This window comes from Pseudomonas sp. XP2, from assembly GCF_053557975.1.
In genome coordinates this window covers 65,268-121,308 of record NZ_JBNRIK010000019.1, presented here as the reverse complement: position 1 = coordinate 121,308, position 56,041 = coordinate 65,268, and the positions used below count along the sequence as shown (strand labels likewise).

At 63.4% G+C, this 56,041-nt stretch carries 53 protein-coding genes (1 of these 53 running past the window's edge); 25 read left to right on the top strand and 28 right to left on the bottom strand.

The window, feature by feature from the left end; all coding sequences use genetic code 11:
- The 4 genes from ACK1VC_RS19870 to speB form a co-directional block, all read right to left on the bottom strand.
- A protein-coding gene (locus tag ACK1VC_RS19870) for a cytosine permease (protein ID WP_096425958.1) crosses the window boundary here: on the bottom strand, positions 1–1,209 show its 5' portion. The gene continues 261 nt to the left of window position 1, outside the view; the window shows 1,209 of its 1,470 coding nt (coding positions 1–1,209); the start codon lies at positions 1,207–1,209; its stop codon lies off the left edge, out of view.
- Positions 1,206–1,385 carry a hypothetical protein gene (locus tag ACK1VC_RS19865; RefSeq protein WP_016500197.1) on the bottom strand — a complete coding sequence of 60 codons (180 nt, stop codon included), beginning with the start codon at positions 1,383–1,385 and terminating at the stop codon, positions 1,206–1,208. Before ACK1VC_RS19865 ends, ACK1VC_RS19870 begins: the two co-directional genes overlap by 4 nt.
- Positions 1,386–1,481: 96 nt before the next feature.
- On the bottom strand, positions 1,482–2,990 hold the full coding sequence (locus ACK1VC_RS19860) for an aldehyde dehydrogenase family protein (RefSeq protein ID WP_060516744.1): 1,509 nt from the start codon (positions 2,988–2,990) through the stop codon (positions 1,482–1,484).
- A gap of 15 nt (positions 2,991–3,005) precedes the next feature.
- Positions 3,006–3,977, bottom strand: coding sequence for an agmatinase (speB, locus tag ACK1VC_RS19855; protein WP_449118023.1), 972 nt, complete (start codon positions 3,975–3,977; stop codon positions 3,006–3,008).
- A gap of 267 nt (positions 3,978–4,244) precedes the next feature.
- Here speB and ACK1VC_RS19850 point away from each other — a divergent pair, with 267 nt between their 5' ends.
- Positions 4,245–5,159 (top strand): LysR family transcriptional regulator, encoded by a 915-nt coding sequence (locus ACK1VC_RS19850; RefSeq protein WP_095114916.1) that lies wholly within the window; start codon positions 4,245–4,247, stop codon positions 5,157–5,159.
- A gap of 9 nt (positions 5,160–5,168) precedes the next feature.
- Here the strand turns inward: ACK1VC_RS19850 and ACK1VC_RS19845 are convergent, their stop codons facing one another.
- Complete coding sequence (locus ACK1VC_RS19845) at positions 5,169–6,056, bottom strand: LysR substrate-binding domain-containing protein (RefSeq protein ID WP_191087528.1); 888 nt, start codon at positions 6,054–6,056, stop codon at positions 5,169–5,171.
- Positions 6,057–6,151: 95 nt separating this feature from the next.
- Here ACK1VC_RS19845 and ACK1VC_RS19840 point away from each other — a divergent pair, with 95 nt between their 5' ends.
- The 14 genes from ACK1VC_RS19840 to dsdC all read left to right on the top strand — a co-directional run bounded on the left by ACK1VC_RS19840 (position 6,152) and on the right by dsdC (position 22,570).
- Positions 6,152–7,594, top strand: coding sequence for an aldehyde dehydrogenase family protein (locus ACK1VC_RS19840; protein ID WP_449118022.1), 1,443 nt, complete (start codon positions 6,152–6,154; stop codon positions 7,592–7,594).
- Between the two features lie 13 nt (positions 7,595–7,607).
- The gene (locus tag ACK1VC_RS19835; RefSeq protein ID WP_016486203.1) at positions 7,608–8,594 is read left to right on the top strand and encodes a dipeptidase; all 987 of its coding nucleotides are present in this window, start codon (positions 7,608–7,610) and stop codon (positions 8,592–8,594) included.
- A 55-nt stretch (positions 8,595–8,649) separates the two neighbouring features.
- Positions 8,650–10,200, top strand: coding sequence for a BCCT family transporter (locus ACK1VC_RS19830; RefSeq protein WP_016486202.1), 1,551 nt, complete (start codon positions 8,650–8,652; stop codon positions 10,198–10,200).
- 26 nt (positions 10,201–10,226) lie between these two features.
- Positions 10,227–11,921: a hypothetical protein gene (locus tag ACK1VC_RS19825; RefSeq protein WP_191087527.1), complete on the top strand. Its 1,695-nt coding sequence runs from the start codon at positions 10,227–10,229 to the stop codon at positions 11,919–11,921.
- A gap of 2 nt (positions 11,922–11,923) precedes the next feature.
- Entirely contained in the window at positions 11,924–12,619 is a 696-nt protein-coding gene (locus ACK1VC_RS19820; RefSeq protein WP_016486200.1) for a DUF3726 domain-containing protein, read from the top strand.
- 28 nt (positions 12,620–12,647) lie between these two features.
- Positions 12,648–13,028, top strand: a complete 381-nt coding sequence (locus ACK1VC_RS19815) for a RidA family protein (RefSeq protein WP_191087526.1) — start codon at positions 12,648–12,650, stop codon at positions 13,026–13,028.
- Between the two features lie 409 nt (positions 13,029–13,437).
- A complete protein-coding gene (locus ACK1VC_RS19810) occupies positions 13,438–14,847 on the top strand; it encodes a circularly permuted type 2 ATP-grasp protein (RefSeq protein WP_016486198.1) in 1,410 nt (469 codons plus the stop codon).
- Between the two features lie 3 nt (positions 14,848–14,850).
- Positions 14,851–15,801, top strand: coding sequence for an alpha-E domain-containing protein (locus ACK1VC_RS19805; protein WP_016486197.1), 951 nt, complete (start codon positions 14,851–14,853; stop codon positions 15,799–15,801).
- Positions 15,798–16,577 carry a transglutaminase family protein gene (locus ACK1VC_RS19800; RefSeq protein WP_023049127.1) on the top strand — a complete coding sequence of 260 codons (780 nt, stop codon included), beginning with the start codon at positions 15,798–15,800 and terminating at the stop codon, positions 16,575–16,577. Before ACK1VC_RS19805 ends, ACK1VC_RS19800 begins: the two co-directional genes overlap by 4 nt.
- Positions 16,578–16,650: 73 nt before the next feature.
- Positions 16,651–17,373: a peptidase gene (locus ACK1VC_RS19795; RefSeq protein WP_016486195.1), complete on the top strand. Its 723-nt coding sequence runs from the start codon at positions 16,651–16,653 to the stop codon at positions 17,371–17,373.
- Between the two features lie 219 nt (positions 17,374–17,592).
- Positions 17,593–18,729: an MFS transporter gene (locus tag ACK1VC_RS19790; RefSeq protein WP_016486194.1), complete on the top strand. Its 1,137-nt coding sequence runs from the start codon at positions 17,593–17,595 to the stop codon at positions 18,727–18,729.
- 139 nt (positions 18,730–18,868) lie between these two features.
- Positions 18,869–20,212, top strand: coding sequence for a GntT/GntP/DsdX family permease (locus ACK1VC_RS19785; protein WP_016486193.1), 1,344 nt, complete (start codon positions 18,869–18,871; stop codon positions 20,210–20,212).
- Positions 20,213–20,246: 34 nt separating this feature from the next.
- Positions 20,247–21,596, top strand: coding sequence for a D-serine ammonia-lyase (locus ACK1VC_RS19780; protein ID WP_016486192.1), 1,350 nt, complete (start codon positions 20,247–20,249; stop codon positions 21,594–21,596).
- Between the two features lie 35 nt (positions 21,597–21,631).
- Positions 21,632–22,570, top strand: coding sequence for a DNA-binding transcriptional regulator DsdC (gene dsdC, locus ACK1VC_RS19775; protein ID WP_102688845.1), 939 nt, complete (start codon positions 21,632–21,634; stop codon positions 22,568–22,570).
- Between the two features lie 70 nt (positions 22,571–22,640).
- Here the strand turns inward: dsdC and ACK1VC_RS19770 are convergent, their stop codons facing one another.
- From ACK1VC_RS19770 to pedF, 9 genes are all read right to left on the bottom strand, one after another.
- Complete coding sequence (locus ACK1VC_RS19770; protein ID WP_016486190.1) at positions 22,641–24,305, bottom strand: PAS domain-containing hybrid sensor histidine kinase/response regulator; 1,665 nt, start codon at positions 24,303–24,305, stop codon at positions 22,641–22,643.
- Positions 24,289–25,452, bottom strand: coding sequence for an alcohol dehydrogenase-like regulatory protein ErcA (gene ercA, locus ACK1VC_RS19765; protein WP_016486189.1), 1,164 nt, complete (start codon positions 25,450–25,452; stop codon positions 24,289–24,291). Before ercA ends, ACK1VC_RS19770 begins: the two co-directional genes overlap by 17 nt.
- A gap of 140 nt (positions 25,453–25,592) precedes the next feature.
- Positions 25,593–25,664 (bottom strand): pyrroloquinoline quinone precursor peptide PqqA, encoded by a 72-nt coding sequence (gene pqqA, locus ACK1VC_RS19760; RefSeq protein ID WP_010455123.1) that lies wholly within the window; start codon positions 25,662–25,664, stop codon positions 25,593–25,595.
- A 168-nt stretch (positions 25,665–25,832) separates the two neighbouring features.
- Complete coding sequence (gene exaC, locus ACK1VC_RS19755; RefSeq protein WP_096425952.1) at positions 25,833–27,353, bottom strand: acetaldehyde dehydrogenase ExaC; 1,521 nt, start codon at positions 27,351–27,353, stop codon at positions 25,833–25,835.
- A gap of 140 nt (positions 27,354–27,493) precedes the next feature.
- Positions 27,494–29,281 (bottom strand): PQQ-dependent alcohol dehydrogenase PedH, encoded by a 1,788-nt coding sequence (gene pedH / locus ACK1VC_RS19750; RefSeq protein ID WP_016486187.1) that lies wholly within the window; start codon positions 29,279–29,281, stop codon positions 27,494–27,496.
- Positions 29,282–29,444: 163 nt separating this feature from the next.
- Complete coding sequence (locus ACK1VC_RS19745; RefSeq protein WP_016486186.1) at positions 29,445–30,377, bottom strand: quinoprotein relay system zinc metallohydrolase 1; 933 nt, start codon at positions 30,375–30,377, stop codon at positions 29,445–29,447.
- Between the two features lie 40 nt (positions 30,378–30,417).
- Positions 30,418–31,179 (bottom strand): quinoprotein dehydrogenase-associated SoxYZ-like carrier, encoded by a 762-nt coding sequence (locus ACK1VC_RS19740; protein WP_095114908.1) that lies wholly within the window; start codon positions 31,177–31,179, stop codon positions 30,418–30,420.
- Positions 31,180–31,331: 152 nt separating this feature from the next.
- Positions 31,332–32,207 carry a substrate-binding periplasmic protein gene (locus tag ACK1VC_RS19735; RefSeq protein WP_191087525.1) on the bottom strand — a complete coding sequence of 292 codons (876 nt, stop codon included), beginning with the start codon at positions 32,205–32,207 and terminating at the stop codon, positions 31,332–31,334.
- A 5-nt stretch (positions 32,208–32,212) separates the two neighbouring features.
- Positions 32,213–32,674: a cytochrome c-550 PedF gene (gene pedF, locus ACK1VC_RS19730; protein WP_016486183.1), complete on the bottom strand. Its 462-nt coding sequence runs from the start codon at positions 32,672–32,674 to the stop codon at positions 32,213–32,215.
- 254 nt (positions 32,675–32,928) lie between these two features.
- Here pedF and exaA point away from each other — a divergent pair, with 254 nt between their 5' ends.
- Both exaA and ACK1VC_RS19720 read left to right on the top strand, forming a co-directional pair.
- Positions 32,929–34,824 (top strand): quinoprotein ethanol dehydrogenase, encoded by a 1,896-nt coding sequence (gene exaA / locus ACK1VC_RS19725; protein ID WP_191087524.1) that lies wholly within the window; start codon positions 32,929–32,931, stop codon positions 34,822–34,824.
- A 109-nt stretch (positions 34,825–34,933) separates the two neighbouring features.
- On the top strand, positions 34,934–35,593 hold the full coding sequence (locus ACK1VC_RS19720; protein ID WP_016486181.1) for a pentapeptide repeat-containing protein: 660 nt from the start codon (positions 34,934–34,936) through the stop codon (positions 35,591–35,593).
- 159 nt (positions 35,594–35,752) lie between these two features.
- Here ACK1VC_RS19720 and ACK1VC_RS19715 read toward each other — a convergent pair whose 3' ends face one another.
- The gene (locus ACK1VC_RS19715; protein ID WP_023046938.1) at positions 35,753–36,391 is read right to left on the bottom strand and encodes a response regulator; all 639 of its coding nucleotides are present in this window, start codon (positions 36,389–36,391) and stop codon (positions 35,753–35,755) included.
- The gene (locus ACK1VC_RS19710; RefSeq protein ID WP_191087523.1) at positions 36,391–37,665 is read right to left on the bottom strand and encodes a sensor histidine kinase; all 1,275 of its coding nucleotides are present in this window, start codon (positions 37,663–37,665) and stop codon (positions 36,391–36,393) included. The genes ACK1VC_RS19715 and ACK1VC_RS19710 overlap by 1 nt, the downstream gene beginning before the upstream one ends.
- A 150-nt stretch (positions 37,666–37,815) precedes the next feature.
- Here ACK1VC_RS19710 and ACK1VC_RS19705 point away from each other — a divergent pair, with 150 nt between their 5' ends.
- The 6 genes from ACK1VC_RS19705 (at position 37,816) to ACK1VC_RS19680 (ending at position 42,976) form a co-directional block, all read left to right on the top strand.
- Positions 37,816–39,003: an ABC transporter substrate-binding protein gene (locus tag ACK1VC_RS19705; RefSeq protein WP_016486178.1), complete on the top strand. Its 1,188-nt coding sequence runs from the start codon at positions 37,816–37,818 to the stop codon at positions 39,001–39,003.
- Between the two features lie 30 nt (positions 39,004–39,033).
- Positions 39,034–40,023, top strand: coding sequence for a YVTN family beta-propeller repeat protein (locus ACK1VC_RS19700; protein WP_016486177.1), 990 nt, complete (start codon positions 39,034–39,036; stop codon positions 40,021–40,023).
- On the top strand, positions 40,020–40,760 hold the full coding sequence (locus ACK1VC_RS19695; protein ID WP_016486176.1) for an ABC transporter ATP-binding protein: 741 nt from the start codon (positions 40,020–40,022) through the stop codon (positions 40,758–40,760). Before ACK1VC_RS19700 ends, ACK1VC_RS19695 begins: the two co-directional genes overlap by 4 nt.
- Positions 40,757–41,548, top strand: a complete 792-nt coding sequence (locus ACK1VC_RS19690) for an ABC transporter permease (protein ID WP_191087522.1) — start codon at positions 40,757–40,759, stop codon at positions 41,546–41,548. The genes ACK1VC_RS19695 and ACK1VC_RS19690 overlap by 4 nt, the downstream gene beginning before the upstream one ends.
- A gap of 161 nt (positions 41,549–41,709) precedes the next feature.
- The gene (locus ACK1VC_RS19685; RefSeq protein WP_016486174.1) at positions 41,710–42,258 is read left to right on the top strand and encodes a PQQ-dependent catabolism-associated CXXCW motif protein; all 549 of its coding nucleotides are present in this window, start codon (positions 41,710–41,712) and stop codon (positions 42,256–42,258) included.
- 52 nt (positions 42,259–42,310) lie between these two features.
- Positions 42,311–42,976, top strand: a complete 666-nt coding sequence (locus ACK1VC_RS19680) for a response regulator transcription factor (RefSeq protein ID WP_060516772.1) — start codon at positions 42,311–42,313, stop codon at positions 42,974–42,976.
- A gap of 61 nt (positions 42,977–43,037) precedes the next feature.
- Here the strand turns inward: ACK1VC_RS19680 and ACK1VC_RS19675 are convergent, their stop codons facing one another.
- From ACK1VC_RS19675 to pstS, 9 genes are all read right to left on the bottom strand, one after another.
- A complete protein-coding gene (locus ACK1VC_RS19675) occupies positions 43,038–44,936 on the bottom strand; it encodes a PAS domain-containing hybrid sensor histidine kinase/response regulator (RefSeq protein WP_095114904.1) in 1,899 nt (632 codons plus the stop codon).
- Positions 44,905–46,068: a nitric oxide-sensing protein NosP gene (gene nosP, locus ACK1VC_RS19670; RefSeq protein ID WP_016486171.1), complete on the bottom strand. Its 1,164-nt coding sequence runs from the start codon at positions 46,066–46,068 to the stop codon at positions 44,905–44,907. Before nosP ends, ACK1VC_RS19675 begins: the two co-directional genes overlap by 32 nt.
- 140 nt (positions 46,069–46,208) lie before the next feature.
- The gene (locus tag ACK1VC_RS19665; protein ID WP_016486170.1) at positions 46,209–47,396 is read right to left on the bottom strand and encodes a porin; all 1,188 of its coding nucleotides are present in this window, start codon (positions 47,394–47,396) and stop codon (positions 46,209–46,211) included.
- Between the two features lie 248 nt (positions 47,397–47,644).
- Positions 47,645–48,244 (bottom strand): hypothetical protein, encoded by a 600-nt coding sequence (locus ACK1VC_RS19660; RefSeq protein WP_016486169.1) that lies wholly within the window; start codon positions 48,242–48,244, stop codon positions 47,645–47,647.
- Positions 48,244–48,942, bottom strand: a complete 699-nt coding sequence (locus tag ACK1VC_RS19655) for a hypothetical protein (RefSeq protein WP_016486168.1) — start codon at positions 48,940–48,942, stop codon at positions 48,244–48,246. The genes ACK1VC_RS19660 and ACK1VC_RS19655 overlap by 1 nt, the downstream gene beginning before the upstream one ends.
- 93 nt (positions 48,943–49,035) lie before the next feature.
- Complete coding sequence (gene pstB, locus ACK1VC_RS19650; protein WP_016486167.1) at positions 49,036–49,824, bottom strand: phosphate ABC transporter ATP-binding protein PstB; 789 nt, start codon at positions 49,822–49,824, stop codon at positions 49,036–49,038.
- Positions 49,825–49,874: 50 nt separating this feature from the next.
- Positions 49,875–50,768 carry a phosphate ABC transporter permease PstA gene (gene pstA / locus ACK1VC_RS19645; protein WP_197884264.1) on the bottom strand — a complete coding sequence of 298 codons (894 nt, stop codon included), beginning with the start codon at positions 50,766–50,768 and terminating at the stop codon, positions 49,875–49,877.
- On the bottom strand, positions 50,765–51,733 hold the full coding sequence (pstC, locus tag ACK1VC_RS19640) for a phosphate ABC transporter permease subunit PstC (protein WP_016486165.1): 969 nt from the start codon (positions 51,731–51,733) through the stop codon (positions 50,765–50,767). The genes pstA and pstC overlap by 4 nt, the downstream gene beginning before the upstream one ends.
- A 70-nt stretch (positions 51,734–51,803) precedes the next feature.
- A complete protein-coding gene (pstS, locus tag ACK1VC_RS19635) occupies positions 51,804–52,835 on the bottom strand; it encodes a phosphate ABC transporter substrate-binding protein PstS (protein WP_016486164.1) in 1,032 nt (343 codons plus the stop codon).
- Positions 52,836–53,023: 188 nt separating this feature from the next.
- Here pstS and ACK1VC_RS19630 point away from each other — a divergent pair, with 188 nt between their 5' ends.
- Positions 53,024–53,404, top strand: coding sequence for a termination factor Rho (locus ACK1VC_RS19630; protein WP_191087520.1), 381 nt, complete (start codon positions 53,024–53,026; stop codon positions 53,402–53,404).
- 75 nt (positions 53,405–53,479) lie between these two features.
- On the opposite strand, the gene ACK1VC_RS19625 is transcribed toward ACK1VC_RS19630, so the two are convergent.
- The gene (locus ACK1VC_RS19625; protein ID WP_016486162.1) at positions 53,480–53,707 is read right to left on the bottom strand and encodes a hypothetical protein; all 228 of its coding nucleotides are present in this window, start codon (positions 53,705–53,707) and stop codon (positions 53,480–53,482) included.
- A 172-nt stretch (positions 53,708–53,879) separates the two neighbouring features.
- Positions 53,880–54,194: a DUF2834 domain-containing protein gene (locus ACK1VC_RS19620; protein WP_016486161.1), complete on the bottom strand. Its 315-nt coding sequence runs from the start codon at positions 54,192–54,194 to the stop codon at positions 53,880–53,882.
- 107 nt (positions 54,195–54,301) lie between these two features.
- Between ACK1VC_RS19620 and ACK1VC_RS19615 the strand changes: the two genes are divergently transcribed.
- A complete protein-coding gene (locus ACK1VC_RS19615) occupies positions 54,302–55,120 on the top strand; it encodes a helix-turn-helix domain-containing protein (RefSeq protein ID WP_024717800.1) in 819 nt (272 codons plus the stop codon).
- Here ACK1VC_RS19615 and ACK1VC_RS19610 read toward each other — a convergent pair.
- The gene (locus tag ACK1VC_RS19610) at positions 55,110–55,895 is read right to left on the bottom strand and encodes a 2-keto-4-pentenoate hydratase (protein WP_191087519.1); all 786 of its coding nucleotides are present in this window, start codon (positions 55,893–55,895) and stop codon (positions 55,110–55,112) included. The two genes, ACK1VC_RS19615 and ACK1VC_RS19610, sit on opposite strands and share 11 nt — an antisense overlap.
- Positions 55,896–56,041: the final 146 nt, after the last annotated feature.

Genomic DNA, 56,041 nt, shown 5'->3' with positions numbered 1-56,041 from the left:
CAAGGGCGACACGCTCTGTTCGGCGTAGATATGCCGCAGGTTCAGGCGTTGCTTGCGCAGGAAGAAGTAATCGGCGATGCCGATACCGGCCAGGGCGCTGTTAAGGGCGGAGGTCCACACCAGGAAGATGAAGAAGCCATCGTAGATCCCCGGCAGCAACACCACGATAACCACCGGGATGATGCAGAACAGCGCGATCAACACCCCCCAACCCACACTGCGCAGGCGTTCGCCTGCCAGCTGGCGCAAGCCGATCACTGCGGTGTAGAGGATGTTGACCATGCCGGTCAGGTTCGCCAGCGCCAGGAAACTCAAGGCGATGATACCGAAGCCCATGCCACCGGCCAGGCGCATCCACGCCGTGGGGTCGCTGCTGCCCAGGGTGGTGGCCGCGAACAGGCTGACCGACTCACCCAGCGAAGCGGCGCCGAAGATGCCCACCAGGTTGGGCCAGAAGGCCGTACGCTGGTTGCTGCACAGGCGCGACAGGTTGCCGATGTAGGGCCACCACGAAAAGCCCGCAGCAATGTTGATTTCCACCGCGACCATGAAGTTGACGTGCGGGTTCTCGAAGGGTGGCTGCAAGGGCGGCATGGCCAGCAGTTCGTCGAGGCTGTAGCGCCGGGAAATGAAGTACATCAGTGCCAGCATGATCAGGATCAGGCTGGGTGCGATCACCGCACTCAGGCGGCGGATCATGTCCGGCCCGCGCATGGCAACCAGGGCCGCCAGCACAATGGCCAGCAAAGCCCCGGCGGTTACCAGCCAACCGTCTGCGCCGGGCTGGCGCTGTTGCACCAGGGTCTCGAGGTTGTCCAGCGCCCGCCCGCACATCAGCCCAAGCACCGCCAGCCACCCCATGGTCAGCACCACCACCGAGAGGAAGTAGACCAGGCGGCTGCCATTGAGGCCGAACATGCTGCGCAGGAAGGTGAACTGCTCGACGCCGTACTTGCCACAGGGCAGGCAGGTGGACGAGGCAGCCAGCACCACGCCGATAATGTTGCCGATGATGATCGCCGCAATCCCTTGCAAGGGCCCGACGAACAGCGCCGTGGCGCCGCCGATCAGGAACACCCAGGTGGCCACCGCCAGCGCCGAGTTGGCGTAGGCAAAGCCCCAGAAGCCCCAGACCCGCTCACCGGGTAGCAAGGGGGTGTCGCCACGTTCCGCACCCAGGCGAAACTCCTGCTCGCGGGAGGCGCTCATGGCTGGCCTCCCAGGTAGTACGCGCCAGCAATCATCACCAGCACCAGCAGGGTAAGTGCAACCACGTCAGCCGCCGTCAAGGCGCCCGGCCACTGCACACGCTTCTCCAATTCCTCGTAGGCGCACAGGCGCCTTTCCAGGTCCTGCGCACGCTCTACATCCACTTGGCTGTTCATCGGCATCACCTCGACAGGTTCTTGTTCTTGAAATTCGATGCTTGATTGAACCTGCGTCGCTCGCCAAACCTCAGCGACGCAGACAGGCCCTGAACCTCAGGGCAAGGTGATCCAGACCGCCTTGGTCTCCAGCAGAAACTCCAGTTGTTCCGCGCCCAGGTCCTTGCCATAGCCCGACTGCTTGTAGCCACCGAACGGCATGGCCGGGTCGAGGGTGCTGTGGGCGTTGACGTACACGGTACCGGCCCGCAACTGCGGGATCAGCCCGTGCACCCTGCCCAGGTCGTTGGAGTAGATCGCCGCGGCCAGGCCGAACAGCGAGTCGTTGGCCAGGGCCAGGGCCTGCTCCTGGGTATCGAACGGCTGGGTGACCAGCACCGGGCCAAAGATTTCCTCGCTGACGATGCGCATGTCGTTGCGGCAGTGGGCGAAGATTGTCGGCTGCACGTAAAAGCCCGGGCCGTCCAGCGGCTCGCCGCCATAGTGCACCTGCGCGCCTTCAGCCTTGCCCAGAGCAATGTAATCCAGCACCCGCTGCTGCTGTTGCTGCGACACCATGGGGCTGATGAAACACTCAGGGTCGAGCCCCGGGGCGATCTTCAACGTCGCGGTGTAGCGCGCCAGCGCTTCGAGAAATGCCGGGTAGACACTGCGCTCGATGTAAGCACGGGTACCGGCGTCGCACACTTGCCCGGAATTGAAGAATACGCCGTTGGCCACGGCTTGCGCCGCCGCCTCGATGTCCGCGTCGGCAAACACGATCACTGGCGACTTGCCGCCCAGTTCGAGGGTGAGGCGCTTCATCTGGTCCATCGCCGTCTTGCCCACTGTACAACCCACCGGGGTAGAGCCGGTAAAGCTCAGCTTGTCGATGCCCGGGTGGCTGGACATCGCCTGGCCGACCACGCTGCCGCGCCCGGTCACGATGTTAACCACCCCGTCGGGAATTCCTGCCGCCTGTACCAGTTCGGCAAAGCGCAGTGCCGACAGCGAGGTCAGCTCCGCCGGCTTGACCACCACGGTGCAGCCGGTGGCCAGCGCTGCGCCCAGTTTCCAGGCCATGGTTTGCAGCGGGAAATTCCACGGCACGATGGCGCCGACCACCCCTACCGCTTCCTTGCGGGTGTATGCCAGGTAATTGCCTGGTAGCGAAGGCTCGACGGTGCGGCCATGAATCTTGCTGGCCCAACCGGCGAAATAGCGCAGGGTGTCGACCGTGCCCTGAATGTCGACAGCACGCGCCTGCACCACCGACTTGCCCATGTCGATGGCTTCGATCTGCGCCAGTTCGTCGCCGTGGGTTTCGATCAGGTCGGCCAGGCGATGGATCAGGCGTTCGCGCTCCAGCGGTTTCAGCTGGCTCCAGGCGCCACCGTCGAACTGCGCACGCGCGGCGCGCACCGCACGGTCAAGGTCATCTGCGGTACCCATGGGGATGCGCGTCAGTACCCCTTCGGTAGAGGGCTCGACCACCTCGGCGCTGCCACCGTCGCTGGCTTCCAGCCAGGCACCCCCAATGAACATGCGCTGCGGCTTGCTGAGAAAGCGCTGGGTCGCCTCGCTAACACCAAAGGCCTGCAAATAGGCTTTTACCTTGTTGTCCACAGTACAGTCTCCGGGTCAGCGGGCTTTGGCGCGCGCGTGGAAAATGAAGCCGATGCTGTTCATCAGCAGTTGCGCGGCAAGGATCGAGGTCATGCCGGTGGGGTCGTAGGCCGGGGCCACTTCGACCAGGTCCATACCGACACTGCGGCCGTGGCTGCGCTTGGCCAGCGCCTGGATGATTTCCAGTACTTCGTAGTAAAGGAACCCGCCATGGCTCGGCGTGCCGGTGCCAGGGGCAATGGAGGGGTCGAAGCCGTCGATGTCGATGGTGATGTAGTAGTTGCGCCCTTCCGGGATTTTCGCCAGCACCCCCTCGCAGCCCAGGCGGCGTACGTCACGTACCGAAAGAATCTGCGAGCCGGCCTCGCGAGCGGCGTCGTAGTCGTCGCGGTTGGATGACGACACGTTGCGGATACCCATCTGGGTCATGCCGACGATGTGATCCAGCTCCGAGGCGCGGCGCAGTGGGCTGCCGTGGCCATAGCGCACGCCATGGCGCTCGTCGACGAAGTCCAGGTGGGCATCGAAATGCACGATGTGGATCGGCCCGTGGCCTTCGAACGCCTTGATCACCGGGGCATGCACCGAATGGTCACCGCCCAGTACCACCGGCATGGCGCCGGCTGCGAGGATCTGCCTGACGGCCGCCTCGATGTTGGCGTTGCTGCTGACCATGTCGGTGTGCACGATGTCGGCATCGCCCACATCGACCATGCGCACCTGGTCTTCGGTCAGGTAGGTGGCGTCATCCTCGAAGTCGTAGGCACCGGCATGGCCGAAGGAAAACAGGGTGGAGGCCTCGCGAATGCCACGCGGCCCGAAACGCGCCCCTGAACGCCACTGGGTGCCCATGTCGTTGGGCGCGCCCAAAATCGCCACGTCGGCGTCGATAGCCTCCCAGTCGGTGCATACCGGCGCCTTGGCGAACGTGCAATGGCCCACGAAGGGCAGGTTCAGGCGGCCGGACTCATAACCGTGTTTTGCCATGTTCTGGTTTCTCCACTTCTTGTTGTATGTCAGGAGACGGGGCGACTGCTCGACCACCGTTGCAGCCACTATGGCAACCACCGGGGCAGAGAAAAATGCGCAAGTGCAGATACATACATCGCCCCTTCCGATGTATCCGAAGGCGATACGGGCGGGCAACGCCAGGCATTGCAGCGGCCTGGCACTCATGGTTAGCTTGCGCAACAAGAACAATGCACGGGCGCTCATATCAGCACGGGCGATGTGAGGCCCGGCCGGGAGGCTAAGGTGATCCAGCTGCACGATGTCGACCTGAAGCTGCTCAGGGTATTCACCACTATCGTCCGGTGCGGCGGCTTTTCTGCCGCGCAGGCGGCACTCAATGCCGGCCAGTCGACCATCAGCGAACAGATGACGCACCTGGAAACCCGCCTGGGGGTCAAGCTGTGCCAACGCGGGCGCAGCGGCTTTCGCCTGACCGAGCAAGGGGTGGCGATCCATGAGGCAACCTTGCGCTTGCTCAGTGCCGTGGAGAGCTTTTGCCTGGACGCCGACGTGCTCAAGCAGCACATCAGCGGCAAGCTCAACCTGGGCATCATCGACTCCACCCTGACCGACCCCGTCTCGCCGCTACCGCGCACCACCCAGCGCTTTGTTTCACGCGGGCACGATGCCCACCTGCACATCTACATCGGTGCCCCGGCAGAACTCGAAGAGCGCGTGCTGGATGGCAGGCTGCACCTGGCCATCGGCCATTTCCCACTACGGGTGGCTGGCTTGTCTTACCTGCCGCTGTATGACGAGGCCCTGGGGCTTTACTGTGGCCGGCGCCACCCGTTGTTCGCCAGCAATGCAGCCAACGGCCGGCTGATGGAAGACGTGCGCCAGAGCCGTATCGTGGTGCGTGGCTACATGCAGCAGTACGACCTGGAGCAACTGGGCATCGCCAAGGCCGACGCAACGGTGGAGAACATCGAGGCAGCGGCGATCCTGATCATTTCCGGGGCCTACATCGGTTTTTTGCCCGAGCACTTTGCCGAGCAGTGGGTCAAGACGGGCGAAATGCGTCGCCTGGGGGCCAGCACGCTGAACCTCAGCTCACCCTTCGAAGTGGTGACCCGGCGCGGAGTGTCGCGCCCGCCCATCCTGCAGGCCTTTCTGGAGGACCTGGCGGCCTGCACCAGCCAGCCTGGGGTGCCATGAGCCGCAGGCTCAGCCGGCTTGGGCCAGCTGCACCTGCAGAAACACCATCAATGCCCCTGCCGCAGGTGACAAGCTGCGCCCCTTGCGGGTGAGCATGCCGATATGCCGCTCGACCTTGGGCTCCACAAGCGGTACGAACGCCAGCTTTTCGTTCTCCTGCGGAAAGGCGAGGTACGGCAGCGTGCTGATCCCCACCCCCTCCTCCAGCATGGCGATCAACGAAATCATGTTGGAAATGAACAGCCGGCTGTGCGTCAGCAACCCCTCGGCCTCGGTGCCGGCCAGCAGTTGCGAGGTGCCATTGCGAATCATCGGCTCGCCCTGCAACTGCGCCCAGTGCAGGGCATCACCCGCCTGCGCCAACGGGTGGTCACTGCGGCACACGACGCCCACCTGATCATTCACGATCGGGGCGAATTCGAGCTGCTCATCGTCCACCCACAGGCTGCTGATGCCGAAATCCACCTGCCCTTGGGCCAGCAACTGCTGCACACGTTCGGCCGTGCCATCCTGGATGCTGACCTGTACGTTCGGGTGCGCGGCCACGAAGCGGGCCAGCGGCCCTGGCAGCATGCGGCTGGCCACTGAAGGCACGGTGGCGATGCTGACCTGGCCGATTTCATGCCGGGCAAGCAGCGTGGCTTCACGGGCAATGCGGTCATGGTGCTCGATCAAGCCGCGAAACAACGGCAGGCAATGCTCGCCGAATGGCGTCAGCTCTACCCGCCCCCCACCCTTCTCGACCAGTGCCTGCCCCAGCTTTTGCTCCAGCTCACGCACGGCCAGGGATATCGCCGGCTGGGTGCGAAAGGCCTGTCGGGCGGCCGCATGGAAGCTCTTGAGTTCAGCGACCAGTACGAAGTAGCGCAACTGGGCGATCTTCAGCTCGGGCAACATGGTTAGCATTCCTTATCAAAGCATTTTTTTTATTAATTTTTATTTGCTGCATATTGCTCGCATCATGAATGCCATGCAAACAGAGGCGTTCATCCATGTCACACAAGCCCTACAACAACTACATTGATGGCCAGTGGTGCGAAGGCCACACCACCCTGGGCAACTACAGCCCCTCGGACACCGGCGACCTGATCGGGCAGTATCAGCAGGCCAGCGCCGAACAGGTCCGCCAGGCCATCCAGGCCGCCCGTGCCGCACAGCCCCTGTGGGCCGCCAGCGGCCTGGAAGCCCGCCAGCAAGTGCTGATGGCCATCGGCGATGAACTGATTGCGCGCAAGCAGGAGCTCGGCGAGCTGCTCTCGCGAGAAGAAGGCAAGCCCCTGGCCGAAGGCATCGGCGAGGTCAACCGCAGCGGCCAGTTCTTCCATTACTACGCCGCCGAAGTACTGCGCCAGATGGGCGAGACCGCCGCCTCGGTGCGCGCCGGGATCGACATCGAAGTGCATCGCGAACCGGTGGGTGTGGTGGGCATCATTACCCCGTGGAACTTCCCCATGGCCACCGCCGCCTGGAAAATCGCCCCGGCCCTGGCCTTCGGCAACGCCGTGGTGTTCAAGCCGGCCAACCTGGTGCCGGCCAGCGCCTGGGCACTCACCGAGATCATCAGCCGCCAGAGCCTGCCCAGCGGCACCTTCAACCTGGTGATGGGCAGCGGCGCCGACGTCGGCGAGGCGCTGGTGCAGTCCGCTGACATCGATGCCCTGACGTTCACCGGTTCGCTGCAGACTGGCCGGCGCGTGGCGGTCGCCACCGCAGGTAACCTGGTGCGCTGCCAGCTGGAAATGGGCAGCAAGAATGCCTTGGTGGTCATGGATGACGCCGACCTCGAACTGGCCGTGGAATGCGCCCTCAACGGCGCCTTCTTCGGCACCGGGCAGAAGTGCACCGCGTCTTCACGGCTGATCGTGTGCGACGCCATCCACGACCGTTTCGTCGAGGCCCTGCGCCAGCGCATGCGCCAGCTCAAGGTCGGCCATGCCCTGGAGGCCGGCGTGCAGATCGGCCCGGTTGCCGACGCGCGCCAGCTGGAACAGAACCTGGCCTACCTGCAACTGGCGCAGGCCGAAGGCGCCACCCTGATCGAAGGTGGCGAACGCCTGCAACTGGAGAGCGACGGCTACTACATGCGCCCGGCGCTGTTCATCGACAGCCGCAACGACATGCGCATCAACCGCGAGGAGGTGTTCGGCCCCATCGCGTGCGTGATCCGCGTACGTGACTTCGAAGAGGCGCTGGCCACGCTCAACGACACCGAATACGGCCTTACCGCCGGCATCATCACCCAGTCGCTGCGCCACGCCAGCCACTTCAAGCGCCGTGCCCAGACCGGCTGCGTGATGGTCAACCTCCCGACCGCCGGTACCGACTACCACGTGCCGTTCGGCGGCCGCAAAGCTTCGAGTTTCGGCCCACGGGAGCAGGGCCAGTACGCCCGTGCCTTCTACACCGTGGTCAAGACCACCTACCTGCGGCCCTGAAGGAGTACACGCCATGCATGACCTTTTGATGATCGACGGCCTGCAGTACTCCAACTGGAGCCCGGAAATTTTCCAGCAGATGCAGGCCGGTGGCCTGAGTGCGGTACACGCCACCATCGCCTACCACGAAAACGCCCGCGAAACCCTGTCACGCCTGGGTGAATGGAACCGCCGCTTCGAGACCTGGCCCGAGCTGATCCGCCCGGTGCGCACGGCCAGCGACATCCGCCTGGCGCACGAGGAAGGCCGGGTGGGGATTTTCTTCGGTTTCCAGAACTGCTCGCCGATCGAGGACGACATCGCCCTGGTGGAGGTCTTCCGCCAGCTCGGGGTGTTTGTCATGCAACTGACCTACAACAACCAGAGCCTGCTGGCCAGCGGCTGCTATGAGCGCGAAGACAACGGCATCAGCCGCTTTGGCCGCCAGGTGATCGCCGAAATGAACCGGGTCGGCATGCTCATCGACATGTCCCACAGCGCCGAGCGCAGCACCCTGGAGGCGATCGAGCTGTCCAGCCGACCGGTGATCATCTCCCACGCCAACCCGGCCAGCTTCCACGCCGCCAAACGCAACAAGTCCGATGCGGTGCTGCGCGGGATCGCAGCATCAGGTGGGCTGCTGGGCTTCAGCACCTACCCGTTCCACCTCAAGGGTGCTTCGCAGTGCAGCCTGGAAAGCTTCTGCGACATGGTCGCGCGCACCGCCGACCTGATGGGCGTGGCGCATATCGGCATCGGCACCGACTTGTGCCAGGCGCAACCGCTGGCCGTGCTGGAATGGATGCGCAACGGCCGCTGGAGCAAGGACAAGGACTACGGCGAAGGCTCCAAGGACAACGCCAACTGGCCGGCGCCCTTGCAGTGGTTCCGCGACAGCCGCGATTTCGGCAACATCGCCCAGGGCCTGCGCGCCCGTGGCTTTGCCGAACAGGACGTGGCCAACATCATGGGGCTGAACTGGTTGCGCCTGCTGGAAACCGCCACCACGGCACAGGCCTGAGCCCCTTGCACGGACAGCATCAACAATAACAACAATCGCAGGTTCCGGAGGCTTCATGAAAAACCCAACCACCCTGCAGGCTGAAGGCCAGGCCATGGGCCTGCCAATGGCACGCGACATCGACTGGCCATTGTTCCTGATCAGCGGCGGCTTCCTCGGCGCCTTCCTGCTGGCGGCGCTGATCGACATCGACAGCGTGTCGGCGCTGGTCAACACGCTGTTCGCCTGGTCGACCAGGTTCTTTGGCCTCTACTGGCAAGTGCTGATGCTGGCAACCTTCGCCGTCAGCCTGTTCATCGGCTTTTCCAGAAGCGGGCGCGTACGCCTGGGCGGCGTTACCCAACGCCCCGACATCAGCACCTTCAACTGGATCGCCGTCATCATGTGCGCCCTGCTGGCAGGTGGCGGCGCCTTCTGGGCCGCTGCCGAACCCTTGATGCACTTTGCCAGCCCGCCGCCCTTCTTCGCCGGCCTGCAACCGCACAGCGAAGCTGCAGCGACCGCGGCACTGGCGCAATCGTTCGTGCACTGGGGCTTTCTGGCCTGGGCCGTGCTGGGCAGCCTGCTGGCGATCGTGCTGATGCACCTGCACTACGACAAAGGCCTGCCGCTGGCGCCGCGCACCCTGCTTTACCCGCTGTTCGGCGAGCGGGCGCTCAAAGGCCCGATCGGCACCCTGGCCGACGCCAGCTCGATCATCGCCGTGGTGGCCGGCACCATCGGCCCGATCGGCTTTCTCGGCCTGCAGATCAGCAGCGCCATGCATGCGGTGTGGGGCTTGCCTAACGATATCGTCACCCAGTCGCTGACCATTGTGCTGGTCACGGCCATGTACACCGTCTCGTGCCTGGTGGGCCTCAAAGGCATCCGCTTTGTCAGCGAGATCAACGTCTGGCTGATGATCGGCCTGGCGCTGTTCATGGTGGTGTTCGGGCCGACGCTGTTCATCCTCGGCGGTTTCCCGGCGGCCTTTGCCCTGCATGTGGAACACTTCCTGCCGATGGCAATGTTCCGCGCCGACCCCAAGTGGCTGGACTGGTGGACGGTGTTCTACTGGGGCTGGTTCATCGGCTACGCGCCTATGGTGGCACTGTACGTCGCGCGGATCTCGCGCGGCCGCACCATTCGCGAGATCATCATGACACTGTCGATCATCGCGCCGCTGGTGACCATGTTCTGGTTCACCGTGGTCGGCGGCACCGGTATCGGCCTGGAGCTGCAAACGCCAGGCATCGTCACCGCCCATGGCGCCCAGCCCGAAGACCTGCTGCTGGGGGTGACGCAGAACCTGCCACTGGGAGGCCTGATCAGCGCGTTGTTCCTGTTCCTGAGCTTCATCTCGGTGGCCACCAATGGCGACGCCATGGCCTTCACCGTGGCGCTGGCGATGTCCAGCAACGATAAACCCAAGAAATGGCTGTGCGGTTTCTGGGCCATCGGCATGGGCCTGGCGGCGGTGGTACTGATCACCATCGGCGCAGGCGGTGTGACGGCCCTGCAGTCCTTCATTGTCATTACCGCAGTGCCGGTGTCGCTGGTGATCCTGCCAGCGTTGTGGGATGCAGTGCGCATCGCCCGGCACATGGCCCGCGAACAAGGCGTCTGAACATGATCCATCCAGGTACAACAACAATGTCCGCCAACGTGCCTGCAATACCGGTGTTGCGCCCTGCCAGCCAGGTCATGGACCTGGCCCGGCTGGGCAGCCACTTCCAGAGCCCGCTGAGCTTCGTGCGCAGCAGCATGCGCCGGATGATGCAGCAGCACTGGCGCATCCAGCGCTGTTGCTTCGACCTTGACGGCCAAGGCTTCGGCACCGCGATCTACCGCATCGACACGCCGAATGGCCATTACCACTGCGTGATCTTCTCGGCCTACCTGCCGCCAGAAAAGCGCAGCGACCGGGTGATCGCCGACCAGTGGGACGTCACCTTCGTGCTGGTCAATGGCGATGTCGATGCGGCGCAACTGGCCGACCTGCAGCGCAACGTGCCGCTGCAGGAGGCTGGCCGCTTCGATGCCCGCGTGCTGGTGCTGTCACGGGCCAACCGTAGCTTGCGCAATTTCGACCGGTTTCTGACGGCGCTGGCGCAAGGCCGCCAGCCCGACCCACAGCAACTGGCTGAAGTCGGCTACCTGTATCGCACCACTGCGGTTTACGGCAACGGCAAGTTCGGCATCGCCGACTTTGGCTGCCTGCAAGACAACCCGGACTTCAACCAGCCGTTCAGCGCGCAGATGTTCACGGTCTACCTGCTGCGCCACTTCAGCATCGAGCAGATCAGCCACATGGCCCAGGCACTCGACCCACAGCGGGCAGTGCAACTGGCGCCGGCCCTGCAACGCTACCTGGGGGTCGGCAACGCGACCGGGCTGGGCATGGCACCGTTCCTGATCAACCACCCGCAACTGGTGGAACGCTGGATCCACACGCGGGAAACGGCACTGGCCGTGGTGTTGGCGCAGGCGGCCGAACCTGACCAGCTGGCGCGCCTGCAGGGCTTGCTGGCGCGGGCCCGCGTGCACGTGATCCAGACTCAGACCGAAGACCAGCGCCAGCATGAGCAGAACCGGCAAACCGTGACCGAGCTTGCGTTGGTGGCCACCTGGCTAGACGCGCAAGCCGCCGGCGAGGGCCTTTGGCCGCGTTTGCAGGCCTGGGCGCAGGCGCACACCGGGGTGGGCTGCCAGGAGCTGCTGGCAAGCTTGCTGCTGGAGCTGTACCCGGCGCAGGTCACGCCCCTGGCCGAGCACATGGGTGTCAACGAAAGCTGGCAGCTGGATGCCCAAATGCCCCTTGAGCAACTGCGCCAGCTGATAGAGCAGCAGTACGGCTGGGCGCTGGGCTACGACTTCGGTGCGGTGGATGCCGAGCACTTCTTCTGGTACCGCTCGGCCGAAAAAGAGGAGCCGCGCCTGGGCATGCGCGCCGAGGAACCGGGGGCCGACAAAGAAATGCAGCTGGGCATTGCCCGCAATCTCCAGCAGTGCCATGCCGCGCTGCTGCAACACCTGCTGCTAGAGCCTCAGGCATTGACCGCGCACTTCCTGATCGCGCAACCGGCGTTCAAAGGCACAGTGCGCCGCCTGCAAGGCATGGCACAGACTGCCTACGGTGAAATCCGCGCCAACCTGTTGGCCCGGGACATGCTGCCGATTCACCTGTTGCGCTGCAAACTGGCGTTTTTCGGCGCGGGCAAGTTCGACCCCAAGTCCAGCCGCTGGGTACGTATTACCCTGTTCCAAGGCGCACCGTTGGTGAGTGACATCGGCCAGCCGTTCGCAGACGACTGGAATTTTGCGGTCATGCCGCAAGGGGAGCTTTGACCATGCGCGTATCGCTGAACGAAATACAGGTGATGTGCCGCAAGGCATTCGAAGGCATGGGCTTTGCCGCTGGCGACTGCGAGGATGCCGCCGAGCTGGTGGGCTGGCTGCAACTGCAGGGTCTGGATGGCGTCGGTGCGCTGGAAAAAGCCCTGCTCTACCTGCAAGCCGAAGCTGCCCAGCCGTACACCCTGTGCCATGAGGATAGCGCCCTGCTGGTAATCGACGCCAAAGGCCAGAGCGTGCTGCGCTGCGCTGCGACAGTGGTGGAGCTGGCGGCAGCCAAGGCCATGCGCCGTGGTCAGGCCGAACTGCGCATCCGGCACTGCCACAACCGCTTGCTGCTGCTGGGGTACCTGAGCCGCGCAGCGGTGCTGGGGCTGCACGTGCAAGCCCGCTGGGAAGACGCCCGTCAGTGCCACATGGCCGACTTTACCGCCGGCGTCCAGCGCCCGGACCTGCGCAGCGAAGGCCGGCCCGGCGCCATGGATGCGGCCGAGCAAAGCGTCACGGTGCTGTTCAGCCGGCCTGGCCAGACCGCACCGGCGTGCGCCCCTGCGCAGAGCACCTTGCAGCAAGGCTTTACAGTCAACGAACGCACCTGGCAACGGCTCAAGCAGCTGGCCGAAAACATCCTCGTCGAAAGCACCGATACCTCGCGCCGCCATGGCGCAGGCGGCGGCAGCGATGCTGACTGAAGCGGTTAAACACTCAGGAAACCACCCCATGAAAACTGCAATCAAGACCGAGCTGTTCGCCTCCAGAGCCCCTCTGGAATGGGCAGTGGTGGGCAATGGCACGCTCTACACCGCCCAGATACCCATCGATGCACAGGGGCAAGTCGTGGAAGGCGGCATCGAGGCGCAGGCCCGCCAGACACTGGACAACCTGCGCCATACCCTGGAAGCCGCCGGTAGCTCGCTGGATGCCGTGACCCAGGTGCTGATCTACGTGACCGACCGTAAATACCTGGCTACCGTCAACAGCCTGTATACCGACTATTTCCAGGCCCCCTACCCTAACCGCGCGGCGATCGTGGTGGCAGGGTTGGCCCGCGAAGAAATGCTGGTGGAACTGGTGGTTTACGCCTGCCTTCGAGGGCGTTGAGGTTTTCAGCGTCTGTACGATCGAGCGCCGCGCGGGCGGCGCTCGATATACGCATCACATACACCCCAAGACATGCACCCGGAACTCTTCCTTTTTTCCCCGCCAGGCACCGGCCCGTGCCCCATCTCGGTTCAAAACCCTCTCCCTGATCAAAACCGCCCTTTTTTGATGCATCGGCCAGAGCCCCCCGACAGCGCCGGTCCGCAATGCCCCTCGCATTTCCCGCATTCCCGGCACTGCCAAGCGTTTTCGGCACTGTCATTGCAAAGGCTGTTTGTGCGCAAGGCACAGGCAATCAAACGCAACAGAGGCTCACACGAGACACAGCGCCCATCAACCAGCAAGGCCACACCCAGAAGACCGCTAGAGAAACGCAATGAGCTGCCGGCGACGGCGGCAAGGAGTGGGTATGTCCCGGGCTTTTTTCAATGAAATGTACGAAGCGAACGGCAGTTGCCGCCCGCATTACCAGGAGTTCGCCCGCTGGCTGGCCAACACCCCGCTGGAGCTGCTGGAACAGCGCCGGCGCGAGGCCGACCTGCTGTTTCACCGTGCAGGTATCACCTTCACTTTGTATGGCGATAGCCAGGACACCGAGCGCCTGATCCCCTTCGATATCATCCCGCGCAGCATCCGCGCCAGCGAGTGGCGCACGGTCGAGCGTGGCTGTATCCAGCGAGTGCAGGCCCTTAACCTGTTCCTGCAGGACATCTACCACGACCAGCGCATCCTCAAGGCCGGCATCATCCCGCCTGAGCAGGTACTGGCCAACGAGGGCTACCAGATCGCCATGCAGGGCCTGGACCTGCACCGTGGGCTGTATGCCCATATCGCCGGTGTCGACCTGGTGCGTGACGGCGATGGCAGCTACTTCGTGCTGGAAGACAACCTGCGGACCCCCAGCGGCGTCAGCTACATGCTCGAAGACCGCAAGATGATGATGCGCCTGTTCCCCGAACTGTTTGCCGCCCAGCGTATCGCGCCCATCGACCACTACCCCAACCTGCTGCTGGACACGCTCAAGAGCGCCAGCCCGCTGGACAACCCCACTGCCGTGCTGCTCACCCCCGGCCGTTTCAACAGCGCCTACTTCGAGCATGCGTTCCTGGCCCGGGAAATGGGCATCGAGCTGGTCGAAGGTGCAGACCTGTTCGTGCGTGACGAGCATGTCTACATGCGCACCACGGCCGGCCCCCAGCAGGTGGACGTGATCTACCGCCGGCTGGACGACGACTACCTCGACCCGCTGTCCTTCAACCCTGACTCGACGCTGGGCGTACCGGGCCTTATCTCGGTTTACCGCGCCGGCAATGTGGTGCTGGCCAACGCCGTCGGCACGGGCGTGGCCGACGACAAGTCGATCTACCCGTATGTGGACGACATGATCCGTTTCTACCTGAGCGAAGAGCCGATCCTCAACAACGTGCCGACCTGGCAGTGCCGCAAACCCGCAGACCTGTCCCATGTGCTGGCCCACCTGCCCGAGCTGGTGGTCAAGGAAACCCAGGGCTCCGGCGGCTATGGCATGTTGGTGGGGCCAGCATCGACCAGCGCCCAGATCGAGGATTTCCGCGCGCGGATCAAAGCCCGCCCGCACGCCTATATCGCGCAACCCACCTTGTGCCTGTCGACCTGCCCCACCTTCGTCGACAGCGGCATCGCGCCGCGCCACATCGACCTGCGCCCGTTCGTGCTGTCGGGCAGCGAAACCCGCCTGGTGCCCGGCGGGCTGACCCGCGTGGCCTTGCAGGAAGGCTCGCTGGTGGTCAACTCGTCGCAGGGCGGCGGCACCAAGGACACCTGGGTGGTGGAGGACTGAACCATGCTTTCGCGAACCGCTTCCGACCTGTACTGGATGTCCCGCTACCTGGAACGTGCAGAAAACCTCGCGCGCATGCTTGAGGTCAGTTATTCGCTGTCACTGATGCCCCAGGCCGGGCGTAGCGACGGCCATGCCGAGCTGGCGATGTCGCTGCTGGCTTCTGGCACGCTGGACGACTACATCCGCCGCCACACCGAGCTCGACACCGAGCGCATGCTGCACTTCTTCGCCCTGGATGCGACCAACCCCAGCAGCATCTATTGCTGCCTGCAGGCCGCCAGGACCAACGCCCATGCGGTGCGTGGCCGGATCACCGCCGACATGTGGGAGAACATCAACGCCACCTGGATCGAAATGCGCAACATCGCCAGCAATGGGCTTGGCCGCTACGGCATCAGCCAGTTCTGCGACTGGGTCAAGGAACGCTCGCACCTGTTCCGCGGCGCGACATCCGGCACCATCATGCGCAACGACGCCTACAGCTTCATTCGCCTGGGCACCTTCCTGGAGCGCGCGGACAACACCCTGCGCCTGCTCGATGCGCGCTACGAAATGTTCGGCGAGGCCTCCGAAGAGGTCAGCGACAGCTCCGCCCGCGGCTACTACCAGTGGAGCGCCTTGCTGCGCGCGCTGACCTCGTACGAAGCCTTCAACGAGCTTTACCGCGCCGCGCCCAGTGCCCGGCCGGTGTCCGAGCTGCTGTTGCTGAGGGTGGACGTGCCGCGTTCACTGCATGCCTGCATCGAGGAGCTGGACCTGATCCTGGCCGGCCTGCCGGGCAGCAGCGGCCGCGCCGCCCAACGCATGGCCGCCGAGCTGAACGCGCGCCTGCGCTACACCGCCATCGACGAAATACTCGACGCAGGCCTCCACCCTTGGCTGAGCGACTTCATCGGCCGCATCAACCAGTTGGGCCAGGCCGTCCATCACTCCTACCTGGAGGTCGTATGAAACTGTCCATCCGCCACGACACCACCTACAGCTACGCCAGCGATGTGAGCAACAGCATTCAGTTTCTGCGCCTGACCCCGCGTAGCAGTGAACGCCAGCGCATCAATGATTGGCAACTGGACCTGCCTTGCAAGGTCAGGAGCCAGATCGACCCCTATGGCAACATCCTGCATGTACTGACCCTGGACAAACCCCATGGCCACCTGGCGCTGACTGCCCGCGGCCAGGTCGAGATCGACCCGGACTGCGAACACGAAGCCGAACAGCAGTCCCCCCTGCCCTTCCTGCGCGGCAGCCACCTGACCCAGGCCGATGGCGCGCTCATCGCATTTGCCGCCAGGCAATGCGGCAGCCACCGCGACCGGGCAGCGCTGATCGGGCTGATGCAAGGCCTGGCCGAGCACATGCCCTACAGCCCTGGGGCGACTTCGGTGGGCACCACGGCCATCGAAGCATTCAGCGGTGGCGCCGGTGTGTGCCAGGATCACACCCACGCCTTCCTGGCCTGCGCCCGCAGCCTTGGGGTACCGGCACGCTATGTGTCTGGTTACCTGTGCACCGAGGACGAACAGCACCTGGCCAGCCATGCCTGGGCCGAAGCCTGGGTTGACCAGGCCTGGTACAGCTTCGACATCACCAACCGCCTGACACGCCCAGAACGTCACCTGAAACTGGCAGTGGGCCTGGACTACCTGGACGCCTGCCCGGTCAGGGGCGTACGCCGCGGCGGTGGCGCCGAAGCGATGCAGGCCAGCGTCCACGTGCACCGCCAGTGACGGGTTTGCTGCAGGCCGATCTTGCCGCGCGTTTGCGGCAAGATCACCCCACACGCAACACAAGGGAAACCCCATGACTTACTGTGTCGCCATGCACCTGGAGGACGGGCTTGTCTTCATCAGCGACTCACGCACCAATGCCGGCATCGACCAGATCTCCACCTTTGCCAAATTGTTCATCTTCAGCGTACCGGGCGAGCGCCTGATCGTGCTGCAGACCGCCGGCAACCTGGCAACCTCGCAATCGGTGGTGAACCTGCTGCGCCAGCGTACCCAAGGCAGCGGCCCCCACCTGCAGAACGTTGCCACGCTGTACGATGCAACGGTGCTGGTTGCCGACACCCTGCGCGAAGTGGTCAGCCGAGACCGCAGCAAGCTGACGGCCGACATCGACCTGAGCAGCTCATTCATCGTCGGCGGCCAGATAGCCGGTGGGCCCATGGCCATCTACAACGTCTACGCGCAAGGCAACTTCTTCCAGGCCACGCCGGATACGCCGTTCCTGCAGCTGGGTGAAAGCAAGTACGGCAGGCCAATACTGGACCGTAACCTGGATTACCGCACGCCGCTTGATGAAGCGCTGCGCTGCGGCCTGATTTCGTTCGACTCCACCATCCGCAGCAACCTGTCGGTGGGCATGCCGCTGGACTTGCTGGTGTACCGCACTAACAGCCTGGAAAGCATGACGCCCAAGCGCATTACCAGCGACGATGCCTATTACCAGCAGATTCGCAGGCAGTGGAGTGACGGTCTGAAAAACCTGCTGGCCGAACTGCCAGCGCCGCCTTATGGCTGAATGAGCAAACTGTTCAGATCCTCTGGTGCCTGTACCGGCCTCTTCGCGGGCTCGCCCGCCCCCACAGGATCATCACAATCTTGAATACTTGCACAGTGCCTGTGGGAGCGGGCAAGCCCGCGAAGAGGCCATTACAGGCAACACGTCAGTGAAGCCAATGTGCAATATTCGAGACGCTGTGGGTTATCCTGCCCCCCTCACCCCTGTCACGAGGCTGTCATGTCGTCCGCTGCCACACCGGTGCAAACCCACCGCGCCGACCAAGACTCCCGCAATGCCGCCCAGGTGCTCAGCCTGTGCCTGCCCAGTGACGTTCTGCTCTACCTGCTGCTGCCGATGTACGCAGCCGATTTCGGCGTGACCCTGGCCGAGGCTGGCATTCTGCTGGCGGCCAACCGCCTGGTGCGCATCATCGGCTACGGCTGGGTTGTGCGCTTCTACGCTCGCCATGGTGACCGCGCGGCGTGCAGCCTTGCCGCCTTCGCCGCCGCCGTGTGTGCATTGGGCAATGCGGTGCTGGCCGGTTTCGCCGCGCTGCTGGTGCTGCGCCTGGTCTGGGGCCTGTGCTTTGCCACCTTCAACCTCAGCACCCAGACCCTCGCCACCGCTGAAGCACAAGGCGCGGCGCGGCGCGCCGGGCGTTCACGGGCGAGCATTTCCATCGGGCCAATGCTGGCCTTGCCGCTAGGCGCGCTGATGGCTCAGGCCTATGGCCCGCGCAGTGTGTTCTTTGTGCTCTGCATCAGTGCCCTGTTCGGGCTGTGGCGTGCGCGTGCCCTGCCCAGCACCGGCCACCCGGTTGCCAGCCGGGGTGGCCGACGCCTGCGCCTGCCAGACAGCATTGCCACCTGGTCCTTCATCGAAGGGGTGACCCTGGACGGCCTGTTCATTTTTGGCCTTTCGCTGTACGCACAAACCCACCTGGGTGAGTCCGGCGTGCTGGCAGCGGGTGTGCTGATGGCGGTGCGCTACCTGAGCGAAATGCTCTTCAGCCCCTTCGGTGGGCGCCTGGCCGACCGCTTCGGGCCGCTGCGCATGCTGGTAGTGCTGTCACTGGCCACGTCGATGGCGCTGCTGCTGTTTGGCAGCCACTGGCTGTTCATCGGCGCCTTCTTCGTACTGGTGCTGCGTGCCCTGCAACTGCCGCTGGTGATGACACTGGTCGCCCTGCGCAACCCGCAACAACGCATCCAGGCCTTGGCCGGCAATGCCATATGGCGCGACATCGGCGCCGGGCTCGGGCCGATGCTTGCGGGGGTATTGCTGCCCCAGGTACCGGCGATCTGGGCCTATGCCGGGGCGGCACTGGCGGTTGCGGTGGCAGCGTTGAATTGTGGCTTGTCGGCACGACATTGAGTGCCGGCGCCATGCATGACATGGGCTCACCTATGGGGTGAGGAGTGATCGTTTGAGTCGATCAAATCGCTGAAATCTAATGGGTGCAAACCAACAAGAAGCTCGCACGGAAGCGATCAGCGATAGAGATAACCACACGATGACTCCAACGTTCTCATTACTCGTCCTGGGCACTGCGATACTCCTGATCGTGGTCATGATCAGCAAGCTTAAAGTACACCCCTTTCTGGCCTTGATGGCCGCCAGCCTGGTAGTGGGTGTCGGCACCGGCATGGCACCCACGGCAATCGTGGCCGCCTTCGAGAAAGGCATGGGCAGCACGCTGGGTTTTCTTGCCGGCATCATCGGCCTGGGCAGTATCCTCGGCAAATTGCTGGAGGAATCCGGAGGCGCCAGGCGCATCGCCACCACGCTATTGAACAGGCTGGGTGAACGCAATGCTTCATGGGCAATGATGCTCGTCGGCTTCATCGCCGGCATCCCGGTGTTCTTCGAGGTTGGCTTTGTCCTGCTGATTCCGTTGATCTACGTGGTCGCACGGCAAACCCGCATCAGCATGCTGTACCTCGGCGTGCCGCTGGCCACCTCGCTGATGGTGGTGCACTGCATTCTCCCGCCACACCCGGCCGCCACGGCCATCACCGGCATGCTCAATGCGGATATCGGTACTGTCATCCTGTACGGCCTGATCGTTGGCCTTCCAACCGCTATCATCGCGGGCCCGGTGTGGGTTCGCTTTACCTGTAGACGCGAAGCCAGCGACTCCCAGCAGGCCTTTTTGTCTGCACGCACGGTGACCCCAGCAGAAGAACAGGCAATGCCCGCGTTCGGCATCACACTCACCACCGTACTGCTGCCGCTGGTGTTGATGGTGGGCAAAACATTGGCCGTCACGGTCCTGGACAAGGGCGCTGCACTGTACGAGTGGGTGGCCTTTTTGGGCAGCCCACTGATTGCCCTGACGTTGTCAGTGGTGTTTGCCTACTGGGCCCTGGGCTTGCGTCGCGGCCTTGATATGGCAGACCTGCTGAGCCTGACCCAGCGCTGTTTCCCTCCCCTGGCCGGCATTCTGCTGATCATCGGTGCAGGCGGTGCCTTCAATGACATGCTCGTGGGCAGCGGCATCGGCAAGGCACTGGCCGATGTGCTCAACCAGACGCAGCTCAACCCGATCATCCTCGCCTGGTTGATCGCCGGGATCATGCACTTTGCCGTTGGCTCGGCCACCGTCGCGATGATCAGCGCGGCCGGCATGGTCATGCCGATCCTTGGCCAGCACCCGGAATACAACCGGGAAATCCTGGTGATCGCCATCGGTGCCGGCGCCATAGGCTGGACCCACATCACCGACTCGGCGTTCTGGGTGGTGAAGGAATACCTGGGCCTTTCCCTGAGTGATGCATTGAAAAAATTCACTGCCGCGACAGTGCTGGCCTCGGTAGTCGCCTTGTGCCTGACCCTGCTCCTTTCAAAGATTGTCTGATCTACTCTGCACATACCGCACTACAGGTGAAATCATGATTCACGGAAAAACCCTGGAAGCCTGGCAACAAAGCCACCCGATCATCGCCGAGCTGGTTGCCCTGAAACAAACCAGCTGGTTCAACCCTGGCATCGCCAAGGCAGCAGAAGCCCTGCACGATGTGGGCCTTACAGCGGCCGACGTGCAAGCCACCAGCGCGCGGCTGCAACGGTTCGCGCCTTACCTGGCCACCGTGTTCCCCGAGACGGCAGCGGCCGGCGGGGTCATCGAGTCGCACATTACCCCGCTGCCACAGCTGCGCCAGCTGCTTGTCGAGGAAGGATCGCTGCAGAACGCAGGCAGCCTGTGGCTCAAGGCGGACAGCGACTTGCCGATCTCCGGTTCGATCAAAGCCCGGGGCGGCATCCATGAAGTGCTCAAGCACGCCGAGGACCTGGCCCTGGCTGCCGGCCTGATCACGCCAGCGGATGACTACACGAAACTGGCAAGCGACCAGGCCCGCGCATTCTTCAGCCAGTACAAGATCGCCGTAGGGTCGACCGGCAACCTGGGGCTATCGATTGGCATCATGAGCGCCAAACTGGGCTTCCAGGTGAGCGTGCACATGTCGTCTGACGCCAGGCAATGGAAAAAGGACAAGCTGCGTGCCAACGGCGTCACGGTGGTCGAACACGCCTGCGACTACAGCGTGGCGGTCGAGCAAGGCCGCCAGCAGGCGGCATCAGACCCCAGCTGTTACTTTGTCGACGACGAAAACTCCCCGCAGCTGTTTCTCGGCTATGCCGTGGCCGCCGAACGGTTGGCACGGCAATTCGAGCAGGCGGGTATCCAGGTGAACGCAGATCACCCGTTGTTCGTGTACCTGCCGTGCGGCGTAGGGGGCGGCCCAGGCGGTGTCGCATTCGGCCTGAAGCTGGTGTTCGGCGATGCGGTGCACTGCGTCTTTGCCGAACCCACCCACTCCCCTTGCATGCTGCTGGGGGTGTACACCGGCCTGCATGATGAAACCAGCGTGCAGGACTTCGGCATCGACAACATCACCGCCGCCGACGGCCTGGCGGTCGGACGCCCATCAGGGTTTGTCGGCAAAGCCATGCAGCGGCTTATCGATGGTTACTACACCGTGACTGACGAAGCCCTGTACCGCTTGATGGTAATTGCCCATGAGCAGGACAAGGTCAAACTCGAACCCTCTGCCCTGGCAGGCGTACCCGGTATGCTACGGGTGCTGCAAGCAGGCGAGTACCTGGCTCGCCAGGGCTTCACGCCAGCCCAGCTGCAGCAGGCTACCCACCTCGTCTGGGGGACGGGTGGCAGCATGGTGCCGGACGAGGAATTCAACGCTTATCTGGCGAAAGGGCGCAGCACGCAGGCTAGCCTGTAACCGCAATCAGTGAACTGCGCAGGAAGGATTGAACAATGAAAAAGCCCGGCGGCGGCGCCGTGAAACTCAATGGCTCGCACCTGGGCAGCCTGCATGTCTTTCTGGTGGCCGCACGGCACTTGAGCTTCTCACGCGCCGCCGATGAGCTATGCCTGACGGCCAGTGCCGTCAGCCATCGCATCAATCGCCTGGAAGATGAGCTGGCGCTCAAGCTGTTCCACCGCATGCCGCGCAAGGTCCGCCTTAGCGAAGACGGCGAGCGCCTGTTCGCGGTCATGCAGCGGACCATGGATGAGCTCAGCGAGGCCGTGCAGGAACGCGCTCACGCCGAGATCGCCGGCCAGCTGACGTTTTACGTTCGCCCCTCAGTAGCACAGTGCTGGCTGGTGCCGCGGCTGGCGCAGTTCACCGCCCGCTACCCTGATATTCAGCTGGATATCAGGGTGGGCAACGAGAGCATCGATTACCGCACACGCAAGATCGACCTGGTCCTGTGTTATTCGGATGGCCATCATCCCGGCCTGCAGAGCATTCACTTGATGAACGAGCGGATCGCCCCGGTGTGCTCCCCCCGTTACGCAGAAACCCATGCATTGAACGGCGACCTGCAACCGCTGGATCACTGCACCACCCTGCATGACGTAGCAGCCTGGGACAACGCTGCATTCGATGCAGAATGGCAACTCTGGGCGGACACCACAGGCGCTGGCGTCAGCCTTGCGCGCCGGTTCCTCACATTCGATCGCTCCGACCTCTGCACGCTCGCCGCCCTGAATCACGTAGGCATCGCCATCGGCCGGGAACAACTGGTCAAGGATCGCATTGCACAAGGTGAGCTGGTCTTGCCGTTCGGGGGGTTCGTCGACACCCCCCACTATGGCTATTACCTGGTCTACCCGCATCATGACCCGATGCCCAGACGCCTGCAGGTATTGATCGACTGGCTCGTGAAAGAGGCATGCACTGAACTTTAGGCGTGGCCCTGTCGCAATAAAAGGCCGCTCCCGCAAAGCACCAAGCAGGCCTGTGCCATGCCGCATGGGTTTACCCCAGCAACTGGCTCAATACCGCGCGCAATTTCCCAGGCTTGACCGGTTTGTTCAAAAGCGGCGCGCCCAGTTTTTGCAAGCCCCGCCGGCATTGATCGCTGCGGTCGGCGGTGATGATCACCGCAGGTATGGCGGTGGCAAAATGCTCACGCAAATACCTGACCACCTCGCAACCCACCACGCCATGGTCCAGGTGGTAGTCGGCCAGGATCAGTTCCGGGGCCTGCCCCTGCAAGGCCAGCAAGGCACCGGCCTGGTCGGTCGCGGTCACCACTTCGCAGCCCCACTGCCCAAGCAGCGCGCCCATGCTCTCGAGGATGCTCACTTCGTTGTCCAGTACCAACAGGCGGCGGCCCGGTAACGGGTTGCCGACGCTTGGCAGCGGCACAGCCTGGTGAGCGGCCAGCGGCACCTCTTTACCCAGCGGGACCTCGATGCTGAACACCGAGCCACGCCCCGGCCACGAACGTACCTCAATCCGGTAGCCGAGAATCTTGGCAATCCGCTCGACGATGGCCAACCCCAGCCCCACGCCCTTGCGATCCGCTGCGCGGCCGACGTCCAGTTGGTTGAACTCAAGGAAGATCGCCTGTAACCGGTCTTCGGCAATACCCCGCCCGGTATCCCACACTTCCAGCCGCAAATGGCCACCCCGGCGCCTTGCCCCCAGCAAGATCCGGCCTTCGTCGGTGTAGCGGCAGGCGTTACTGAGGAAGTTGCGCAGGATACGTGTCATCAGCCGCAGGTCAGTGCTGATGGCGCAGTCCGGGATGCGCGCATGCAGCTTGAGGCCTTGCGCATCGGCCACCGAGCGGAACTCCGAGACCAGGGGTGCGAACAACTCGTCGAGGCGGTACACGGCCACGTCCGGCTTCACCGCTGCCTGGTCGAGCCGGGAAATGTCCAGCAGGTCGGTCAGCAAGTCTTCGGCGCCCTCAAGAGCCTGGTGGGTACGCTCCACCAGCACATGCTCGGCCTCTGGCAATGGCCGCTCGCGCAACGTGGAGATCAGCAGGCGAGCGGCGTTCAGCGGTTGCAGCAGGTCATGGCTGGCGGCAGCGAGGTATTTGTCCTTGCTGCGGTTGGCAGCTTCTGCAGCATCGCGGGCCTCCAGCAATTCATCGGTACGCGCAGCAACCCGTTGCTCCAGCTCGTCATTGAGCTGTTGCAAGCGTTGCTGCGCCAGCTTGCGTTCGGTGATGTCGGCGACAAAACCCTCCACCAGGCCCTCCTGCCCAGGCTTGAGCAGCAGGTTCATCAGCACATCAAGGTGGCTGCCGTCCTTGCGCCGCAAGCGTGTTTCGTAGCCGTGCAGGCTGCGCTCACGGGCGAGAACCGCAGTAATCGCCTGCAACTCTTCGGCACCGCCGTCAAACAGGTTGGCGGCCAGGTCGGTCAGGGAAAACAGCACCGCTTGCGGGTCGTCGTAACCGAGCATACGCGCCAGCGCCGGGTTGGCGGCACGCATACCGTCTTGCAGGCTGGCCTGGAAAATCCCGTGCACGGCGTTTTCGAACAGCCATTTGTAACGGTTGCGTTCGGCTTCCAGTTCGTCAAGGCGGGCCGCCAGCTCCGGGTAATGGCTTTTGCGTGCCGAATGGTCACCCAGCCCCAACAGCCCGGCCAGCGCGCGCTGCTGTTCTTCAGAGGGCCTCGCCATAAACCACCTCGACATCACGCTGGCTCGACGCACGGGGGTTGGTCAGGATGCACGGGTCGCCCATCGCATGTTGCGACAGGAACGGAATGTCCGCCGTGCGCACGCCGTGCAGCCCCAGGGTTTCATGGAAACCGATGGCGTGTTTCAGCGCAATCAGGTGCTCCACCAGGCGCCCGCAGATCTGCCGGTGGTTAAGGCCGCGGCAATCAATGCCGAATACCTCGGCAATCACTTTGAAGCGCTCCGGCGCCGAGCTGTAGTTGAACGCCACCACGTGCTCCACCAGCACCGCGTTGCACAAGCCATGAGGCAAGTCGAGGAAGCCGCCCAGGCTGTGGGACATGGCGTGAACCGCACCCAGAATCGCGTTGGAAAACGCCAGCCCCGCCTGCATGCTGCCCAGCATGATCTTCTCGCGCAGGCCGATATCGGCCGGGTTGGCGATCATCTCTACCAGGTTGCCATTGATCAGGCGCATGGCTTCCAGCGCGTGGGGGTCGGTCAGCGGGCCGTGGCCGGTGGAAACAAAGGCTTCGATGGCATGCACCAGCGCATCGATACCGGTGCAGGCCGACAGGAACGGGTCCATGCTCAGGGTGGTTTGCGGGTCAATCAGTGAGACGTCCGGCACCACCGCCTTGCTGACGATGGAGAACTTCATGCGCTCCTGCTGGTTGGAGATGATCACGAACTGCGACACATCCGCCGAGGTGCCGGCCGTGGTCGGAATCAGGATCAGCGGCGGGCTGGGCACGCGAATCATGTCCACGCCTTCGAATTCGAGGATGCTGCGCCCGTGGGCAACCACGATGCCGATGGCCTTGCCGCAATCCATCGGGCTACCGCCGCCGACGGCGACGATCACGTCACAGTGGTTCTGCCGGTAGATCTCGGCGCCGAGCATCACCTCTTCGACCCGCGGGTTGGGCGACACGGCGGTATACAGGCAGTAATCAATGCCCTGGGCCTGCAAGCTGGCCTCCACGTCCGCCACCCAGCCGGCGGCGATAACGCCCGGGTCACTGACCACCAGCACCTTGCGGGCACCGAAGGTTTTCGCGTAATTGGCGACGTTATGCCGGCAGCCGGCACCAAAGATGATTTCAGGCGATACGAACTTGCGAAGCGGGCTGAAACTCTGGCTCATTGGCAAGCCTGTTCTTATTGTTCTGGAAGGTAACCGCCAGCGTAAAGCATCCCGCAGCGAAAGCAACCAGACCAATGAGCAGCACTGGCTCAGCCACGGGCAGTCAGAGGAACCGGCCACCGTAGTGGCCGGGTGGCACATCAGCGATTGGCGAAGTACATCGTCACTTCAAAGCCGATGCGCAGGTCGGTAAAGGCGGGTTTATTCCACATGGGCAGTCCTCTTGTTGTGCCGGGGGAGTCCGGTAGATGCATTAATACACGGGGGGCGCCAGGGCCGAATGCTACTTTGGAAGGAACTTGCGGGGTGCGTTGGTAGGGGATTTTGTTTCCTGTGCCGGCCTCTTCGCGGGCATGCCCGCGAAAAGGCCGCGACGCGGTCTAGAAAAAGCCCAGCGGGTTGATGTCGTAGCTTACCAACAGGTTCTTGGTCTGCTGGTAGTGATCGAGCATCATCTTGTGGGTTTCACGGCCCACGCCAGACTTCTTGTAGCCGCCAAACGCTGCATGCGCCGGGTACAGGTGGTAGCAGTTGGTCCACACGCGGCCGGCCTTGATGCCGCGCCCCATGCGGTAGGCGCGGTTGATGTCGCGGGTCCACAGGCCGGCGCCCAGGCCAAACTCGGTGTCGTTGGCAATTGCCAGCGCTTCGGCTTCGTCCTTGAAGGTGGTCACGCCCACCACCGGGCCGAAGATTTCTTCCTGGAACACACGCATCTTGTTGTTGCCTTTGAGCAGGGTCGGCTGGATGTAGTAACCGCTGCCCAGGTCGCCCTGCAGCTGCTCGGCACCGCCGCCGGCGAGCAGCTGCGCGCCTTCCTCCTTGGCAATCTGCAGATAGGACAGAATCTTGTCGTATTGCTGCTCCGAGGCCTGGGCACCCACCATGGTTTCGGTGTCCAGCGGGTTGCCCCGCGTTATCTTGGCGATCTTTTTCATCACCTCGGCCATGAATGGCTGGTAGATCGATTCCTGGATCAGCGCCCGGGACGGGCAGGTGCACACTTCGCCCTGGTTGAAGAACGCCAGCACCAGGCCCTCGGCGGCCTTCTCGATGAACGCGGGCTCGGCCTGCATGATGTCTTCGAAGAAGATGTTCGGCGACTTGCCGCCCAGTTCGACGGTGGACGGGATGATGTTCTCGGCCGCGCACTTCATGATGTGCGACCCCACAGGCGTAGAGCCGGTAAAGGCGATCTTGGCGATGCGCTTGCTGGTGGCCAGCGCTTCGCCGGCCTCACGGCCGAAGCCCTGCACGATGTTCAACACGCCCGCCGGCAGCAGGTCGGCGACCAGCTCGGCAAAAATGGTGATCGACAGAGGCGTCTGCTCGGCAGGCTTGAGCACCACACAGTTGCCGGCGGCCAGGGCCGGGGCAAGCTTCCAGGCAGCCATCAGCAGCGGGAAGTTCCAGGGGATGATCTGCCCGACCACACCCAGCGGCTCATGGATGTGATAAGCCACGGTGCCCTCGTTGATTTCGGCCGCGCCGCCCTCCTGGGCTCGGATGCAACCGGCAAAATAGCGGAAGTGGTCCGCTGCCAGCGGCACGTCGGCATTGAGCGTTTCGCGCACCGCCTTGCCGTTGTCCCAGCTTTCGGTGACGGCCAGCACTTCCAGGTTCTGTTCGATACGGTCGGCAATCTTCAGCAGCACCAGGGCGCGGTCTTGCACCGAGGTCTTGCCCCAGGCTTCGGCGGCTGCGTGCGCGGCGTCCAGGGCGCGGTCGACGTCCTGGGCAGTGGAACGCGGGAACTCGGCAATCGGCTGGCCATTGACCGGCGAGCTGTTGGTGAAGTACTGGCCAGCCAACGGCTGCACGAACTCGCCATTGATGAAGTTGCCATAACGTGGCTTGAAGGACACGACGGCGCCTGGGGTTCCGGGTTGTGCGTAGATCATGCTGAGCCTCTGCGGGTCGATGCCTGTCCCACGACAGGCGATGGACCGATGGTAAAAAGCCCCGCGTGCCAGGCGAATGCATCGTTGGCAGCGGGGCTCTCGTCATTTGGTAGTAGGGCCGCTTGCCTCAGGCCACTGCTCTACGGCTTGGCGCTTGCCGTTTGCTGCAGCTGCCTGGGCAGCTTGAAGGTCCAGAGCATGCCGCCTTGGTTGAAGTCCTTGACCCGCTTGGCCACTTCGCCCCCCCACAGCGGTACCGCGCCCCCCCAGCCAGAGACCACCGACACGTATTGCTCGCCGTCCATTTCCCAGGTCACGGGCGAACCGAGCACGCCGGAGCCCGTCTGGAATTCCCAGACCTTGTCGCCGGTCTTGGCGTTGAAGGCCTGCAGGAAGCCTTCCGGCGTGCCGGTGAACACCAGGTTGCCCTTGGTGGTCAGCACCCCGCCCCACAGCGGCGCGTAGTTCTTGTGCCGCCACACTTCCTTGCCACTGATCGGGTCGATGGCACGCAGTACGCCGATATAGTCTTCGTTGAGCGGCTTGATGGTGAAGCCGGCGCCGAGGAACGCTGCGCCTTTCTTGTAGGCAATGCCTTCGTTCCAGATGTCCATGCCCCACTCGTTGGAAGGCACGTAGAACAGCCCGGTGTCCTTGTTGTAGGCCATCGGCATCCAGTTCTTGGCGCCGAGGAAGGCCGGGGCGACGAACACCGAACTGCCCTTGGCTTCGCTGCCGGGTGCGCCTGGGCGGCTGGCGTCGTTGTAGATCGGCCGGCCATCCTTGTCCAGGCCGGTGGCCCAGGTGATCTTGTCGACGAAGGGGAAGCCGCGAATGAACTTGCCGTTGGTGCGGTCCAGCACGTAGAAGAAACCGTTGCGGTCGGCCGTGGCGGCAGCCTTGACCTCCTTGCCGCCGTCCTTGTAGTTGAACGAAATCAGTTCGTTGACGCCGTCGAAGTCCCAGCCGTCATGCGGCGTGCTCTGGAAGTGCCACTTGATGGTGCCGTCGTCAGGGTTCAGCGCCAGGCGCGACGAGGAATACAGGTTGTCACCGGGGCGCAGGTGCGAGTTCCACGGTGCCGGGTTGCCGGTGCCGAACAGGATCAGGTTGGTTTCCGGGTCGTAGTAACCGCCCAGCCAGGGCGCAGCGCCGCCGGTTTTCCACAAATCGCCGGGCCAGGTCTTGCCCGCCTCGCCGCCTGAAATACCGTTTTCGATTGCCTTGCCGTCCTTGTACACATAGCCCATGTGCCCTTCGACGGTGGGGCGCATCCACAGCAGCTCGCCGTTCTCGGGGTTGTAGGCCTGGATCTTGCCCACCACGCCGAACTCGCCACCGGCAACGCCGGTGATCAGCTTGCCGTTGACGATCATGGGCGCGGCGCTGATGGAATAGCCTTCCTTGTGGTCGGCCACCTTCTTGCTCCACACCACCTTGCCGGTGTCCTTGTTCAGGGCGACCAGTTTGGCGTCCAGGGTGCCGAAGAACACCAGGTCACCGTACAGCGCCACGCCGCGGTTGATCACGTCGCAGCAAGGGCGGATGTCATCCGGCAGGCGTGCATCGTATTGCCACAGTTTTTTGCCAGTGCGGGCATCCACGGCGAACACCCGCGAGTAGGAACCGGTCAGGTACATCACCCCGTCCTTGATGAGCGGCTGTGCCTGCTGGCCGCGCTGCTTCTCACCGCCGAAGGAGAATGCCCAGACCGGCCGCAGCTCCTTGACGTTGTTGGCATTGAGCATGTCCAGCGGGCTGTAGCGCTGGCCCTGGACGCCCAGGCCATTGGTCACGATCTGCTGCGGGTTCTTCGGGTCCTGGAGGATTTCTTCATTGCTGACAGCGGCGTGAGCCGCGCCGGCAAGCAGCATGGCGCTGAGCACCAGGCTCACGGCAAACAAGGGGCGACGCGGGGATCGGGTCATGACGGCTACCTTTGGTTTTTTTGTTGTGCCCGGGAAAATTTCCCGGTGTGCCGGGAATTCTTGGTCCCGACCCGGTTGCCAACAATTACCCGCAGTGCGGAGTTTTCTAGTTCCTTGGTACGGGGCCGCATCCCCTCGACTTGCGCTCCTGCAGGGGAATGCGTCAGGGGTTGGCGTCGACGCGCTGCAGTTGTTGGCGTTCGTAGCGGGGATACAGATGGCTGACACTGCGAATCAGCTCATAACGGGTCAGGTTGATCCCGGCAAAGCGTTCGGGGATGGGGCTGCGGATCATCTCGGCCATGTCGTCGCCACGCGCCGCGCCGTCGCGCATCAACCCATCCAGCCAGCCCAGGTAATCACGCATCTGTGCAAACGGCCGGGCATCGCTGGCCAGCGGCCCGTGGCCGGGCACAAGCTGCTTCCAGGGCAAGGCTTGCAGGGTGTCCAAGTCCTTTTGCCACACCTGAAGCCCCGGGCTGTTGGGGGTGGTCAGGGCACGCTCGTAGAACACCAGATCGCCCGCGAACAGCACGCCGGTCTTCTCATCCAGAATGGCCAGGTCGGCGCCGGTATGCCCGCTCAACTCCAGCAACCGCAGGCGGTGCCCGCCCACCTCGTGGATACCAGGCTGCAGCACCCGGGTCGGCAGCACCACTTCGGTGCCGCGCATCCAGTCGCCGACCAGCCGGTACATGTTCTCGGCCATGGCCTCGCCCTGCTGACGCAGCAAGTCGCCGGTACCGGCCAAAGCGCCGACAGGTACATCGGCAAACGCCTGGTTACCCAGTACATGGTCAGGGTGATGATGAGTCAGCAGCACTTCAAGCACCGGCTTGTCGGTGGTGGCTGCAATGGCCTGGCGCAACGCTTCGCCGTAGCGTTTGGACGGCCCGCTGTCGATCACCACCACGCCGCTGTCGGTGACGATGAACGCGGTATTGACGATATTGCCGCCATTGGCCTTGGCGAAGTTGTCGGTGCTGCCCTCCAGCAACCAGGTGCCCTCGGCGATCTGCCGAGGCGTGAGACGGTAGTCCAGGTCTGCCCAGGCCGGTAGCCCCAGGCATAGCAGCAACAGCATCATCCAACGCATGAAGGGTGCCTCTGGTCAGGGGTAAAGTGCGGCAGCGCGGTCAGGGCACCGCCGCCTCGAACTGGTTGCCGCTGTTGTCCTGCAACAGCAGCCGGGTCGGCCCGGCACCCTGGATATCGAAGCCCAGGTTGGGGTTTTCGCTGACCGCCGGGTACAGCTCGAGGCTGGCCAGGCGCTGGCCGTTCGCGTCCAGCAACTCGGCATGGTTGAGGAAGAACTCGGGAATACCGCTGACCAGGCCATTGTCCATCGGGTGGGCCACCTGCAGGCGCAAGCGGCTGCTGTCGCCACGCGGGTAGCGCCCGCCCAGCACCTCTCCGAGGTGGTCTTCCCAACCGGGTTGGGTGCGCACCACGCTGGGCGCGGTACATCCGCCACCGGCGGCATCGATCAGGGTTGAGCCGACGTGCCACAGGCCATCGCGTGTCAGCACGGCGGCGCGCAGCGGGGTGGCCTGTTCGATACGGATACGGATCGACAACCAGGGCAACACGCGCTCGCCGGGCTGAAAGTCGACAATGCGCGGCAGCGGGTTGAGTTCGGCCCAGGCAATTATCCGCACCACCTCGCCAGCGAATGCCCGGGCGTCGATCTCCAGCGGCACCTGCCTTGCGTCCTCGGCAAAGGGCGGCGCCAGCAGCTTTACGCGCTCATCGAAGACGAACGCGGCCTGGCCCAGCAGCTGCTTGTGGTAGAAGTCCCACATCACCGAGGGCACCGGGTCCGTCTGGGGGGCTGGGGTGGCAGCTTGGGCTGCACAAGGCATCCAGCAGGCCAGCAGGAAAGTCGCTCGCCAGTTCATGGCCTGCTCCTGATTGAACAACACATAAGCCACTGATTCAGCGAGGCCCTGTGGGAGCGGGCAAGCCCGCGAACACCGGCGAAGCCGGTGCCAGACACCGCGTTGCATTCTTCGCGGGCATGCCCGCTCCCACAGGGAAGGTGTGTGCCCCGCTATTGATACATCTCCGGGACCTCGTAGCGCAGGCCGTAAGCGGCATACATGGCCTTGAGCCGGCCATCGCGGATCATCGCCTCAAGGGCTTCCTCCACGGCATAGGCCAACTGCCGGTTGCTTTCGTGCACGGCCATGCCGATTTCCCAGGCCTGCTTGCCCAGGTTGGGGTAGGCGTTTTCCGCGAGGGCCAGTTGCGGTTCGGCAGCTTGGTGCAGCTGCCAGTCAACTTCGCCGCGCATCGCCATCACCGCGTCCACCTGGCCGGCCTGCATGGCGCTGAACGCCTGCTGCACGCCGGGGTAGTGGTGGGTGTTGGCACTGAGCATGCCGTTGAACACCGAAGTCAGGTAGAACGACGGCACGCTGTCCACCTCGACCCCGATCGGGTGCTGCTGGAACACCGCCACACTGGCCACCGCCGTCAGGCGGCGCTGGTCGTAGGCAACTTGCCAGCGCTCTTGCTGATAAGGGCCGAACATCACCACCTGAGCGTTTTCCAGCTCGCCCAGATCGTTGCGCTTTTGCGCGTAGGCCTGGTCGTAAGGCACACGCATCATCAGGTCGGCCAGCTGTTGGTGGCGCAGCGGGCTGCCGCGCCAGATGTAGTCACGCAGGTCGTCATCGAGCTTTTCCCCGGGCGGTGCCCAGATCAGTTGCAAACGTACCCCCAAGGCCGAGGCCAACGCCTGCGCCAGTTCCACATCGACGCCGCGGGGCTTGCCGTGGTCTTCGAAACTGTAAGGTGGGAAATCCTTGTACACCGCCACTTTCAGCTCACCGGCGGCGATGATCGCGTCGTAGTTGCGCACCTGCGCCTGGGCCGTCGCGCACCACAGCAGCAGGCTACAAAACAGCACGGCAAACAGACGCATGGCCGTCACTCCTCGACGTGCACGCTGTCCAGGTAGGTGCGCACCGCCCACAGGGCTTCCTGGCTGAGGTAGTCGGCCATCTTCGGCATGTACACACGGCCATCGCGAACCGCGCCATGGCGTACCCGTTCGACAAACCATTCATCCCCGGCGTCACCGGCATCGAGCATGCGCAGGTCTGGGGCAATACCGCCGGACTTGGCCTCCAGGCCATGGCAGGCAGCGCAGTTCTGGTTGTAGGCCGAGGCGCCGATTTCCACGGCCTTGTCGTGCTCGGGCGAGCTGCGGTAAGGGTTTACTGCAGCCCACCCGTCGCCGTCCAGGCTTACGCCGGCGTCCTTGATCGGGGTCAGGCCCTTGGTCTCCACCGCCTGGGGCACCACGTTGCCATGAGCCCAGGCCGTACCGGTCAGCACCGCTGCGGCCAGCAGCCCTGCAGCAAGCAACACATTGCGTTTTGTTGTCATTGTTATGCCCTCACCATTGCACGCAAAGCCTCAACCACAGAGGCCGTGCCGCCATCTTAGAAACAGCCTGCGGACGCTCGAATGCTGCTTTGGTGGCCGGGCCTTACTCCCTTGGTAGTAGGGCTTGTGGCGAAGGGCCAATTGAGGTGCCGTTCGGGAAGTCTTCCCGGCAAGGGCGGGACTTTTTCCGTATCCCGCGACAGCGCCCCCGCCCCACCCTGTGCAGGCCAAAACCTCCACTGGGAACTGCAACCATGACAATAAGATCGCTACCCGCCCCTTCCCCCCTGGCCCTGAGCGTGCGCGTCCTGCTACTGGCCGGTAGCCTGGCCCTGGGCAATGTGGCAACAGCGGCCACCGCACCTGCTGCACCTGCCGGCAAAAGCGTCACCTGGGAAGACATCGCCAACGACCACCTGACCACCCAGGACGTGCTGCAGTACGGCATGGGCACCAATGCCCAGCGCTGGAGCCCGCTGGCCCAGGTCAATGACCAGAACGTGTTCAAGCTGACCCCGGCCTGGTCTTATTCCTTCGGCGACGAAAAGCAGCGCGGCCAGGAATCCCAGGCCATCGTCAGCGACGGCGTGGTCTACGTCACGGGCTCGTACTCGCGGGTATTTGCCCTCGATGCCAAGACCGGCAAACGCCTGTGGACCTACAACCACCGCCTGCCCGACAACATTCGCCCGTGCTGCGACGTGGTCAACCGCGGGGCGGCAATCTACGGCGACAAGATCTACTTCGGCACCCTGGACGCGCGGCTCATCGCCCTCGACAAAAACACCGGCAAGGTGGTGTGGAACAAGAAGTTCGGCGACCACAGCGCCGGCTACACCATGACCGGCGCCCCGGTGCTGATCAAAGACAAGACCAGCGGCAAGGTGCTGTTGATTCACGGCAGCTCCGGCGACGAGTTCGGCGTGGTCGGCCAGCTGTTCGCCCGCGACCCGGACACTGGCGAAGAGGTATGGATGCGGCCCTTCGTCGAAGGCCACATGGGCCGCCTGAACGGCAAGGACAGCACCCCGACCGGCGACGTCAAGGCGCCGTCCTGGCCAGACGACCCGACCACCGAAACCGGCAAGGTCGAAGCCTGGAGCCACGGCGGCGGCGCCCCTTGGCAAAGCGCCAGTTTTGATGCCGAGACCAACACCATCATCGTTGGCGCTGGCAACCCCGGCCCCTGGAACACCTGGGCGCGCACCTCCAAGGATGGCAACCCCCACGACTACGACAGCCTCTACACCTCAGGCCAGGTCGGTGTCGACCCCAGCACCGGCGAGGTGAAGTGGTTCTACCAGCACACGCCAAACGATGCCTGGGACTTCTCCGGCAACAACGAGCTGGTGCTGTTCGACTACAAGGACAAGGACGGCAAGGTGGTCAAGGCCACCGGGCACGCCGACCGCAACGGCTTCTTCTACGTGGTGGACCGCAACAACGGCAAGCTGCAGAACGCCTTCCCCTTCGTCGACAACATCACCTGGGCCAGCCATATCGACCTGAAGACCGGGCGCCCGGTGGAAAACCCCGGCCAACGCCCGGCCAAACCGCTGCCCGGTGAAACCAAGGGCAAGCCGGTGGAAGTCTCGCCGCCGTTCCTGGGTGGCAAAAACTGGAACCCCATGGCCTACAGCCAGGACACCGGCCTGTTCTACATCCCGGGCAACCAGTGGAAAGAGGAATACTGGACCGAGGAAGTGAACTACAAGAAGGGCTCGGCTTACCTGGGCATGGGCTTCCGTATCAAGCGCATGTACGACGACCATGTCGGCACCCTGCGGGCAATGGACCCCACCACCGGCAAACTGGTGTGGGAGCACAAGGAGCACCTGCCGCTGTGGGCGGGCGTACTGGCAACCAAGGGCAACCTGGTATTCACCGGCACTGGCGACGGCTTCTTCAAGGCCTTCGACGCCAAGACGGGCAAGGAGCTGTGGAAGTTCCAGACCGGCAGCGGCATCGTCTCGCCGCCCATCACCTGGGAGCAGGACGGCGAGCAGTACATCGGCGTGACCGTGGGCTACGGCGGCGCGGTGCCGCTGTGGGGCGGCGACATGGCCGAGCTGACCAAGCCGGTGGCTCAGGGCGGCTCGTTCTGGGTGTTCAAGATCCCGAGCTGGGACAACAAGACTGCGCAGCGTTGACTGCCTGAGGTAAAGCGTTATGGGGCCGCGTTGCGGCCCCATAACGCTTATCCCGAATGCATTCAGGTCCGCCCCACAACTGCCCTGTTCCAACTGAGAGCCTTTCACCATGAACTACCTGCCATTTGCCTTGCTGTTGGTACTGTCCCCTGCCTTGGCCGTGAGCGCCGACGACGATGGCAACGATGCCCCGTTGACCATCAACGGCTGCGTCATTGCCGAAGCCAGCCAATGCCCGGGGGCCAACCTGCGCGGTGCCAACCTGGCCAACCAGGACCTGCGCAAGATGAACCTGGCCGGCGCCGACCTGCGTGATGCCGACCTGCGCCATGCCCGGCTCGACCTGGCCAACCTGGAAAAAGCCCGCCTGCAGGGCGCCAACCTGACCCGTGCCAGCCTGCAACAGAGCAACCTGCGTGTGGCGGACCTGAGCAACAGCAAGCTGGTGGCCATTCAGGGCTGGGGCTTGTTCGCCCAAGGGGCACAGTTTGAAAAGGCCGACCTCAGTGCTGCCTTCTTGCAGTTCGCCAGGTTGTCCGGGGCGAAGCTGCAGCAGGCCAACTTGCAGGCGGCGGACCTGGAGATGGCCTGGCTGAGCAAGGCTGATCTGCAAGGGGCCAACCTCAGCGATGCCAACCTGCAGGAGGCCAAGTTTGGCCAGAGCAACCTGGCGCGTGCGGATTTGCGCGGGGCGCGGCAGCATTACGGGAACTTCCAGGAGGCCAACATGGAGGGGTGCAAGGGATGCCCGGATACATGGGACAAATGAGTTCAGTTAGCAGGGGCCGCTTTGCGGCCCATCGCGACACAAGGCCGCTCCCACAATGACCGCGTATATACCAACTGCTGTGTGTACGCGGTCATTGTGGGAGCGGCCTTGTGTCGCGATGGGCTGCGAAGCAGCCCCAGCAAGCGCAGCTGACACACCTCACCCCGCCACCCGCACCACCCCCAGGTTGATGCCCAGGTGCACCAGCTCGGCATGCGAACTGACCTGCAACTTGCTCTTGAGCAAGGTCAAATGATTGGACACAGTCTTGGCGCTGATGCATAGCTGCTCGGCAATCACCCGCATCGGCGTACCTTTGGCCAGCATCGTGAAAATCTCCAGTTCACGCTGGGTCATGCGCTGCAAGCGGGGGTCACTGCTGCCTTGCTGTGACGTGCACGCCAACTGCGTAGCCAAGGGCTGTTCGATGTAGGCATGCCCGGCCAACACCCGCTGCACCGCCTCGATCAACACCTGGGGCGCCGAGTTCTTGGTCAGGTAGCCCGAAGCCCCCGCCTCCAGCGCCTGGCGCACCAGCGGCAGCTCGTCGTGCATGCTGAAAAACAGCACCCGCAGCTGAGGCAGGCGCTGGCGCAGGCGGCGGGTGGTTTCCAGGCCGCTGATACCGGGCAGGCCGAAGTCCATGACCACCAGGTTCGGCACTTGCTCCTGCACACGGGTCAAGGCCTCTTCTCCACTGGCCGCCTCTCGTACCTGCATCGCCGGCAACACCGTCCGCAGCAGGCTGGCATAGCCCTGGCGGACCACGGCATGGTCATCGACCAACAGGATATTCATCACACCTCCTTGGGAATGTTCAGGGCCAGTGCCCAGCCGCTACCCGGCCGGCTCAAGATGCGCAGCTCCCCGCCAAGGCTACGGGCGCGTTCGGCCATCGAGTGCAGGCCTACCCCTGGGCGCTGGGGCGGGTGCGCCCCGCGGCCATTGTCGCGAATGAACAGGCGCAAACCCTTGGCACTGCGCTGCAGGCGCACCCGCACCTGGCTTGCGCCGGCATGCCGAGCGACGTTGGTCAGTGCCTCTTGCAGCAAGCGGTACAAGTGCGTTCTGCTCGCCCCGGGGAGCGCCGGCAAGTGCTCGCCAACCCGCAGCCGGCATTCGATACCCTGGCTGGCCTGCCACTGGCTCACCAGCAGGCCGAAAGCCTCGGCCAGCGGCATGTAGTGCAGCGCCACCGGGTACAGGTTGTGCACCAGCGCGCGAAAGCCTTGCTGGAGGCGCTCGCAATTGAGTTCGAGGTCGTGCGCCGTCTGTGTCACCACCGCAGGCTGCTCAGCCACCATACGCAACAGACAGAGCTGGGCACGAATACCGGCCAGGTATTGCCCAAGGTCGTCGTGCAGGGTCTGCGCCAGCTGGGTGCGCTCTTGCTCCTGCGCCGCCAGCAGGGCCTGGGTCAGTCGGGCGTTGTCGGCCCGAGCCTGCTCCAGCGTTGCGGTCATGTGGTTGAAGTAGGTAGCCAGCTGGCGTGCCTCCGGCAGGCCAGCCTCGCGCAAGCGCGCAGTCAACTGCCCGCCCGAAACCTGACGCAAGGCGCACAGCAGTTCATCCAGCAGGCCCATGGCCCGCCGTACCGCCCAGCGGATGGTCAGCAGGCTCAACAGCCAGGCCACGCCACACAAACCCAGCAGTTGCTGCAGGGAGTCCCAGACTTCATCGATCTCATCCCGTGGATCGACAGCAATCAACACCCGGCGCCCGTCATTCAGGTCCAGCAGCCGGCGGCTGCTGTGGCGCTCGTCAAACAGCTGGCGGCCCAACCAGGCATCCAGGCCACTCCGCGCCGGTAGCCGCAGCGCTTCACCCGCCGCTAGCCAGTGCACCCGCACATGGCGCAGGCTCTGGGTCAGCCGGGGTTGCAGGCTTGCCGGGTCGCGTTCGGCAGTGTCACCGAGGTACGCCACCACCGCTTCGGCAGACTGCAATTCACGCTCGACATCCGCCACCGCCTGGTGCAACAGCGCGCCGGCACAGGCCAGCGTCACCAGGGCGAAACAGCACGTGACCCACAGGTTGATCCGCCACAGGGCCGACAGGTTGACAAGGCGCACAGGCGATTCTCCTCGGGGCGTTGTGGCCCATCGTAAAACCGCAACAGCCGCGCCGAATTACTACCTTGGTACCGGCCTGGCGCTACTTTCTGCATATTTCCCCCTCACGGCGGGCTTCCTATGCTGGCGCCATCTGCCGTGGAGTGTGTTATGCGCCAGCCTGCCCACCTTGCCCTGACCTGCCTGCTGGCCCTGGCCGCGACCTTGGCTGCGCCCCTGGCGCCCGCCGCTCAGCCCACAGACGCGCTAAACGTACGCATCGGCTACCTGGGCTATCGCCCCGATCCCGGCCCGCTGCTGTCCAACATCATTCCTGAGCCTGCCGATGCCGGGCGCCAGGGCGCCGAGCTGGCGGTTGTCGACAGCAACAGCACCGGGCGCTTCCTGAAGCAGCAATTCCAGCTGACCCCCGCCACAGTCGACAGCCCCGAGGCCTTGTTGCAGGCAGCCAGGGCGCAGCACGACCAAGGCCTGCGGCTGTTCGTGGTGAATGCCCCGGCCGCCAGCCTGCGCGCGTTGTCTGCCGCCCTCCCCGACAGCCTGTTGTTCAACGCCGGCAGCCCCGACGACGGCCTGCGCAGCAGCCAGTGCCTGGGCAATGTGCTGCACAGCTTGCCGGGGCGCGCCATGCTGGCCGATGCGCTGGTGCAATTCCTGGTGCTGCGCAAGTGGCAGCGGGCGCTGCTGGTGGCCGGCCAGACCGAAGACGACCAGGCCTACGCCGCAGCCCTGCGCCGCTCAATGAAACGCTTTGGCCTGCAACTGGTCGCGGAAAAGACCTGGACTTTCGACAACGACCAGCGCCGCAGCGCCCAGGCCGACATGCCGCTGTTCACCCAAACCGCCGAATACGACGTTGTACTGGTGGCCGACGAGCGCGGCGACTTTGGCGAGTACCTGCCCTACCAGACCTGGTACCCCCGCCCCGTGGCCGGCACCCAGGGTCTCACCCCCACCGGCTGGCACAAGACCGTGGAAACCTTTGGCGCCGCGCAGCTGCAAAAACGCTTCGAAGCCCAGGCCGGGCGCTGGATGAATGACCGTGACTTTGCTGCCTGGATGGCCGTGCGCAGCATTGCCAGCGCGGCCAGCAAGCTGCGCCAGGCCGAACCCCGCGCGCTACAACAACTGCTGCTCAGCGAACAGTTGCCACTGGATGGTTTCAAGGGCCGCAAGCTCAGCTACCGCCCGTGGAACGGCGAACTGCGCCAGCCAATCGCGCTGGTGCAGCCGCGCGCCCTGGTCAGCACGTCGCCGCAGGAGGGCTTCCTGCACCCTTTCAACGAAATGGACAGCCTGGGCTACGACAAACCCGAAGTGACCTGCAGCTACCCCTGACCCGATAACCACAACAATAAGGAATTCGCCATGCGCCGCCCCCTCTTCCACCGGGCCCTGCTTTACCCCAGCCTGCTGTCGGGCGCCCTGGCGCTGGCCAGCGGGCACGCCATGGCCGCCACTGCCTGGGTGTCCAACGAGAAGGACAACAGCCTCAGCCTGATCGACATGCAAACCCTTGAAGTCACCGAGACCCTGCCGGTGGGCCAGCGCCCGCGCGGCCTGCTGCTGTCACACGACAACAAGCTGCTGTACATCTGCGCCAGCGACTCGGACCGGGTACAGGTGATGGACGTGGCCACCCGCAAGATCATCAAGGAGCTGCCCTCCGGCAAGGACCCCGAGCAGTTTGCCCTGCACCCCAACGACCGCTGGCTGTATGTGTCCAACGAGGACGACGCACTGGTGACGGTGATCGACACCGTCACCGACAAGGTGCTGGGGCAGATCGACGTCGGTATCGAACCCGAAGGCATGGCGGTGAGCCCCGACGGCAAGTGGGCAGTCAATACCAGTGAGACCACCAACATGCTGCACTGGATCGACACCAGCACCCAGACCTTGGCCGACAGCACCCTGGTCGATCAGCGGCCGCGTTTCGTCGAGTTCAACAAGGACGGTTCGCGGTTGTGGGCCTCGGCGGAAATTGGTGGCACGGTGACCATCCTCGACGTGGCCACGCGCCAGGTGCTGAAAACCCTGAATTTCCAGATCAAGGGTGTTCACCCGGACAAGGTGCAACCGGTGGGCATCAAGCTCAGCGCCGACGGCAAGTACGCGTTCGTCGCGCTGGGGCCGGCCAACCATGTGGCGGTGGTCGATGCCACGACCTTTGATGTGCTCGACTACCTGCTGGTCGGGCGGCGGGTCTGGCAGCTGGCGTTCACCCCGGACCAGAGCCAGTTGCTGGCCACCAACGGCGTCAGTGGCGACGTTTCGGTGATCGACGCGAAGAACCTCAAGGTACTCAAGTCGGTGAAGGTCGGGCGCTACCCCTGGGGCGTGGTGGTAACACCATGAATGCCCTCGACGTCATTGATGTGAGCTTCGCCTACGGCCAGCGCGAAGCGCTCAAACAGGTGGCTTTCAGCCTGGCGCCCGGGCGCTTCGCCGCGCTGCTGGGCCCCAATGGCGCCGGCAAGTCCACCTTGATCGCCCTGCTTACCCGGCTGTACGACCTGCAACACGGCGACATCCGCGTGTGCGGCTGCTCGCTGCGCAACGCTGCACGCCCGGCTTTGCGTCAGCTGGGCGTGGTGTTTCAGCAAAGCACCCTGGACCTGGACCTGAGCGTTGAACAGAACCTGCGCTACCACGCCGCGCTGCATGGCCTGTCGCGGCGCCAGAGCAACCTGCGGGTCGAAGCCGAACTGGCCCGCCAGGGGCTTGGCGAACGCCGTCGCGATCGTGTGCGCGAGCTGAACATCGGCCATCGCCGCCGGGTGGAAATTGCCCGCGCACTGCTGCATGAACCCCGCGTGCTGCTGCTCGACGAAGCCAGCGTCGGCCTCGATCCGGCCAGCCGCCTGGCGCTCAACCAGCACCTGCGCCGGTTATGCCGCGAGCAACAGCTCAGTGTGCTGTGGACCACCCACCTGCTGGACGAAGTGCAGCCCACCGATGACCTGCTGATTCTGCATCACGGGCGCCTGGTAGCCCGTGGTACCGCCGATGCGCTGAGCCTGGAGCACGGCGGCGACCTCGACAACGCCTTTGTCCGCCTGACCAGCGCCCACTCAGGAGCCGACGCCCGATGAACGCTTACTGGCAATGTTTCAACGGCATCATGCTGCGCGAATGGCTGCGCTTCGTGTTGCAGCGCACGCGCTTGCTCAGTGCCCTGGTGCGCCCGCTGCTGTGGTTGCTGGTGTTCGCCGCCGGGTTTCGCGCGGCGCTGGGCATTGCCATCATCGAGCCTTACGACACCTATATTCCTTACGAGGTGTACATCATTCCGGGACTGGCCTGCATGATTCTGCTGTTCAACGGCATGCAGGGCTCGCTGTCGATGGTCTATGACCGGGAGATGGGCAGCATGCGCGTGTTACTGACCAGCCCAGTGCCGCGGCCGTTCCTGCTGGGCAGCAAGCTGTTGGCGACCTCGTTGATTTCCCTGCTGCAAGTGTATGCCTTTCTTGCCATCGCCTGGCTCTACGGCGTGCAGCCACCTGCCGCGGGCTTGCTGCTGGCGCTGCCGGCATTGCTGCTGGTGGCGTTCATGCTCAGCGCCCTGGGCCTGTTGCTGTCGAACGCGATCCGCCAGCTGGAGAACTTTGCCGGGGTGATGAATTTCGTGATCTTTCCGCTGTTTTTCCTGTCGTCGGCGTTGTACCCGCTGTGGAAGATGCGCGAGGCCAGCCAGTGGTTGTACTGGCTGTGTGCTGTTAACCCGTTTACCCATGCCGTGGAACTGGTGAGGTTTGCGCTTTATGAGCGGTTGAACCTGCTGGCGCTGGCGGTGTGCCTGGGGTTGACCGCCTTGTTTACCCTGCTGGCGGTACTCACCTTCAACCCCCAGCATGCGGCGCTGCGCAAGCCCCGCTGAGCTTCTGTTGCTTGCTCTGTGCAGGAGCGTCAGGGCTGAAGTGGCATCTCTCTTTTTAACCGCAAGCTACTACTTTAGTACTGCCTTTGCTGTCTAATCGTCGCATTCACAAAGCACCGCCACTGGCATGTAATGGGCCTATAACAAAAAGGAAAATCCCCATGCCACGTGCCCTGCGCCCCTTGCTGGCTGCCCTTTCGCTGTGTCTGTCATTGGGTATTGCCCAGGCCGACACCACCCCACTGTTCTCCGCCGAAGGCTATCGCACCACGCTCTACCGCAGCCCCACCCCGCAACAGGTCGAAGGTGGCCAGGTCATCGACACCGCCACGCTGCAACGCCTGCTAGGCCAAGCCCCCAGGCCGGTGCTGGTGGACGTCTATCGCCGCCAATGGCTGCAAGGCCGCTTCATCGAAGACGAGCCGCACAGCAACCTCCCCGGCAGCCTGTGGTTGGCCAACACCGGCGACGGTGAACTGAGCCCGGCCTGGCAGGACTACTTCATGCGTAACCTGCAAAAAGCCACCGCCGGGCAGCCAGAGCAACCGCTGGTCTTCTACTGCCGCTCCGATTGCTGGTTAAGCTGGAACGCGGTAAAACGCGCCAAGGCCCTGGGCTATAACAACCTGTACTGGTACCGCGACGGCCTGGACGCCTGGCAACAGGCCAACTTGCCGCTGCAGCCGGCGCAACCCGTGCCCTTTCCCTGAATCACTTGCCTGCGAACGCGTGCCCATCCAATAAAAACAAGGTGAAAAGGCCATGTACAAAATTCTGATTGCCGACGATCACCCGCTGTTTCGCGAAGCCATCCACAACGTCATCAGCGATGGTTTTGAAGGCAGCGAGGTCATGGAGACGGCCGACCTGGACAGCGCCCTGGCATTGACCCAGGCGCACGACGACCTCGACCTGATCCTGCTCGACCTGAACATGCCCGGCATGCACGGCCTCAACGGCCTGATCACCCTGCGCAACGAGGCGCCGACCACGCCGGTCGTGATCGTTTCAGCCGAGCAGGAAAAGCAGATCGTGCTGCAGGCCATCACCTACGGTGCCGTGGGTTTCATCACCAAGTCTTCGCCGCGCTCGCAGATGATCGAAGCGATCGAGCAGATCCTCAATGGCAATGTCTACCTGCCACCCGACATCATCCGCGCGCAAAAAAGCAGTACCAGCCGGCGCCACAACGATACACCGAGCTTCCCGCCGGAAATGCTCCAGGCCCTGACCCGCAAGCAGCTGCTGGTGCTCGAGCGCATGACCAAGGGCGAATCGAACAAGCAGATCGCCTACACGCTGGATATCGCCGAAACCACGGTCAAGGCGCACGTCTCGGCGATCTTGCGCAAGTTGAACGTGCATAATCGGGTGCAGGCGATCCTGAGTGCCGGCGATATCGATTTTGCCGATTACTTGAGGCGTTGACCTGTAACGGCCTCTTCGCGGGTGAACCCGCTCCCACAGAAGCCTGCGAAAAGGCCAGCGGCTATGTCAGGCTGCTGGCCAATAAGTGGCTCATCGCCGTCTTGAGCTTCATCGGCCGCACCGGTTTATGCATCAGGGTGTGCCCCAGCTCGCGGATCTGCTGCTTGAGGTCGTTGCTGTAGTTGGCGGTGATCATCAGCGCCGGTAGCGGCTGGGCGCGGCGGGCATTGATCCGCGCCACGGCGTCGACACCGTTGCAGTCGTTGTCCAGGTGATAGTCGGCGATCAGCAGGTCGGCCTCGGCGTGGTAATTGTCCACCTGCCGCGCCAGGTCTTCCTCCGACAGCGCAGTGACCACCTGGCAGCCCCAGCCCTCCAGCAAGGTGCGCATGCCTGCGCAGATCGCCGCATCGTTATCCAGCACCCACACCCGCGCCCCACCCAGGCGGTCAAGCATCGGCTCGCAGATCACCTGGCTTGGCTGGGGCTTGGGCGCGGTGGCGCTCAGCGGCACTTCGACGGCGAACACCGAGCCCTTGCCGAGCCATGAGCGCACCCGGATCCGGTGGCCGAGGATGCCGGCGATCTTATCCACGATCGCCAGGCCCAGGCCTAAGCCACGGTCCTGGTCCGGCCGCTGGACGTCGCCGCGCTTGAACTCCTGGAACATGTCTTCCAGGTGTTCTTCGGCAATGCCGATACCGCTGTCCCACACTTCGATCCGCAGGCCGCCACGTTGGCGCCGACAGCCCAGCACCACGCGCCCGCTGCGGGTGTAGCGGATGGCATTGCTGAGCAGGTTGCGCAGGATCCGCGCCAGCAGCTGGGTGTCACTGCGCACCACCGCCGAACAACCTACAAAATGCAGTTCAAGCCCTTCGCTGCGCGCCACTTGGGCGTATTCGGCGGCAAGGTTGTCCATCAGCTCGCTGAGGGCGAACGGGGCCACATCGGCCTTGATCACCCCGGCATCGAGCTTGGAAATGTCCACCAGGGTGCCTAGCAGGTTTTCTACATCTTCCAGCGAGTTGCTGACATTTCGAACCAGGTGGGCACTGTCTTGCAGCTCGCGGCGCTCGAGCAACGCGCTGGTGAACAGCCGCGCCGCGTTCAGCGGTTGCAGCAGGTCGTGGCTGACCGCAGCGAGGAATTTGGTTTTCGACAGGTTGGCCTGCTCGGCCTCGCGCTTGGCCTCCCGCAGGCGCGACTCGGCCCGGCTGCGCTCCTCGATCTCACGCAGTAGCTGGTCGTTGAGGCTGGTCAGTTCCGCGGTGCGTTCGCGCACACGTTGCTCCAGGTGCTGATAGGCCTGGTGCAGCGCCTGAGCGGTATTGCGGCGCTCGGTAATGTCGCGGATCAACACGAAAATGCCCACCACCTCGCCATTGGCCAGGCGGTTCGGTACGTAGGAGCGCAGCATGTAGCGCTCCTGGCCATTGATGTTGGTTTCGGCAAATTCGAAGGTGACGCTTTCACCCGCCAGCGCCCGCGCCACGTAGGCTTCCAGCCGCTGGTAATGCTGCTCGCTGTGGGCTTCTCGCAGGCTCTGGCCGAGCATCACGCCGTGCGGCCAGCAATACCATTCTTCATAAACCTTGTTGGTGAATTCGTAGACCAGATCGGCATTCAGGTAAGCGATCAGCGCCGGGACATTGTCGGTGATCAGGCGAATCTGGTGCTGGTGGGCGGTCTCGGCCCGCTGTCGGGCCTCGCTGAGCAGGCGGTTGACGGCCTTGAGCTCAGCCATGGCCTGGTTCAGGGCGTCAGTGCGTTCACGTACCTGCTCGGCCAGCACCACCGAATGCTGGAACGCCGCATAGGGGTCGTTACCCCGCGTTACCCCCGACTCGATGCGTTCAATCAACGCGCCGTTGATTCGCTGCAACTTGTGGTTTTCGTGCTGCAGCCGGATGACCTCGGCCTGCAGTTCAGCGCCCGACAGGAGGCCGGTTGCGGGCAATGGCGACCCCGGTGAAGGTCTGGTTGATATGCATGCCATTGAACTGTTCTCCGTAGGTGTTGAAGCCGATCACCCGCTGCTCGCGCAAGAACGCACCGACCGGCTCCAGGCCGTGCCGGTCTTCCAGCTCCAGGCGCCGCAGAAAGCAATCGCAACCGATGGTCAGCAGCGGCGGGCCAAGGCGCTGCTGCAAGCCGTCGAACAGCTGGTGCAGGTTCGGCAACAGCGGGCCTGGAGTCATGGCGGTAAGCACGATGCCGTTTTCCACCGCGCAGTAGAAACTCAGGCTCAGGTCCGGGTGCACCTGCTGGATCGCCCGCACGTAATACTGATCATGAATGCGCACGGCCAGCGGATGGGCAGCGAATACCCGGTAGTCGAGCGCTGCCACCGGCACGCCGATGTGGCGGGCGTACTCCTCCGCAGCAGGCTCGGCATTCAGCTCGAAGACGCGACGCTGGCCGCTGTCGGCGCCGGTTACCACCAGTTTTTCCTCACGTGGGAGGATGTGGTGCGTGGTGAACACTTCGAAATCCAGCCAGGTGTTGACCAGCACCACCACAGCGGCACCGTTGTGGAACACGCCACCGAAGTACACATGGGTGCGGGTCAGGTAGTTGTCGTCGCCTGCCGAACCACCAAAATGCGGGATGTCCCCCAAGGCTGCGCTGAGGGCGGCCAGCACCATCTCCTCCCGGCTGGACAGGCCGTCGAGCAGGGTCAGGGCAAAGCTGTGGCCCTTGATCGGTGCCAGGGTGTTGCTGCGACAGGTGCCGACCAGGCGCTCGACCATCTGCTGCGCGTCGATCAGGCTGAAGTGCTCCATTTCATCGATCAATTCGGTGGCAATCGAAAAGTGCCGGTGATCGAAGCCCACCGCCGTCACGCAATTGCGGCCGTAGCCCAGCGGGGTGATTTCGCCAGCGCTGGTGCAGCCGACCAGGCGGATGCCGCCGAAATCCTGCTCCAATGCTTCGCCCAGGGCCTGCAAGTCGTATTCGGCGGAACAGAAGAACAGCACGAAACCCAGGTGCGGGTGCAGCAACTGGCGCGCCAGGTCCTGGGCGGCCTGCCGTGCGTCGTTAGCCTGGGACATGGCGCGGACCACACCGTCGTTTTGAGCCTGCTGCATCGTGGTCTCCGGCGCGGGGTGGCTGAGGGGTCAGTGTACGAAGGTGAGCAAGGGGGACGAATGCTACTTGGGTAGCGGGTGGGCGGTTCCATGGGCGTAATAGCCCGCATCATTTGGGGCCGCCTTGCGGCCCCAGGGATTCACCAGGTCAACACCGCACCCACCGCAAAGGTATCGGTGTCTTCGTTCTGCGCACGGGTGTCATGCCCGTCAATGGAAAACTGGTTGTACTCAGCCACCAGCTTCAGGTTGTCGTTCACATCATGGAACAGCGCCACACCGCGGGTTTCATAGTCTGCCCCGCTGCCCACCGCGCCATTGCCATCGTCCTTGGTCTTGCCATAGGACAGCGCCACGCGGTTCTTGCCGAACGTGTACGAGCCCTGCAGCAGGTAGCCGTCACTGTCGACATTGCGCAACACCGGTTCGCCAGCGTTGTTGGTGAAGAACGGGTTGATACCCTTTGCCTGGAACCCCGAGCCGGTCAGCGACCAGCCCCCCATCTTGGCCTGCACGCCATAGCCGACACCTTTGGAGGTGACGGACTTCACCGTCGAATCGGTATTGTCCGAGGTCTGGTAGCTGCCGTTGACCCAGCTGTAGATCTGCGCCCCGCCCAGGTCGAACTGGTAGGTGATCTCGCTTTCGGTGCGCGGGTTTTCCTGGTAGGCCTTGCCGGTCGGGCTGCTGTCGTTGGTGTCTACCGGGTCCATGATGCCCACTGCTACTCGCAGGCCGTCCATCACCGGGGTGCGGTAGGTGATCTGCGAGGTGGGGAACGGGTACGGGTAACCACTGCCGATGTTGCCGAACGACACCCCGCCGCCGTCCACCAGCCCCAGCGTGTCGCTGACCTGGCCATACCCTGCCAGCAGCTCGTCCAGCAGGATGTTGGAGCGGGCAAACAGCCCGAAGTCCTTGCCGATCAACACCTCGCCCCACGCGGGGTTGGCCACGGTGCCGTAGAACTGCCGCACGTCGATGGCGGTGTCGGTGCCGTTGGTTTCACTGTCGTTGATGGTTACCCAGAACGAGGCACGCGCGCCGAGCTTCAGGTCATCCACCTGCTTGCCCATGTTGAAGCCCAGGTAGTTAGGCAAGAAGCCCATTTTCACCCGCGACTGGCGGCGGTCGAACTGTTCGCCCTCACGGTCGACCTTGCTGTTGACGTAGAAGGCATTGATGTAACCGTCGGTGGAAAACGTTGTCTGGTCCTTGTCGTACAGCATGATCTCGGCCTCGGCGACGCCGCTCAGGCCCAGGGCAGAAAAGCTGGCGATGGCGGCTGCGAGGAAACGAGGCGGCAGGTGCTTATTGTTGTTGTGCATGGCGCGCTCCAAACGGGGACAGGATGTCGGAGGCGATTATCGGAAGTGGCCAAATGGCCAGATACGCTGCTTTCGGGCGAGCGGGTAGCGGCCTTGGGCTGGCGAATGCGGCGTGATGATTTGGTCGCGGTACCAGGTCTGGCCAGGAGGCAAGACTTAGGGTGTACGCATGAATAGCAGGCGGGTATCAGTACATCTGTACGAACTGGGGCCGCCCTGCGGCCCCGTTGTTGCGCTGACCACTGCCCTCAGGAAGCAAGCGCCTGCGAGCGCTGGCGCTCGGGCATCTCATAGCGGTGCGGTTGCTGCCAGGCCAGCCGTGCTTGCACGTCGACCGCCGCGTCCATCACCTTCTGGGCCCAGTTTTCGTCTTTCGGGCACACCACCACTACGCGAAAACCATGGTCGACGCCCTCAAGCCGCACGCCTTCGGAATCATCGACATGCAGATCGATATCGAACGCCGATGGCAACTTCGAAGGCGAATGCTCAAGGCCGTTCTGGGCCAGGATATGCTGGTGCCGGTCACTGTTGACCACACCATCGACATGGATGCCATAAAGCATCAGCCAGCGCCGGATGTAGGCCGGGGTGCGCCCCGACGAGGTATAGATCCAGATGCTGCAGCCCTGGCGGCGCAGGTCGCGGATCAGCGAGCGCGTGCCACTGCGCAGGGGCTCGCCCAACCAGCGATGGACGAAATTCGGCAGCTTGCTGTCTTCGGCGGCAGCGTGTTCGGGCAGGCAGGCGAGCGTGTCGTCGATATCGAACGAAATGCGTACCTGGCCACGCTTGAGCTTGCGTTCAAGGGCTTGGCGCCCGCGTGCGAACATGGAGTAACGTTGCATCAGCGGCGCCCCTCACAGACAGGCACAGGCGTGCCGCTCAGGAAGAACTTGCCGGGCTCAGGCGCCTTCTCTTCGAGGAAAGCGGCGTACTTTTTCTTGATCTTGGGGAGTTCGTACAAAGCCTTGACACCGTGTTTAGCGGAGTTGCGTATGACCGAGGACGGGTTGAAGTAACCCTCGGCGTTGTCCAGCGACAGCACGAAAGGCGGCAAGCCGGCACGCATCAGCAGGTAGCTGACAATGAGCGAACCTGTGCGGTTGTTGCCTTCGATGAACAACTGCGGCTTGCTGAGGATTCGTACATAAACACCGGCTGCCCGCTTCCAGATCGAATCGCTGCGGTACGAGCAGTACCAGTTGTACAAGTCCTTGATGCCACCTTCGACGTTGTTGAAAAAGTGCGCCTCGGTTGCGGCGAGGTGCGGGGCATATTCCAGGCGACGGGCCGGGTCGCTGCCGCACAGCACAGTGGCGTTGATTTCCAGCATCAGGTTCAGCTGCTGCAGGTCGAACAGGTCGATACCGCGAGCGACATAGTCGTCAATCAGTGCATAGCCTTCAAGTACGTTCAGCAGCACCTCGTCGGTAAACGGATCCCGCGGTTCGGTGAAATGCCGGCTGAGTTCGGCAAAGCGGCCTTGCACCTCGCGCAGTGCGCGCTCTACCGCTGAAAGATCAAGACGACGCGTTGCTCGCATTGGAAATCCCGGGTAACACTTTAACGGAAGGTAACGCGGCCGGTTGCTGCAACCTCCCTGGCTGCAACACCCGGCCACCTTGGCGTGCCTGACTCAGCTGAACTTGCCGCTGATGTAGTCGCTGGTCAGTTGCTCGCGTGGGTTCTGGAAAATCTGCGCCGTAGGGCCCATCTCGACCAGGTAACCGGTGCGGCTGCCCTGGGAAATATCGACCGAGAAGAACGCCGTGGTGTCCGCCACACGAATCGCCTGCTGCATGTTGTGGGTGACCAGGGCGATGGTGTAGTCCTTCTTCAGCTCGACCATCAGCTCTTCCACGCGACGGGTGGCAATCGGGTCGAGTGCCGAGCAGGGTTCGTCCAGCAGCAGCACTTCCGGTTCGGTGGCGATGGCGCGGGCAATGCATAGACGCTGCTGCTGGCCGCCGGACAGCGACAGGCCGCTGACCTTGAGCTTGTCCTTCACTTCGTCCCACAGCGCGGCGCCTTGCAAGGCGTGCTTCACGCGGTCACCCAGGTCGCCCTTGTAGCGGTTCAGGCGCAGGCCGAAGGCGACGTTGTCGAAGATGCTCATCGAGAACGGGTTGGGCTGCTGGAATACCATGCCGATGTAGCGGCGCACGACCACCGGGTCAACACCCTTGCCGTAGACATCCTGGCCCAGGAAGTGCACATGGCCTTCAAACCGGAAGCCCTTCACCAGGTCGTTCATGCGGTTGAGGCTACGCAGCACGGTACTCTTGCCGCAGCCCGACGGCCCGATGAAGCCGGTGATCTCGTTCTTCCTGATCGGCACATGGCTGTCACGCACGGCCATGAAGTTGCCGTAGAAAATCTTGTCCAGCTTGCAGTCCATGACGATCGGGGTGGCTTCATTGACCATGGGAGCGGCTCTTTGCGCAGTGGATACGTTCAAGTTGGATGCTCCCTTTCTCAATACTTGGGCTTGCCGAAGACTCGGCTCAGAATGTTGATGACCAGCACGATCATGACCAGCACCAGCGAGGCCGCCCAGGCGAGCTCGAGCTGGTTGTCGAATGGCATGCCGGAGAAGTTGTAAATCAGTACGGCGAGCGAAGCCGTAGGGTTCATGACCGCCAGGCTGCCGTCATGGTAGATCCAGTAGTTGCTGAACAATGCGGTGAACAGCAGCGGCGCGGTTTCGCCAGCGGCGCGGGCCACGGCCAGCATGACGCCGGTGAGGATCGCCGGCAGGCCGGTGGGCAGGACGATTTTCCAGATCACCTGGGCACGGGTGCAGCCCATGCCGTAAGCGGCGTCTTTCATGATCTTGGGCACCATCTTCATCGACTCTTCAGCAGTCAGCACCACGATCGGCAGCATCAGTACTGCCAAGGCCACACCGCCAGCCGGCGCCGAGTAGGTTCCGGTGGTCATCACCACCAGGGCGTAGGCAAACACCCCGGCCAGGATCGACGGCAGGCCGGTGAGCATCTTGGCGGCAAAGCGCGCGGCGTTGGCCAGCTTGCTGTCGGGGCCGAGTTCGGCCAGGAACACTGCTGCCAGGATACCGACCGGTACCGCGATGGCGGCGGCAATGCCGACCATGACGAAGGTACCGGCCATGGCGTTACCAAAACCGCCACCCATCTCGAAGCCGGTCGGCGGCAGCTCGGTGAACACTTCCAGACTCAGGCGTGCACCGCCGCGGGTGATCAGCATGTACAGCACGGAAATCAGCGGCACGCTGGCCACCAGCGCCGCGAGCCATGCCAGGGTGGTCAAAAGCACGCTGCGCAGGGCACGGCCTTCCAGCTTGCGTTGCAGGCTGGGCAATGCGGCTACAGGGGTCGTCAAGGCAGTCATTGTTTGTTACCACGCTGGGCGTAGAGCATGATCATCGAGCCGAGCACGTTCACCAGCAGAGTGATGAACATCAGGACCAGTGCCGCGTACATCAGCACTTCGACCTCGTTCGGGCCGGCTTCCGGGAAGTTCAGCGCCAGCAGCGCCGCCAGGGTGTTGGCCGGGGCGAACAAGGAAAGGGAAATGGTGTTGGCGTTGCCGACCAGCATGGCCAGTGCCATGGTTTCACCGAGCGCGCGGCCCAGGCCCAGTACCAGCGAACCAAAGATGCCAGTAGCAGCCGATGGCACCATCACCTTGAGGATGGCTTCCCAGTGGGTAGTGCCCATGCCGTAGGCAGCCTGCTTGGTTTTCATCGGTACGCTGGTCAGCGCATCCTGGGAAACGGCAGCGATGGTCGGCAGGATCATGATCGCCAGTACCAGCGCAGCAGGCAGCAGGCCGGGCCCGCTCAGGGAGGTGCCGAAAAACGGGATCCAGCCCAGCTCGCTGTTCAACCAGGCGGTCAGCGGGCGAATCGCCGGGATGACAACGTAGATGCCCCACAGGCCGTAGACCACGCTGGGGATGGCGGCGAGCAGTTCGACGATGGTGCGGAACACTGCGGCGAGCTTGGCCGGAAGGAAATCCTGGGTGAGGAAAATGGCCATGCTGACGCCGAAGAAACCGGCGATCAACAGGGCGATGAAGGCACTGTAAAGCGTGCCCCAGATCGCTGGCAGAATACCGTACTTGCCTTGGTTGACGTCCCAGACGCTGCCGAACAGCACGTCAAAGCCATGCTTTTCGATGCCGGGCAGTGCCTTGCGGCCCACTTCGTAGACCAGCGCGAAGACCAGCGCCAGTACCAGCACCACACCAATGCGTGCAAGCGCACGGAAGGTGCGATCGACCAGGAAGTCTTTCGCAGACGGTGGCTGGCACGCGGAATCGGGGTTATCCGGTATGGCAAAGGGTGTGTTCATGGGCAAGTTCCGGGACAAGGGACAAACACCCCCGGCATGGCTTCATGCCGATACCGGGAGCGCCTGGGTATTACTGGATGTTGGCAGACGCTTTACGCACCTGGTCGACAACCGACGCAGGCAGCGGGATGTAACCCATCGAGTCGGCGATGGTCTGGCCTTTGGTCAGGCTGTACTCGACCATTTCACGCATGGCCTTGGCTTTTGCCGGGTTGCCGTTGTCCTTGCGGAAGATCATCCAGGTGTAGGAAGTGATCGGGTAGGACTTGGCACCGTCCGGGTCAGGCAGCCAGGCCACCAGGTTTTCCGGCATGTTTACCGCAGCCAGTGCTTCGGCACCGCTCTCTGCGTTTGGCACGACGTATTGGCCAGCTTTGTTCTGCAGCACGGCGAAGTCGACCTTGGCCAGCTTGGCGAAGCCGTATTCGATGTAGCCGATGGCGCCCGGGGTCTGGCGGACGGTGGCGGTTACGCCATCGTTCTTCGGCGATTTGATGAACTTGTCGGTGGCCGGCCAGTTGACGGTGTTGCCCTCACCCAGCCCTTGCTTGAAGTCAGCGTTGATGGCCGACAGGTGCTTGGTGAAGACCGCAGTGGTACCGCTGGAGTCGGCACGCACGACCACAGTGATCGGGGTAGCTGGCAGTTTCAGCTCAGGGTTGGCCGCGGCGATTTGCGGGTCGTTCCACTGGGTGATCTTGCCCAGGAAGATGTTGGAGTACACCTCGCGCGGCAGCTTCAGCCCTTTAGGGTTGCCCGGCAGGTTGTAGGCCAGGACGATTTCACCGGCGGTCATTGGCAGCAACTGCACGCCTTCGCCAACCTTGGCAATATCTGCTTCGCTCATGGCCGAGTCGCTGGCGGCGAAGTCGACGGTCTTGTTCAGGAAGTCCTGAACGCCCGCCCCGCTGCCCTTGGACTGGTAGTCAACGGTGACGCCAGCAGTGTTCTTGCTGAAGTCCTTGAACCAGGTCAGGTAGATCGGTGCAGGGAAGCTGGCGCCGGAACCTGTCAGGCGAACGTTTTCTGCAGCAAAGGCTGCCGAAGTGGCGCAAAGGGAGACCGCAACGGCGAGTGCAGCAGACTTCATCAGGCGTTTCATCAAAAAGTGCTCCTTGTGATGGCCGGCACACTTTGCATCAGCTGTGTTACAGCTTTGTGACTGTTGAGTGGCAGGCCGCACGGTAGAGCTTTTTGCCTGTGCCATGACGCACCGCTCGTCCATGGTCCGGCACTCTCGATGGACGCCTGGCCTCAACCGTGCAGGCAAATCCAGCAGGAGTGAACACCATGCCACGCGGTGACAAGGACAAATACACAGACAAACAGAAGCGCAAGGCCGAGCATATAGAGGAGAGTTACGAAGACAGGGGATTGTCGAAAGCAGAGGCCGAAGCCCATGCCTGGGCCACCGTCAACAAACAGTCCGGAGGTGGCGACAAGAAGGGTGGCTCGGGGAGCCACACGGCTGCCAGCGAGAAGAAGACAGCCCGCTCCGACTCAGCCAAACGCGCGGCCAAGTCACGCCAGGGTCATTCGCGCAGTTCGGGTGTTTCTCTGGAAAGCCAGAGCAAGCAAAGCCTGATAAAGGAAGCGCGCAGCAAAGACATCAAGGGCCGCTCCACCATGACCAAGGCAGAGTTGGTAGAAGCGCTGCGCAAACAAGGTTGAGGGCTCGATGGCTGGCACCGGCTGCGCCGGTGCCATCATTAAAGCTATCCCGTCCCTTATCTGGGCTTCACCGAATCAGCCAATACCGACAATACCCGCTTCATCGCCTTCCTGGCTGCGGTTGCGGCACGCACACTCGAACTCGGCTTGGGCCCGTGTGACAAAGTTGAGGCTCAAGCGCATCTTTTCCTGGGTGTCGTAAAGGTCATAACCCTCTCCCAGGGCGGCGGGAAAGCCAAGACGCCGAGGGTAAACCTCTCGCTTTACTGGCACTGCGGGCACCACAACGAAGCGCGTCTGCATGATCGTCCCTCTTCGGCAGTGCTTAAGTATTAGTAGTCTTATGTCAAAGCATCAAGATGACTCATGCAATATTTTGGTTCATTTACCTATGCTCGCGGTAATGAGTGCGCAGAAACCCAACAGGCAGACAGCCCCGATGGCATCCACAGCGCATAAACACTCAAGGCATTGCTCATGGCTGACGCACCCCGGCAACGCCTCTGTTGACGAGATACAACAGCGGCCCCGCCGAAACGAACACAGCCGTCAGCAACAGGTAGGGCAGCAACGATATCCCCTTCCCGCCCCGCATACGGTTGTCCCTCACCATCCAGACGCAGGCCAGCCCCGCCATCAGATACAGGTCAATGACCACCTGAGCAGTGTCTGGCCGCGACAGCAGCGTTAGCCCAAACGCCAGCAGCGACTGCTCGGCAATCTGCATCGTCCAGCCGGTATACAGCGAAAACAGCACCAGCAACGCCAGCGCGCAGATACGCAAGCCCATCGTCCTTTCCTCTGTAGGGTTTGCCGGCACAGTAGTGATAGGGTTGCCTGCGCTCAATGACCTGTGAGGTCATGGACGCTGCAATCAAGGACGATAAGGATCAAGGCATGAGTCATCATCTGTTCCATCGCAAAAGCCCTGCGCCGGATACTTCGGCAGGCCAGCATCTGCGTCACTTGCGCCAGCAGGCCGGGCTCAGCCAGCTGGCGCTTTCGCTATTGGCTGGCGTATCGCAGCGCCACCTGAGCTGCCTGGAAACCGGGCGCGCCAAGGCCAGCCCTGGCACCTTGCATGCCCTGCTTTCGGCCCTTGGCGCGCCACTGGAGCACTGCAACGAAGTGTTCATTGCAGCCGGGTACGCGCCCCGCTACGCGGCCTCGCCGCTCGACGCGCCTGAACTGGCATTGGTGCATGCCGCCATCGAACACATCCTGCAGGCGAACAACCCTGCACCTGCAATCGTCATCGACAGCAACTGGCAGGTCATCGCTGCCAATGCCAGTACCGGCCTGCTGTTGGCGATGGTGGGTGTTGCGGCGCAGGCGGCGCCTGGCCTTAACCTTCTGGATACACTGCTGCGCCCTGGCGGCCTGGGCGATCATCTGGCCAATGCGCAGGAAATTCGTGCCGTTGCCTGGCAACGTGCATCCAGGGAGGCAGTGGGCAATCCGACGCTGGCAGAACACTTGCGCAATCTTCCAACCCCGGCCAACCCAGAGCAGGCGGCAGGTATCGCGCCCGTGTTGCTGACCCGCGTGAGCACCCCCTATGGCGAGCTCAGGTTCCTGTCGACCTTCACCACCTTCGGCATGCCGCTGGATATCACCGTGGAATCACTGCGGATCGAGCACCTGATCCCCGCCGACCCACAAACCCGGCAGAGGATGCAGGCGGCGTTTGATCAATGGTCGGCGGTTACAGCGTGAACGACAGCGCCTGGCCAAGGAACCTGGCGCTAACCTGATGGCCTGTTTCATTGAGGTCGAACGGCTGGCACATGGCCCCCGTGGTCACCACATCACCTGCCTTCAATGTCTGGCCGCGTTCGGCAGCATGGGCATACAGGTGGGCCAGCGACACCAGCGGGTCGGTCGCAGCATCGCCAGACAAGCCGCGGGCGCGTAACTCGCCATCTACGTACACCTCGGTGGTCTCGGCCAGGTCTGCAAGCAAGGGTACGTTGATGCCTGCCCCAAGGCTGTTGCCCACGACCAACGCTTCAATGCCCACGTTGTCCGCCACGAAGCTTGGCCAGCCGACGCGCTTGCGGTCGACGAAGCGTGAGCGCACCACCTCGAAAGTGACGCAGGTTGCGCGAATATCCTCGCTGGCCGGCAGGCGTCCCGCTTGCGGGGGGATATCGCGGTCAAGCACGAAGGCGATCTCGCATTCGATGGTCACAGGGGTCACGGCCGGCAGTTCGATGTGCACGCCATCCGCGTGGCAGCGCTTTGCTTCCAGTTGGCCAATCAGCGGCCGGGACAGGTTGGCCGCACGCATGCCTGCGGGGCTGCCGACACCCAGCTTCCACCCGGCACGCTGACCAGCGGCGGCGGCGAAGAACTCATCCTGGCTGTCATAGCCTTGTTTCAAGGTTTCGGGCCTGAGGCTGGCAGGCAGTTCCGTCAGCAATTCACCGCTGCGCCAGTGCTGCAGCAACAGGGCCGCGGTACGTTGGGGTACGAAAAGCGAACTGTTCATCAAGACCTCATGGAAATGGGCGATGCCGGGCAACCGATGCTAGGGCCTGGAATTGATAAGGATAAATATATTGTCATGATGCCTGGCATCACAAACCGTTATGAAACGACTTCTGGAAGCTGATGCGATCCTTGTGGGAGCGGCCT

What these genes read in the sequence shown, in the direction of transcription:
- ACK1VC_RS19630 (WP_191087520.1), top strand. Translation starts at nt 53,024, where the DNA reads ATGCCACGCGGTGACAAGGACAAATACACAGACAAACAGAAGCGCAAG.
- nosP (WP_016486171.1), bottom strand. Translation starts at nt 46,068, where the DNA reads ATGCAGCAGGCTCAAAACGACGGTGTGGTCCGCGCCATGTCCCAGGCT.
- ACK1VC_RS19835 (WP_016486203.1), top strand. Translation starts at nt 7,608, where the DNA reads ATGCATGACCTTTTGATGATCGACGGCCTGCAGTACTCCAACTGGAGC.
- pstS (WP_016486164.1), bottom strand. Translation starts at nt 52,835, where the DNA reads ATGAAACGCCTGATGAAGTCTGCTGCACTCGCCGTTGCGGTCTCCCTT.
- ACK1VC_RS19660 (WP_016486169.1), bottom strand. Translation starts at nt 48,244, where the DNA reads ATGCAACGTTACTCCATGTTCGCACGCGGGCGCCAAGCCCTTGAACGC.
- ACK1VC_RS19790 (WP_016486194.1), top strand. Translation starts at nt 17,593, where the DNA reads ATGTCGTCCGCTGCCACACCGGTGCAAACCCACCGCGCCGACCAAGAC.
- ACK1VC_RS19680 (WP_060516772.1), top strand. Translation starts at nt 42,311, where the DNA reads ATGTACAAAATTCTGATTGCCGACGATCACCCGCTGTTTCGCGAAGCC.
- ACK1VC_RS19780 (WP_016486192.1), top strand. Translation starts at nt 20,247, where the DNA reads ATGATTCACGGAAAAACCCTGGAAGCCTGGCAACAAAGCCACCCGATC.
- pstB (WP_016486167.1), bottom strand. Translation starts at nt 49,824, where the DNA reads ATGGTCAATGAAGCCACCCCGATCGTCATGGACTGCAAGCTGGACAAG.
- ACK1VC_RS19810 (WP_016486198.1), top strand. Translation starts at nt 13,438, where the DNA reads ATGTCCCGGGCTTTTTTCAATGAAATGTACGAAGCGAACGGCAGTTGC.
- ACK1VC_RS19690 (WP_191087522.1), top strand. Translation starts at nt 40,757, where the DNA reads ATGAACGCTTACTGGCAATGTTTCAACGGCATCATGCTGCGCGAATGG.
- pedF (WP_016486183.1), bottom strand. Translation starts at nt 32,674, where the DNA reads ATGACAACAAAACGCAATGTGTTGCTTGCTGCAGGGCTGCTGGCCGCA.
- ACK1VC_RS19720 (WP_016486181.1), top strand. Translation starts at nt 34,934, where the DNA reads ATGAACTACCTGCCATTTGCCTTGCTGTTGGTACTGTCCCCTGCCTTG.
- ACK1VC_RS19830 (WP_016486202.1), top strand. Translation starts at nt 8,650, where the DNA reads ATGAAAAACCCAACCACCCTGCAGGCTGAAGGCCAGGCCATGGGCCTG.
- ACK1VC_RS19735 (WP_191087525.1), bottom strand. Translation starts at nt 32,207, where the DNA reads ATGCGTCTGTTTGCCGTGCTGTTTTGTAGCCTGCTGCTGTGGTGCGCG.
- ACK1VC_RS19815 (WP_191087526.1), top strand. Translation starts at nt 12,648, where the DNA reads ATGAAAACTGCAATCAAGACCGAGCTGTTCGCCTCCAGAGCCCCTCTG.
- ACK1VC_RS19770 (WP_016486190.1), bottom strand. Translation starts at nt 24,305, where the DNA reads ATGGCGAGGCCCTCTGAAGAACAGCAGCGCGCGCTGGCCGGGCTGTTG.
- ACK1VC_RS19825 (WP_191087527.1), top strand. Translation starts at nt 10,227, where the DNA reads ATGTCCGCCAACGTGCCTGCAATACCGGTGTTGCGCCCTGCCAGCCAG.
- ACK1VC_RS19800 (WP_023049127.1), top strand. Translation starts at nt 15,798, where the DNA reads ATGAAACTGTCCATCCGCCACGACACCACCTACAGCTACGCCAGCGAT.
- ACK1VC_RS19700 (WP_016486177.1), top strand. Translation starts at nt 39,034, where the DNA reads ATGCGCCGCCCCCTCTTCCACCGGGCCCTGCTTTACCCCAGCCTGCTG.
- dsdC (WP_102688845.1), top strand. Translation starts at nt 21,632, where the DNA reads ATGAAAAAGCCCGGCGGCGGCGCCGTGAAACTCAATGGCTCGCACCTG.
- ACK1VC_RS19705 (WP_016486178.1), top strand. Translation starts at nt 37,816, where the DNA reads ATGCGCCAGCCTGCCCACCTTGCCCTGACCTGCCTGCTGGCCCTGGCC.
- ACK1VC_RS19655 (WP_016486168.1), bottom strand. Translation starts at nt 48,942, where the DNA reads ATGCGAGCAACGCGTCGTCTTGATCTTTCAGCGGTAGAGCGCGCACTG.
- ACK1VC_RS19610 (WP_191087519.1), bottom strand. Translation starts at nt 55,895, where the DNA reads ATGAACAGTTCGCTTTTCGTACCCCAACGTACCGCGGCCCTGTTGCTG.
- ACK1VC_RS19805 (WP_016486197.1), top strand. Translation starts at nt 14,851, where the DNA reads ATGCTTTCGCGAACCGCTTCCGACCTGTACTGGATGTCCCGCTACCTG.
- ACK1VC_RS19795 (WP_016486195.1), top strand. Translation starts at nt 16,651, where the DNA reads ATGACTTACTGTGTCGCCATGCACCTGGAGGACGGGCTTGTCTTCATC.
- ACK1VC_RS19620 (WP_016486161.1), bottom strand. Translation starts at nt 54,194, where the DNA reads ATGGGCTTGCGTATCTGCGCGCTGGCGTTGCTGGTGCTGTTTTCGCTG.
- ACK1VC_RS19820 (WP_016486200.1), top strand. Translation starts at nt 11,924, where the DNA reads ATGCGCGTATCGCTGAACGAAATACAGGTGATGTGCCGCAAGGCATTC.
- exaA (WP_191087524.1), top strand. Translation starts at nt 32,929, where the DNA reads ATGACAATAAGATCGCTACCCGCCCCTTCCCCCCTGGCCCTGAGCGTG.
- ACK1VC_RS19665 (WP_016486170.1), bottom strand. Translation starts at nt 47,396, where the DNA reads ATGCACAACAACAATAAGCACCTGCCGCCTCGTTTCCTCGCAGCCGCC.
- pstA (WP_197884264.1), bottom strand. Translation starts at nt 50,768, where the DNA reads ATGACTGCCTTGACGACCCCTGTAGCCGCATTGCCCAGCCTGCAACGC.
- speB (WP_449118023.1), bottom strand. Translation starts at nt 3,977, where the DNA reads ATGGCAAAACACGGTTATGAGTCCGGCCGCCTGAACCTGCCCTTCGTG.
- ACK1VC_RS19625 (WP_016486162.1), bottom strand. Translation starts at nt 53,707, where the DNA reads ATGCAGACGCGCTTCGTTGTGGTGCCCGCAGTGCCAGTAAAGCGAGAG.
- ACK1VC_RS19865 (WP_016500197.1), bottom strand. Translation starts at nt 1,385, where the DNA reads ATGAACAGCCAAGTGGATGTAGAGCGTGCGCAGGACCTGGAAAGGCGC.
- ACK1VC_RS19745 (WP_016486186.1), bottom strand. Translation starts at nt 30,377, where the DNA reads ATGCGTTGGATGATGCTGTTGCTGCTATGCCTGGGGCTACCGGCCTGG.
- ercA (WP_016486189.1), bottom strand. Translation starts at nt 25,452, where the DNA reads ATGAGCCAGAGTTTCAGCCCGCTTCGCAAGTTCGTATCGCCTGAAATC.
- ACK1VC_RS19715 (WP_023046938.1), bottom strand. Translation starts at nt 36,391, where the DNA reads ATGAATATCCTGTTGGTCGATGACCATGCCGTGGTCCGCCAGGGCTAT.
- ACK1VC_RS19685 (WP_016486174.1), top strand. Translation starts at nt 41,710, where the DNA reads ATGCCACGTGCCCTGCGCCCCTTGCTGGCTGCCCTTTCGCTGTGTCTG.
- ACK1VC_RS19740 (WP_095114908.1), bottom strand. Translation starts at nt 31,179, where the DNA reads ATGAACTGGCGAGCGACTTTCCTGCTGGCCTGCTGGATGCCTTGTGCA.
- ACK1VC_RS19845 (WP_191087528.1), bottom strand. Translation starts at nt 6,056, where the DNA reads ATGTTGCCCGAGCTGAAGATCGCCCAGTTGCGCTACTTCGTACTGGTC.
- exaC (WP_096425952.1), bottom strand. Translation starts at nt 27,353, where the DNA reads ATGATCTACGCACAACCCGGAACCCCAGGCGCCGTCGTGTCCTTCAAG.
- ACK1VC_RS19615 (WP_024717800.1), top strand. Translation starts at nt 54,302, where the DNA reads ATGAGTCATCATCTGTTCCATCGCAAAAGCCCTGCGCCGGATACTTCG.
- pstC (WP_016486165.1), bottom strand. Translation starts at nt 51,733, where the DNA reads ATGAACACACCCTTTGCCATACCGGATAACCCCGATTCCGCGTGCCAG.
- pedH (WP_016486187.1), bottom strand. Translation starts at nt 29,281, where the DNA reads ATGACCCGATCCCCGCGTCGCCCCTTGTTTGCCGTGAGCCTGGTGCTC.
- ACK1VC_RS19695 (WP_016486176.1), top strand. Translation starts at nt 40,020, where the DNA reads ATGAATGCCCTCGACGTCATTGATGTGAGCTTCGCCTACGGCCAGCGC.
- ACK1VC_RS19840 (WP_449118022.1), top strand. Translation starts at nt 6,152, where the DNA reads ATGTCACACAAGCCCTACAACAACTACATTGATGGCCAGTGGTGCGAA.
- ACK1VC_RS19785 (WP_016486193.1), top strand. Translation starts at nt 18,869, where the DNA reads ATGACTCCAACGTTCTCATTACTCGTCCTGGGCACTGCGATACTCCTG.